Source organism: Cytobacillus purgationiresistens (genome assembly GCF_030813235.1).
GTDB lineage: Bacteria > Bacillota > Bacilli > Bacillales > Cytobacillaceae > Cytobacillus > Cytobacillus purgationiresistens.
Map to the genome: position 1 here is coordinate 1 of NZ_JAUSUB010000029.1, position 57,671 is coordinate 57,671.

At 39.7% G+C, this 57,671-nt stretch carries 58 protein-coding genes, 1 pseudogene, 2 riboswitches and 1 other annotated feature (1 of these 62 running past the window's edge); of the genes and pseudogenes, 51 read left to right on the forward strand and 8 right to left on the reverse strand.

The genetic code is table 11. The annotated features are described in order from the left end of the window. The 8 genes and pseudogenes from J2S17_RS22760 to aspS form a co-directional block, all read left to right on the forward strand. A pseudogene (locus J2S17_RS22760) lies at positions 1-204 on the forward strand (aldehyde dehydrogenase family protein); the annotation flags it as partial. Between the two features lie 77 nt (positions 205-281). After that, a complete protein-coding gene (locus tag J2S17_RS22765) occupies positions 282-1,481 on the forward strand; it encodes an ornithine--oxo-acid transaminase (protein WP_307478298.1) in 1,200 nt (399 codons plus the stop codon). 27 nt (positions 1,482-1,508) lie between these two features. Next, positions 1,509-2,789, forward strand: coding sequence for a Glu/Leu/Phe/Val family dehydrogenase (locus J2S17_RS22770; protein WP_307478299.1), 1,281 nt, complete (start codon positions 1,509-1,511; stop codon positions 2,787-2,789). A gap of 292 nt (positions 2,790-3,081) precedes the next feature. After that, on the forward strand, positions 3,082-4,173 hold the full coding sequence (locus J2S17_RS22775; RefSeq protein ID WP_307478300.1) for an amidohydrolase: 1,092 nt from the start codon (positions 3,082-3,084) through the stop codon (positions 4,171-4,173). 46 nt (positions 4,174-4,219) lie between these two features. After that, positions 4,220-5,644, forward strand: a complete 1,425-nt coding sequence (nhaC, locus tag J2S17_RS22780; protein WP_307478301.1) for a Na+/H+ antiporter NhaC — start codon at positions 4,220-4,222, stop codon at positions 5,642-5,644. 239 nt (positions 5,645-5,883) lie between these two features. Then, positions 5,884-6,993: a mandelate racemase/muconate lactonizing enzyme family protein gene (locus J2S17_RS22785; protein WP_307478303.1), complete on the forward strand. Its 1,110-nt coding sequence runs from the start codon at positions 5,884-5,886 to the stop codon at positions 6,991-6,993. 12 nt (positions 6,994-7,005) lie between these two features. After that, the gene (locus J2S17_RS22790) at positions 7,006-7,692 is read left to right on the forward strand and encodes a GNAT family N-acetyltransferase (protein WP_307478304.1); all 687 of its coding nucleotides are present in this window, start codon (positions 7,006-7,008) and stop codon (positions 7,690-7,692) included. 59 nt (positions 7,693-7,751) lie between these two features. Further along, positions 7,752-7,972: a binding site (T-box leader), on the forward strand. Between the two features lie 140 nt (positions 7,973-8,112). Beyond that, on the forward strand, positions 8,113-9,426 hold the full coding sequence (aspS, locus tag J2S17_RS22795) for an aspartate--tRNA(Asn) ligase (RefSeq protein ID WP_307478306.1): 1,314 nt from the start codon (positions 8,113-8,115) through the stop codon (positions 9,424-9,426). Between the two features lie 123 nt (positions 9,427-9,549). Here the strand turns inward: aspS and J2S17_RS22800 are convergent, their stop codons facing one another. From J2S17_RS22800 to J2S17_RS22810, 3 genes are all read right to left on the reverse strand, one after another. Next, positions 9,550-10,404: a methyl-accepting chemotaxis protein gene (locus J2S17_RS22800; RefSeq protein ID WP_307478308.1), complete on the reverse strand. Its 855-nt coding sequence runs from the start codon at positions 10,402-10,404 to the stop codon at positions 9,550-9,552. A gap of 15 nt (positions 10,405-10,419) precedes the next feature. Continuing rightward, positions 10,420-11,883, reverse strand: a complete 1,464-nt coding sequence (gene yfmT / locus J2S17_RS22805) for a benzaldehyde dehydrogenase (RefSeq protein WP_307478309.1) — start codon at positions 11,881-11,883, stop codon at positions 10,420-10,422. A gap of 167 nt (positions 11,884-12,050) precedes the next feature. Beyond that, a complete protein-coding gene (locus J2S17_RS22810; protein ID WP_307478310.1) occupies positions 12,051-12,929 on the reverse strand; it encodes a LysR family transcriptional regulator in 879 nt (292 codons plus the stop codon). Positions 12,930-13,041: 112 nt separating this feature from the next. Between J2S17_RS22810 and J2S17_RS22815 the strand changes: the two genes are divergently transcribed. The 12 genes from J2S17_RS22815 to J2S17_RS22870 all read left to right on the forward strand — a co-directional run bounded on the left by J2S17_RS22815 (position 13,042) and on the right by J2S17_RS22870 (position 20,534). Continuing rightward, positions 13,042-14,127, forward strand: coding sequence for a citrate synthase/methylcitrate synthase (locus J2S17_RS22815; RefSeq protein WP_307478311.1), 1,086 nt, complete (start codon positions 13,042-13,044; stop codon positions 14,125-14,127). 76 nt (positions 14,128-14,203) lie between these two features. Further along, positions 14,204-14,701 carry a DinB family protein gene (locus J2S17_RS22820; protein ID WP_307478313.1) on the forward strand — a complete coding sequence of 166 codons (498 nt, stop codon included), beginning with the start codon at positions 14,204-14,206 and terminating at the stop codon, positions 14,699-14,701. Next, a complete protein-coding gene (locus tag J2S17_RS22825; protein WP_307478314.1) occupies positions 14,694-14,951 on the forward strand; it encodes a ricin-type beta-trefoil lectin domain protein in 258 nt (85 codons plus the stop codon). The genes J2S17_RS22820 and J2S17_RS22825 overlap by 8 nt, the downstream gene beginning before the upstream one ends. Before the next feature lie 78 nt (positions 14,952-15,029). Further along, complete coding sequence (locus tag J2S17_RS22830; protein ID WP_307478315.1) at positions 15,030-15,446, forward strand: MarR family winged helix-turn-helix transcriptional regulator; 417 nt, start codon at positions 15,030-15,032, stop codon at positions 15,444-15,446. Further along, positions 15,437-15,790 carry a DUF3147 family protein gene (locus tag J2S17_RS22835; protein ID WP_307478317.1) on the forward strand — a complete coding sequence of 118 codons (354 nt, stop codon included), beginning with the start codon at positions 15,437-15,439 and terminating at the stop codon, positions 15,788-15,790. Before J2S17_RS22830 ends, J2S17_RS22835 begins: the two co-directional genes overlap by 10 nt. A gap of 124 nt (positions 15,791-15,914) precedes the next feature. Beyond that, complete coding sequence (locus tag J2S17_RS22840) at positions 15,915-16,634, forward strand: YebC/PmpR family DNA-binding transcriptional regulator (protein WP_307478319.1); 720 nt, start codon at positions 15,915-15,917, stop codon at positions 16,632-16,634. A gap of 241 nt (positions 16,635-16,875) precedes the next feature. Next, a complete protein-coding gene (locus tag J2S17_RS22845; RefSeq protein WP_307478321.1) occupies positions 16,876-17,139 on the forward strand; it encodes a CD3324 family protein in 264 nt (87 codons plus the stop codon). A 164-nt stretch (positions 17,140-17,303) separates the two neighbouring features. Further along, complete coding sequence (locus tag J2S17_RS22850; protein ID WP_307478323.1) at positions 17,304-17,975, forward strand: FusB/FusC family EF-G-binding protein; 672 nt, start codon at positions 17,304-17,306, stop codon at positions 17,973-17,975. Between the two features lie 371 nt (positions 17,976-18,346). Next, positions 18,347-18,607 (forward strand): P-loop NTPase family protein, encoded by a 261-nt coding sequence (locus tag J2S17_RS22855; RefSeq protein WP_307478325.1) that lies wholly within the window; start codon positions 18,347-18,349, stop codon positions 18,605-18,607. Further along, positions 18,604-19,311, forward strand: a complete 708-nt coding sequence (locus J2S17_RS22860) for a class I SAM-dependent methyltransferase (RefSeq protein WP_307478327.1) — start codon at positions 18,604-18,606, stop codon at positions 19,309-19,311. The genes J2S17_RS22855 and J2S17_RS22860 overlap by 4 nt, the downstream gene beginning before the upstream one ends. 83 nt (positions 19,312-19,394) lie before the next feature. After that, entirely contained in the window at positions 19,395-20,171 is a 777-nt protein-coding gene (locus J2S17_RS22865) for a class I SAM-dependent methyltransferase (protein ID WP_307478328.1), read from the forward strand. Positions 20,172-20,366: 195 nt separating this feature from the next. Then, entirely contained in the window at positions 20,367-20,534 is a 168-nt protein-coding gene (locus J2S17_RS22870; RefSeq protein ID WP_307478330.1) for an iron ABC transporter substrate-binding protein, read from the forward strand. Positions 20,535-20,536: 2 nt separating this feature from the next. On the opposite strand, the gene J2S17_RS22875 is transcribed toward J2S17_RS22870, so the two are convergent. Continuing rightward, the gene (locus tag J2S17_RS22875; RefSeq protein ID WP_307478331.1) at positions 20,537-21,430 is read right to left on the reverse strand and encodes a LysR family transcriptional regulator; all 894 of its coding nucleotides are present in this window, start codon (positions 21,428-21,430) and stop codon (positions 20,537-20,539) included. Between the two features lie 123 nt (positions 21,431-21,553). Between J2S17_RS22875 and hutG the strand changes: the two genes are divergently transcribed. The 9 genes from hutG (at position 21,554) to J2S17_RS22920 (ending at position 30,979) form a co-directional block, all read left to right on the forward strand. Further along, positions 21,554-22,501: a formimidoylglutamase gene (hutG, locus tag J2S17_RS22880; protein WP_307478333.1), complete on the forward strand. Its 948-nt coding sequence runs from the start codon at positions 21,554-21,556 to the stop codon at positions 22,499-22,501. A gap of 20 nt (positions 22,502-22,521) precedes the next feature. Then, entirely contained in the window at positions 22,522-23,721 is a 1,200-nt protein-coding gene (gltS, locus tag J2S17_RS22885) for a sodium/glutamate symporter (RefSeq protein ID WP_307478334.1), read from the forward strand. Between the two features lie 407 nt (positions 23,722-24,128). After that, the gene (locus J2S17_RS22890; RefSeq protein ID WP_307478335.1) at positions 24,129-25,232 is read left to right on the forward strand and encodes a GerAB/ArcD/ProY family transporter; all 1,104 of its coding nucleotides are present in this window, start codon (positions 24,129-24,131) and stop codon (positions 25,230-25,232) included. Further along, positions 25,204-26,721 (forward strand): spore germination protein, encoded by a 1,518-nt coding sequence (locus tag J2S17_RS22895; RefSeq protein WP_307478337.1) that lies wholly within the window; start codon positions 25,204-25,206, stop codon positions 26,719-26,721. Before J2S17_RS22890 ends, J2S17_RS22895 begins: the two co-directional genes overlap by 29 nt. Next, positions 26,718-27,857, forward strand: a complete 1,140-nt coding sequence (locus tag J2S17_RS22900) for a Ger(x)C family spore germination protein (protein WP_307478339.1) — start codon at positions 26,718-26,720, stop codon at positions 27,855-27,857. The genes J2S17_RS22895 and J2S17_RS22900 overlap by 4 nt, the downstream gene beginning before the upstream one ends. Next, the gene (locus J2S17_RS22905) at positions 27,841-27,972 is read left to right on the forward strand and encodes a hypothetical protein (protein WP_307478341.1); all 132 of its coding nucleotides are present in this window, start codon (positions 27,841-27,843) and stop codon (positions 27,970-27,972) included. The genes J2S17_RS22900 and J2S17_RS22905 overlap by 17 nt, the downstream gene beginning before the upstream one ends. Before the next feature lie 393 nt (positions 27,973-28,365). Beyond that, on the forward strand, positions 28,366-28,893 hold the full coding sequence (locus J2S17_RS22910) for an RNA polymerase sigma factor (RefSeq protein ID WP_307478342.1): 528 nt from the start codon (positions 28,366-28,368) through the stop codon (positions 28,891-28,893). Continuing rightward, positions 28,883-30,442 (forward strand): DUF4179 domain-containing protein, encoded by a 1,560-nt coding sequence (locus tag J2S17_RS22915; RefSeq protein ID WP_307478344.1) that lies wholly within the window; start codon positions 28,883-28,885, stop codon positions 30,440-30,442. The genes J2S17_RS22910 and J2S17_RS22915 overlap by 11 nt, the downstream gene beginning before the upstream one ends. An 81-nt stretch (positions 30,443-30,523) precedes the next feature. After that, the gene (locus tag J2S17_RS22920) at positions 30,524-30,979 is read left to right on the forward strand and encodes an NUDIX hydrolase (RefSeq protein WP_307478346.1); all 456 of its coding nucleotides are present in this window, start codon (positions 30,524-30,526) and stop codon (positions 30,977-30,979) included. A gap of 24 nt (positions 30,980-31,003) precedes the next feature. Here J2S17_RS22920 and J2S17_RS22925 read toward each other — a convergent pair whose 3' ends face one another. Further along, positions 31,004-31,291, reverse strand: a complete 288-nt coding sequence (locus J2S17_RS22925) for an AbrB/MazE/SpoVT family DNA-binding domain-containing protein (RefSeq protein ID WP_307478348.1) — start codon at positions 31,289-31,291, stop codon at positions 31,004-31,006. Positions 31,292-31,423: 132 nt separating this feature from the next. Here J2S17_RS22925 and J2S17_RS22930 point away from each other — a divergent pair, with 132 nt between their 5' ends. After that, on the forward strand, positions 31,424-32,407 hold the full coding sequence (locus tag J2S17_RS22930; protein ID WP_307478349.1) for an AraC family transcriptional regulator: 984 nt from the start codon (positions 31,424-31,426) through the stop codon (positions 32,405-32,407). A gap of 196 nt (positions 32,408-32,603) precedes the next feature. Here the strand turns inward: J2S17_RS22930 and J2S17_RS22935 are convergent, their stop codons facing one another. Further along, positions 32,604-33,839, reverse strand: a complete 1,236-nt coding sequence (locus J2S17_RS22935; RefSeq protein WP_307478351.1) for an MFS transporter — start codon at positions 33,837-33,839, stop codon at positions 32,604-32,606. Positions 33,840-33,972: 133 nt separating this feature from the next. Between J2S17_RS22935 and J2S17_RS22940 the strand changes: the two genes are divergently transcribed. From J2S17_RS22940 to J2S17_RS22960, 5 genes are all read left to right on the forward strand, one after another. Continuing rightward, entirely contained in the window at positions 33,973-34,563 is a 591-nt protein-coding gene (locus tag J2S17_RS22940) for a lysophospholipid acyltransferase family protein (protein WP_307478352.1), read from the forward strand. A 374-nt stretch (positions 34,564-34,937) separates the two neighbouring features. After that, positions 34,938-35,915, forward strand: coding sequence for a ring-cleaving dioxygenase (locus J2S17_RS22945; RefSeq protein ID WP_307478354.1), 978 nt, complete (start codon positions 34,938-34,940; stop codon positions 35,913-35,915). A gap of 409 nt (positions 35,916-36,324) precedes the next feature. Then, on the forward strand, positions 36,325-37,494 hold the full coding sequence (locus tag J2S17_RS22950) for a TraB/GumN family protein (RefSeq protein WP_307478356.1): 1,170 nt from the start codon (positions 36,325-36,327) through the stop codon (positions 37,492-37,494). Between the two features lie 41 nt (positions 37,495-37,535). Then, the gene (locus J2S17_RS22955; RefSeq protein WP_307478358.1) at positions 37,536-37,721 is read left to right on the forward strand and encodes a hypothetical protein; all 186 of its coding nucleotides are present in this window, start codon (positions 37,536-37,538) and stop codon (positions 37,719-37,721) included. A gap of 316 nt (positions 37,722-38,037) precedes the next feature. Then, positions 38,038-38,421 carry a hypothetical protein gene (locus J2S17_RS22960; RefSeq protein WP_307478360.1) on the forward strand — a complete coding sequence of 128 codons (384 nt, stop codon included), beginning with the start codon at positions 38,038-38,040 and terminating at the stop codon, positions 38,419-38,421. Between the two features lie 162 nt (positions 38,422-38,583). On the opposite strand, the gene J2S17_RS22965 is transcribed toward J2S17_RS22960, so the two are convergent. Further along, complete coding sequence (locus tag J2S17_RS22965) at positions 38,584-39,513, reverse strand: aldo/keto reductase (protein ID WP_307478361.1); 930 nt, start codon at positions 39,511-39,513, stop codon at positions 38,584-38,586. 301 nt (positions 39,514-39,814) lie between these two features. Between J2S17_RS22965 and J2S17_RS22970 the strand changes: the two genes are divergently transcribed. The 14 genes from J2S17_RS22970 to J2S17_RS23035 all read left to right on the forward strand — a co-directional run bounded on the left by J2S17_RS22970 (position 39,815) and on the right by J2S17_RS23035 (position 55,705). Continuing rightward, positions 39,815-40,495, forward strand: coding sequence for a response regulator transcription factor (locus J2S17_RS22970; protein ID WP_307478362.1), 681 nt, complete (start codon positions 39,815-39,817; stop codon positions 40,493-40,495). Beyond that, positions 40,479-41,900 carry a HAMP domain-containing sensor histidine kinase gene (locus J2S17_RS22975; RefSeq protein ID WP_307478363.1) on the forward strand — a complete coding sequence of 474 codons (1,422 nt, stop codon included), beginning with the start codon at positions 40,479-40,481 and terminating at the stop codon, positions 41,898-41,900. Before J2S17_RS22970 ends, J2S17_RS22975 begins: the two co-directional genes overlap by 17 nt. Before the next feature lie 452 nt (positions 41,901-42,352). After that, positions 42,353-42,559 carry a hypothetical protein gene (locus tag J2S17_RS22980; RefSeq protein ID WP_307478365.1) on the forward strand — a complete coding sequence of 69 codons (207 nt, stop codon included), beginning with the start codon at positions 42,353-42,355 and terminating at the stop codon, positions 42,557-42,559. Between the two features lie 13 nt (positions 42,560-42,572). Beyond that, positions 42,573-42,866, forward strand: a complete 294-nt coding sequence (locus J2S17_RS22985; RefSeq protein WP_307478366.1) for a spore coat protein — start codon at positions 42,573-42,575, stop codon at positions 42,864-42,866. A gap of 150 nt (positions 42,867-43,016) precedes the next feature. Then, complete coding sequence (locus J2S17_RS22990; RefSeq protein ID WP_307478389.1) at positions 43,017-44,216, forward strand: S1C family serine protease; 1,200 nt, start codon at positions 43,017-43,019, stop codon at positions 44,214-44,216. 11 nt (positions 44,217-44,227) lie between these two features. Further along, positions 44,228-45,097, forward strand: a complete 870-nt coding sequence (locus J2S17_RS22995) for a peptidylprolyl isomerase (RefSeq protein WP_307478367.1) — start codon at positions 44,228-44,230, stop codon at positions 45,095-45,097. Between the two features lie 181 nt (positions 45,098-45,278). After that, positions 45,279-45,385, forward strand: a riboswitch (SAM riboswitch). Between the two features lie 200 nt (positions 45,386-45,585). After that, positions 45,586-46,602, forward strand: a complete 1,017-nt coding sequence (locus J2S17_RS23000) for a methionine ABC transporter ATP-binding protein (RefSeq protein WP_307478368.1) — start codon at positions 45,586-45,588, stop codon at positions 46,600-46,602. Further along, positions 46,592-47,257: a methionine ABC transporter permease gene (locus J2S17_RS23005; RefSeq protein ID WP_307478369.1), complete on the forward strand. Its 666-nt coding sequence runs from the start codon at positions 46,592-46,594 to the stop codon at positions 47,255-47,257. Before J2S17_RS23000 ends, J2S17_RS23005 begins: the two co-directional genes overlap by 11 nt. 22 nt (positions 47,258-47,279) lie before the next feature. Beyond that, complete coding sequence (locus tag J2S17_RS23010; protein ID WP_307478370.1) at positions 47,280-48,446, forward strand: acetyl-CoA C-acyltransferase; 1,167 nt, start codon at positions 47,280-47,282, stop codon at positions 48,444-48,446. Next, complete coding sequence (locus J2S17_RS23015) at positions 48,446-50,431, forward strand: AMP-binding protein (protein ID WP_307478371.1); 1,986 nt, start codon at positions 48,446-48,448, stop codon at positions 50,429-50,431. Before J2S17_RS23010 ends, J2S17_RS23015 begins: the two co-directional genes overlap by 1 nt. Next, the gene (locus J2S17_RS23020; protein ID WP_307478373.1) at positions 50,415-51,632 is read left to right on the forward strand and encodes an acyl-CoA dehydrogenase family protein; all 1,218 of its coding nucleotides are present in this window, start codon (positions 50,415-50,417) and stop codon (positions 51,630-51,632) included. Before J2S17_RS23015 ends, J2S17_RS23020 begins: the two co-directional genes overlap by 17 nt. A gap of 24 nt (positions 51,633-51,656) precedes the next feature. After that, positions 51,657-52,481 (forward strand): MetQ/NlpA family ABC transporter substrate-binding protein, encoded by an 825-nt coding sequence (locus J2S17_RS23025; RefSeq protein ID WP_307478374.1) that lies wholly within the window; start codon positions 51,657-51,659, stop codon positions 52,479-52,481. A 211-nt stretch (positions 52,482-52,692) separates the two neighbouring features. Beyond that, complete coding sequence (locus J2S17_RS23030; protein WP_307478375.1) at positions 52,693-54,003, forward strand: uracil/xanthine transporter; 1,311 nt, start codon at positions 52,693-52,695, stop codon at positions 54,001-54,003. A 99-nt stretch (positions 54,004-54,102) separates the two neighbouring features. Beyond that, positions 54,103-54,207: riboswitch (SAM riboswitch) on the forward strand. A 118-nt stretch (positions 54,208-54,325) separates the two neighbouring features. Beyond that, on the forward strand, positions 54,326-55,705 hold the full coding sequence (locus J2S17_RS23035; protein ID WP_307478377.1) for an LLM class flavin-dependent oxidoreductase: 1,380 nt from the start codon (positions 54,326-54,328) through the stop codon (positions 55,703-55,705). On the opposite strand, the gene J2S17_RS23040 is transcribed toward J2S17_RS23035, so the two are convergent. Beyond that, complete coding sequence (locus J2S17_RS23040) at positions 55,702-55,989, reverse strand: hypothetical protein (protein WP_307478378.1); 288 nt, start codon at positions 55,987-55,989, stop codon at positions 55,702-55,704. The genes J2S17_RS23035 and J2S17_RS23040 overlap by 4 nt on opposite strands. Positions 55,990-56,542: 553 nt before the next feature. On the opposite strand from J2S17_RS23040, the gene J2S17_RS23045 reads away from it, so the two are divergent. Then, entirely contained in the window at positions 56,543-57,187 is a 645-nt protein-coding gene (locus J2S17_RS23045) for a LytTR family DNA-binding domain-containing protein (protein ID WP_307478380.1), read from the forward strand. 190 nt (positions 57,188-57,377) lie between these two features. Next, on the forward strand, positions 57,378-57,671 hold the 5' portion of the coding sequence (scpC, locus tag J2S17_RS23050; protein WP_307478382.1) for a succinyl-CoA:acetate CoA-transferase ScpC. 1,221 nt of this gene lie beyond the right edge of the window; 294 of the gene's 1,515 nt are visible here — the first part of the coding sequence; it begins with the start codon at positions 57,378-57,380; its stop codon lies beyond the right edge, outside the window.

Sequence of the window (57,671 nt, forward strand, 5' to 3'; positions counted from 1 at the left end):
AATCACGAAGAACCGTGAGCATATTCAAAAAGCGCGTGAAGATTTCCATGTCGGAAACCTTTACTTCAACCGTGGATGCACTGGTGCCATTGTAGCTACCAGCCATTCGGCGGATTCAACATGTCAGGTACTGACTCTAAAGCGGGCGGTCCAGACTACATTATGCTGCACATGCAAGCAAAGACAACTTCTGAAATGTATTAAGAACAACAGTCATAGCCAGCTGCCGTGATTGGCAGCTGGCAACAATCATGCAGCGACACCATAAGGAGGAATTAAGTATGAACGAAACATTACAAACAAAAAACCTAATCGAGCAAACAGAAAAATATGGGGCTAATAACTATCATCCACTGCCAATTGTCATTGCAAAAGCAGAAGGTGTATGGGTAGAGGATCCAGAAGGCGCTAAATATATGGATATGCTGAGTGCATACTCTGCTGTTAACCAAGGCCACCGCCATCCGAAAATCATTCAAGCGTTAAAAGATCAAGCTGACCGCGTTACGTTAACATCGCGTGCCTTTCATAATGATCAGCTCGGTCCTTGGTATGAAATGATCTGTAAGCTTACGAATAAAGAAATGGCACTTCCAATGAACACAGGAGCAGAAGCGGTTGAAACAGCGATTAAATCAGCGCGTCGCTGGGCGTACGATGTGAAGGGTGTTACAGAAAACCAAGCTGAAATCATTGCATGTGTAGGCAACTTCCATGGCCGGACAATGACAGCGGTTTCCCTCTCTTCGGAAGAAGAATACCAACGCGGATTCGGACCAATGCTCCCAGGTATTAAGCTCATTCCTTATGGTGACATCGATGCGCTAAAAGCAGCAATCACGGAAAATACTGCGGCTTTCCTTATTGAGCCAATCCAAGGTGAAGCAGGAATTGTCATCCCGCCTGAAGGCTATATGAAACAGGCATATGAAGCATGTAAGGAAAACAATGTCTTATTCATCGCAGACGAAATTCAAGCAGGTCTTGCCCGTTCAGGAAAAATGTTTGCATGTGAATGGGAAGGTGTAGACCCTGATATGTATATTTTAGGAAAAGCACTTGGCGGAGGCGTCTTCCCTATTTCATGTGTTGTATCAAGCAAAGAGATTTTAGGCGTATTCAACCCTGGGTCACACGGATCAACTTTCGGTGGAAATCCTATGGCATGTGCAGTGTCCGTTGCCTCTATGGAAGTATTAATTGACGAAAAACTAGCTGAACGTTCTCTGGAACTAGGAAACTATTTTGCGGACAAGTTAAAAGAAATCAAAAACCCAATGATTAAGGACGTTCGCGGACGTGGTCTATTTATCGGGGTGGAACTTACAGAGCCAGCGCGCAAGTATTGTGAAGCACTTAAAGAAGAAGGGCTTCTATGTAAAGAAACACACGATACAGTCATTCGCTTTGCTCCTCCATTAGTGATTTCTAAAGAAGATCTGGATTGGGCGATTGAACGTATTGTAAAAGTACTAGGATAAATCATATTTTAAATAAGAGGTGCCAGAATGGTTGCAAAAGTGCTTGAGAATCAAGCGGAACAACAAGAAGAATCTTTGAATCTATTTACTTCAACACAGATTGTGATTAAGGAAGCTTTAGAAAAGCTCGGATATACAAATGAAATGTATGAGCTTCTAAAGGAGCCGTTGCGATTACTCACCGTTAAAATACCAGTAAAGATGGATAATCATTCAGTAAAAGTTTTTACTGGCTATCGCGCGCAGCATAATGATGCAGTTGGTCCCACTAAGGGAGGCGTCAGGTTCCACCCAGAAGTGAATGAGGACGAAGTAAAGGCGTTATCGATGTGGATGAGTTTAAAATGCGGCATTGCTGATTTGCCTTATGGTGGCGGTAAAGGTGGAATTATTTGTGACCCGCGAACGATGTCGATGGGAGAATTAGAACGACTAAGTCGCGGGTATGTGAGAGCCATCAGTCAAATTGTTGGTCCGACAAAGGATATCCCCGCACCAGATGTTTTTACCAATTCACAAATTATGGCGTGGATGATGGATGAGTATAGCCGCTTGCGTGAAAATGATTCCCCTGGATTCATCACAGGAAAGCCGCTTGTTCTTGGAGGTTCCCAAGGCAGGGAAAAAGCAACCGCACAAGGTGTTGTTATTTGTATTGAAGAAGCAGCAAAACGGCGCGGGATAGTGATTGAAGGCGCTAGAGTAATCGTGCAAGGGTTTGGAAATGCCGGGAGCTTTCTAGCAAAATTCATGCATGATGCCGGAGCAAAAGTAGTTGGCATTTCTGATGCTCAGGGTGCACTTTATGATGCAGAAGGACTTGATATCGATTACTTGCTTGATCGCAGAGACAGCTTCGGTACAGTGACAAACCTATTCGAAAACACATTAACGAATCAGGAGCTTTTGGAAAAAGAGTGCGATATTCTAGTTCCTGCAGCAATATCTAACCAAATAACAGCGGAGAATGCACATAATATCAAAGCCTCAATTGTCGTAGAAGCCGCGAACGGACCAACAACGCTTGAAGCAACAAGAATTCTTTCAGACCGCGGTGTTCTTCTGGTGCCAGATGTTTTAGCAAGTGCAGGTGGCGTCACCGTATCATATTTTGAATGGGTCCAAAACAACCAAGGTTATTATTGGGGTGAAGAGGAAGTTGCAGAAAAGCTGAGAAAAGTACTCGTGCAATCCTTCAGCAATGTGTATGATATGGCCGCGCAGCGAAACGTCAATATGCGCCTTGCAGCCTACATTGTAGGCGTTCGCAAAATGTCAGAAGCATCTAGATTTAGAGGGTGGGTTTAAGAGTTTAACAACAATTGTATGAAAAGTAATTGGCAGACACTCAACTTAGATTTCTCAACAATGGTTTGGCCCTGCTCTGCCATTCATGCATCCTGAGAAATCCTTGTACAGCTGTGTACAAGGGTTTTTATGTATAGTCATTTGAATAGCATAAGATAAATCGCCGTCGGGTTTGAAAAGCTCAAGTGCGATTTGCCTTATGCAATCAGTGCTACATCTCAGTTCAAGAAATAAGGTGAATTTTTGCAAAATTTACTAAACTCTATTCCCGGCGTAAAAGGGGGAGAAAGTGTTGACATTTAATAATCAAATTTTAAATTGGTTTGAGTATTTTCACAAGCATCCTGAAGTTAGTTTTAAAGAGGTTGGTACTACCCAAAGGATTACTGAAATATTGGATGATTTACATATAAAGCATCGACGCTTTGAAGATATGACTGGAGTGATTGCAGAAGTAGGTGAGGGCTGTGAGGTGATCGCTGTTCGTGCCGATATTGATGCGCTATGGCAAGAGGTGGATGGCGTATATCAAGCAAACCATTCATGTGGCCACGATGCGCATATTTCGATGGTGCTGGGGGCTTTGCTTTATTTACAGGACAAGCCTTTAAGAAAAAAAATTCGCTTTATTTTCCAGCCTGCAGAAGAAAGAGGCAATGGCTCATTAGAGATGATAGCGCGTGGTGCAATGGAAAATGTCACACACTTATTTGGTATACACCTTCGTCCTGCTGAGGAACTGCCGCTTGGACAAGCAGCACCATCCATTCATCACGGAGCAGGTGTGATGTTGGAAGGGAAAATAGTAGGAACCGATGCACACGGAGCTAGGCCGCATCAAGGTAAAAATGCGATTGATGCAGTTGTAGCATTACATGGATTTATTAAATCAATATATGTATCACCTTTCGAACCACACTCAGTGAAACTAACGAAAATTCACGCAGGAGGAGAAAGCTTAAATATTATACCTGGGACTGCGGAGTTTGGATTGGATCTAAGAGCACAGAAAAATGAAGTGTTAACCAACTTGCAAAGCAGAATAGAAGAAGGAATCAAGAGCTTAGAATCACTTCATGGCTTACAAATCACATGGGAATGGAGAGATCACACACCAGGTGCTGAAGTCTCAAGAGAAGCTGAAATCATTGCAGCAGAAGCCATCGGTGTGGTTCTAGGTGAAGAAAATACAGCTCAGCCTGTTATCACTTCTGGCAGTGATGATTTCCACTTTTACACAATCAAACACCCAGAAGTGAAGGCGACAATGATTGGTCTTGGAGCAGACCTGAAGCCAGGGTTACATCATCCGAATATGACCTTCAATCATTCTGTACTTGATCAAGGTGCGAAAATATTAGCTCAATCCTTAAGTAAAGCTTGATTTATCTGATGATTTTAATTTGTTTATACATCAAGGGAGGAATACGATGAAGAGAGAGAAAGAAATGACATTTGGATTAGCGATGATCCCGCTTCTTGTGATGATATCAGTCATGTTTATTGCGATCGTCGTTTTAGATCAAGGCCCGCATATTCCATTGATTATCGGGACAATCACAGCAGCGTTAGTAGCTTGGCGTGCAGGCTATAAGTGGAATGATATTGAAGAAGCAATGTATAAAGGCATAAAGTTGGCCTTGCCTGCGGTTATTATTATCATGCTAGTCGGTTTAGTGATTGGCGCATGGCTGGGCGGCGGCGTTGTTGCAACAATGATTTTTTATGGGTTGAAAATTTTATCACCATCCCTTTTCTTAGTATCGATTACCATTATTTGCTGTGTCGTTTCATTAACAATTGGCAGCTCATGGTCAACGATGGGGACAATCGGGGTAGCAGGAATGGGGATTGGCATGAGCATGGGCATCCCAGCACCAATGGTTGCAGGTGCGATCATTTCCGGGTCTTACTTTGGCGATAAAATGTCGCCGCTTTCAGATACAACAAACCTAGCAGCAGGTCTAACGAATACGGATTTATTCGAACATATTAAGCATATGTTTTATACAACGATTCCAGGTTTAGCTATCGCACTTATCGTATATTGGTTTTTAGGCAGAGATTTCGGCAAAGATGGAGTAAGTTCTACTGATATCAATCAAACCATATTAGCTTTACAGGATTCATTTGTCATTTCGCCCTTTTTATTAATCGTTCCACTAGTTGTTGTGCTTTTGGTGGCTAAAAAGGTACCAGCTATCCCAGCTTTGGTAGTAGGTGTGATTTTAGGCGTCATCTGCCAAATTTTTGTACAAGGTAGCTCAGTTACTGATGCAGTTACTGCCCTGCAAAGCGGCTTTGTCATTAATTCTGGGAATGAAATGGTAGACGGTTTATTCAATGGTGGCGGCCTTGATTCAATGATGTACACCGTTTCGATGACTATTGTTGCGATGACCTTCGGTGGTATTCTTGAGAACACAGGCATGCTGCAAGCGATTGTTAAACAGATTCTAAAACTGGCAAAATCAGCAAAGAGCCTCATTATTTCTACCATTGCGACCGCATTCGCAACCAACGCTACTTGCTCAGAACAATATATTTCTATTGTTGTTCCATCTAGAATGTTTGCTAAGGCGTATAAGGATAAAGGGCTTCATTCAAAAAACCTCTCAAGAGCTTTAGAAGATGGCGGCACATTAACATCCGTCTTTATTCCATGGAATACCTGTGGTGTGTTCATCCTTGCTACATTGGGCGTTCATGCCTTTGATTATGCACCCTATGCTATTTTGAACTTCGTTGTACCAATCATTGGTATCATTTATGCTTTACTAGGCTTCACAGTTGTTAAATTAACAGACGAAGAAATCATTGCACAACGTGAGGAAGAAGCTTCAATAAATAGTTAAAAACAGAATGGAGAGTCTGGTTGCACAGGCTTTCTTTTTCAGTTTATGAGTGGAATAGTGAATATATCAAGGCGCACCATTCATTTATTTGCCCTTCAGAGTGGGAACAGCTTCTGAAGGTTAAAACAAATGCCCTTCGTCAAATGAAGAAGGACATAAAGGTAAGAATTTATAGTTATTTTGGAAATTAAAAAACAATTACTTTAAGGTTTACTTATTCAGAAAGGATTTGAATCACTATGAAAATCACTTCTATGTCACTTTATGCGATTCGTTTACCCTTGCATCAGCCATTTATTATTAGCTATCATACCTATCATGACATGCCTTCAATCATTGTGAAGCTTGAGACGGATGAGGGCGTTGTGGGATACGGAGAAGCCGTACCGGATGAACATGTAACAGGGGAAACATGGGAGAGTACCTTCCACCTCTTAAAAAATACGCTAGGTCCTGCTATTATTGGTGAAAATCCTCTGCAAATAGAAAAAATTCATGAAAAAATGAATAAGGTAGCCTATGGCGTCCCAGCTGCCAAGGCTGCTTTAGATATTGCCTGCTTCGATTTAATAGGAAAAAAATTAAATCAACCAGTCTATCAATTGATTGGCGGCCGTTATCATGAAGAATTTCCAATCACTCATGTCCTCAGTATTGGTGAACCAGAGAAAATGGCGAACGAAGCAGCGGAACAAGTGCAAATGGGCTACACTTCTTTTAAAATAAAGGTTGGAACGGATGTAATGAAAGATATTGAAAGAATAAAAGCTGTATATGAGCGTGTGAATGGGGAGGCTGTCATTCGCATTGACGTCAACCAAGGCTGGAAAACAACTGCCCAAACCTTAAAAGGTATTCGTGCACTTGAGGATATTGACATCGATTGGCTTGAACAGCCGGTTTTAGCAGATGATATTGACGGTATGGCCTTTATACGATCAAAAACAGATATGTCTTTAATGATAGATGAAGGCTTAAAGGGACAGCGCGAAATGAAAGAGATTATTCAAAAAAACGCGGCTGATCGCGTCAATATTAAATTGATGAAATGCGGTGGCATCCTTCCAGCATCAAAGCTGGCCTATCAAGCAGAGCTTGCAGGCATCGAATGTCAGGTTGGTTCAATGGTAGAGTCCTCGATTGCTTCATCAGCAGGCTTCCATGTTGCTTTTTCGAAAAAGAATATCACGAGTGTAGAATTAACAGGGCCGCTGAAGTTTTCAAAAGACGTAGGAAATCTTCAGTATAATGTTCCATTTATTCGTCTAAATGAGCAACCTGGTTTAGGAATCGAAGTGGATGAAGCCATTTTGGCAGAATTAACAGTGTTTAAGGATACTATTTGCTAGAGGAGAAAGTCTATGAATATATTATATGAAGGTACCTTAAGACAGGGCCCCTCTTTTATAGTGAGGCCATTGCAAGAAATTGATTTGCCAAAAATACTTGCATTGCAGGAGGCGGTGATCGCTGCTTTGGAAAATAAGAGTGTCTTGCAGCCCCTCTATGAAAAAGAGTTTCGCTATATTTTGAATGGGAAAGGCATGTTGGTAGGAGCGTGGGTAGAAGAAGAGTTGATTGCTTTTCGTGCTTTGCTTGTTCCGCCATTGGATGATGAGCATCTAGGCTTGGATGCGGGGATAGAGGATTTATCCCGAGTGATTTATCAGGAAATTTCCAACGTACACCCAGCATACCGCGGTAATCATCTTCAGCAAAAGCTTGCTAAGATCCTAATGGATGAGTTGAAGAAGGAAGGGGAGCGGTTTGATTATGTATGCTGTACTGTTGCTCCCTTTAATTTTCCTAGCTTAAAGGATAAGTTTTCTCAAGAGATGCAGATTGCCGCTTTGAAGGAAAAGTATGGTGGAAGCCTGCGGTATGTTTTTGTTAAGGAATTAACGGATGTAAACCCATCCTGGACAGAATCTCAAAAAGTGTTAATGAAGGATACGGCGCGCCAGCAGGAATTGTTAGCTGGTGGATGGCGCGGGGTTGGGATGATGGTGGTTGGTGAGGATAGTTTGGTGGAGTACAGGAAAAGTTGATATATTGTAAAAAAATGATTGACATTGATTGTTGTGCAAGTTATTCTAATACTTAATATTCCAGCACGATGATTTGGAAGAGTAATTTGAACACTGGTCCACAGAGAGCCATCCATTTGCTGAAAGGATGGCGGCTAAGATCAGATGAACGACACCAATGAGTTCCGCCTGAACGAGCAATTTAGTAGGAGCGGACGGGTTCCACCGTTAACGGATTACAGAGTGATTGCAGTATGCAATAACTAGGGTGGCACCGCGAGTAGAAAACCTCGTCCCTTTCCGGGGACGGGGTTTTTTGTGTTTTTTCAATTACTTAGCATTCAAGGCAATAAGCCGCAATTCTATTAAGGAGGTGATCACACATGGATGATGGTGATGACGATGATAACAATCATTTTTCAATAATAAGGAGTGGAAATAATGGAGAATTATCAGAAGCAGAGCGCATACCGTGTGATGTGCTCCGAGGTCAACCGGTGTGTAGGTCAAAGGATTAATTTACAAGGGTGGGTTCATCGTATTCGTCAATTAGGGAAGATTGCTTTTCTTCATATTCGTGACCGCAGCGGGATTATTCAATGCGTGCTTGAAGGAGAGTGGGCACAGAAAAGTTTGAGTTTGGAATCGGTCGTGGCAGTGAAGGGTGAGGTTGTCGCCGCTGAGAAAAGTCCTGGTGGATTTGAGGTAATCGTTCAATCACTGGAAGTGTTAAATCAGTCTGAGTCGCCGCTGCCATTTGAAGTCAATAAAGATCGATTAAATGTGAATTTAGATACGATGCTTGATCATCGAGTGCTGTCATTGCGCAATCAGCAAGAACAAGTGACGTTTAAGGTGCAATCTGTGTTGGCAGGTGCGTTTCGTGACTATTTGACCGGGCAAGGTTTTATGCAAATTTTCACACCGAAGATTGTTGCGGCAGGTGCGGAGGGAGGAGCGAATGTCTTTTCCATTGAATATTTTGAGCAGAAGGCATATTTGGCTCAGTCCCCACAATTTTATAAGCAAATGATGGTTGGTGCTGGATACGAGCGAGTATTTGAAATTGCCCCTGTTTATCGGGCGGAGGAGCATAATACTTCCCGTCATTTGAATGAGTATACTTCGCTTGATTTGGAAATGGGTTTTATTGCTTCAGAGGAAGAGTTAATGAATTTAGAAGAGGATATGCTGAGGTACATGCTCCAGGCTGTAAGGGTGAATTGCAGAGAAGAATTGAAAATCATTAAGGTTGAAGTTCCTGAAATTGGTTCAATTCCGCGATTGACAGTAGCTGAAGCACAGCAAATATTGCAGGAGCAATATGGAAAATCTTCTCCAAAGGGCGATTTAGATCCAGAAGGTGAACGCTTAATTTGTCATTACTTTGAGGAAAAGGAAAACTCTGCTTTCGTTTTTTTGACTCGATATCCTAGAGAAATCCGTCCTATGTACGCTATGCCAGCTGCAGATAATGCTGAGGAAACAGCGTCGTTTGATTTACTTTTCAAAGGGCTTGAGATTACAACAGGCGGTCAAAGAATACACAACCATAAGCAGTTAATCGAATCGATCAAAGGACGTGGCATGAATCCTGAAAGCTTTTCAAACTACACAGACGTATTCAAGTATGGCATGCCGCCGCATGGGGGCTTAGCCATCGGACTCGAACGCCTAACATCCAAACTGCTAGACCAAACCAACGTCAGACTATCATCCGCCTTCCCAAGAGACCGGCACCGCCTCACACCGTGACCAATGTCGAAATTTGGCAGTGACAGGCACCGTTTAGTTTGTCGAATTATGGAGGTGACAGGCACCTTCTTAACCAGAATATAAAAACCAGAAGCGATTAGGAGCTTCTGGTTTTTTTCTGGTTTATTTTAATGTGTAGTCGGCCATTTCTGCCAGGTTTTGCGCGCTTTTGCTGATTTCTTGGATGGTGGCTGAAAATTCTTGGATGGATGCAGCCTGGGTTTCTGTTAACTGATGGATGCCGGAAAATGCTGTGTTTAATTGGTTCAAGAGACTTGCAATCGTTTTTGTAATTTCATCTATTTGTGTTACATTGTCTTTTGAATTTGCAGCCAGCTTTCGGATTTCCTCAGCAACAACTGAAAAGCCTCTTCCGGATTCGCCAGCTCTTGCAGCTTCAATTGCAGCGTTTAACCCTAGGAGATTACTTTGATCTGAAATGCTTTTTACAACGCTGGAGATTTTTCCGATTTCTTCTGCACTTGAGCTAACAGCACTCATTTGCTCAGTCATTCCAGTTACATTATCAGCCAATTTCGTTACAGATTTACTGATTTCCTCAATAGTGGCAGCTGTTTGCTCGGAAACTGCTGATAAGCTTTCTGCTACATCAAATAGTTGATTGGCCTTTTCTAGGCTGGTACCTAAGCCAATTCCGCCAATTACCTTGCCAGTTTCAACATCATGCAATGGGATTGCACGGGCAATAAGGGGAAATCCAAACAATTCTTTCGGTACAATTGCCACTTTTTCTGAGTTCGTTCGAATGGCCTCAGTGATGATATCACCTTCTGCTAAAGGATCACCAGGCTGCACATTTAAGGCGAATGTTTCCCCAGGATAGTTAATAATTAATTTTTCCGTATCATAGATTCCTATTGTAATATCATCTTGGATTAAGCGATTTAAATAGGGGGCTACCTTGAGAAAGGCCTCCATAATATCCGTTTTCTTTTCATCTGAAACCATCATTTTCATGCGCACTCCTTAAAATTAATATGGGAAATTTCGTTGGCCGTAGTTAACAGATATCCATTTCATTGTCGTAAATTCATCCAAGCTCCACTCGCCATTTAGCCTGCCAAGTCCAGATTGGTTTTCCCCGCCGAATGCAACGATTGGTTCATCATTAATCGTTACATCATTCACATGAATCATGCCAGTATGAATTTTCTTAGACATTTCAACACCGCGTTCAACATTAGATGTGTGAATAGCTCCGCTTAAGCCAAACTTTGTATTATTTGCGATTGAAATTGCTTCTTCTTCTGTTTCAAATGGCATAACACAAACAACTGGTCCAAACAGTTCATCCTGTGATGCACTCATTTCAGTTGTAACGTCTGCCAAAATCGTAGGCTCTACCATTCTGCCTGAGATATTTCCTTTTAAAATTGGCTTTGCTCCTGCTTCAATTCCCTTTTCAACCATTGCCTTAAGCCCTTCAGCTTGGCGGTGATTAATAACCGGACCGATTATTGTTTTAGGATCACGAGGATCGCCAACCTTGAGTGAGGCTACTTTTGCTGAGAACTTTTCAACAAACTCAGTGTAGATGGATTTCTGAACAAGAATGCGGTTGGCTGACATGCAGATTTGACCTTGGTGAGTAAAGCGGCTGAATGCAGCTGCATTTACGGCATAATCTAAATCTGCGTCTTCCATAATAATGAATGCGCTATTTCCTCCAAGCTCAAGCAACGGCTTTTTGAAATTCTTCACAGCTAACTGACCGATGTAGCTGCCGACTTTTGTAGAGCCTGTAAAGGAGATAATTCTCGGAATTGGATGTTCAACAAATGAATCGCCAATCTCTTTAATATCAGTTAGAACAACATTAAGTAATCCTTTTGGAACGCCTGCTTCTTCAAAGATTTTTCCGATTAACGTTCCGCCTGTAATCATAGAATCTTCATGTGGCTTCAGTACGACACCATTCCCTGCACCAAGTGCCGGAGCAACTGATTTCATTGATAGGAAGAAGGGAAAGTTAAATGGACTAATGACACCAACTACACCTGCAGGTATGCGATATAATCGATTCTCTTTATGATCTTCTGTTGAAGGAAGAATCTTACCTTCCATTCTTAATGGGAAGGTAGCTGCTTCTTTAATCATATTTTTTACTAAGCCGATTTCGAAGGCTGCTTTTAAGCGAGTTCCACCTAGCTCGTCGATAATGAGTTCAGTAATTTCTTCTTCATGTGCTTCAATATAATGAACGGCTTTCTCAAGGATATCCCGCTTCTTATATGCGTTTACTTTATCCCATTCTTGTTTCGCATTAGCTGCAGCTTGATACGCTAAATCAATATCAGATGTATTTGCGATCTTCACTTCAACAAGAACATTATCATTATACGGATTTATATCCTTAAGAACATTACTGCTTTGACCAACTCTCCACTCACCATTAATAAACTGTTTACCAAGACTTTCAAAACTCAAAGTCATCATAAAGCCTCCCTTTCATAAACAAACTCTTTCAATCCTTCTATCGGCCAAAATACTCAGAATACAAGTGCTGGATTATAGGTATAAATACCCATTTGTCGAAATTTGACGGTGACAGGCACCGACATTTTGTAGAATACTAGCGAAGGGAGTTTCGCTATCATTCGCTGTTAGATTCGGTAGTTGAGGAGGAATTTCATGAATTCCTTTTGTTTGGAGTGGTTGTGTTTGATGATAGCGTAGGTGTTTGCTTGGGGGAGGGTGATGGTTGTGCATGGGACTTCCAGGAGCCATCCCTCAAGCAGTTCTCTTCTAACGGTAGATACCGGGAGGAAGGAGACGCCTAAGCCTTCGATAATGAAGCGTTTGGTAATATGAATCTGCGAAACTTTCATCATCTTCACATTAGGAAACTTATACTTAATTTCTCGTGCCAGGGTGTCCCAGTAAACAGGGTGGTTGTCAGTTAAGAGATGATTCTTCGTTATAATTTCTTCCTCATCAAGCGGAGGGGCTGATTCTGCATCTGCACCATCATGGGGAGCAATGAGTTTCACTTCATCAGTGAACAGCACCTCACACTGAAGGTCGGGATCAGTCGTTGATAAACTGGAAAGTCCTAGGTCAATTTCTTCATTCAACACCGCTTTTTCAATTTCTGTAGATTCCAGCACTTTAACTGAAACCTCTACATTTGGATGCTCTGTCATATATCTTTTCAACACAAAAGGAAGTACAGTGTCGGCAATCAATGGTGATATCGCAAGTGACAAGGATGCGGTATAGCCTTGGCTGAAGGATTGTAAATCCTCCTTTCCCTTTTGATATATTTCCAACAACTGTTCGGCATGGGGGATGTATCTTCTTCCTTCTTCAGTTAATTGAACACGCCTGCCTTTGCGCCCAAACAGCTCGACTCCAAGTTCTTTTTCAAGGTTATGAATGTGCACAGTTACAGAGGGCTGTGAAATATAGAGTAGCTCGGCTGTTCGCCGGAAATTTCCGCATTTTGCAGCAGTTAAAAACGTATATAACCAGCTGAATTCCATCTCAAATATCCCCTTTGATTAATATTATTAATCAATTTGTTTAATAATATTTAATTTTTTAAATCATCTATATTTAATATAATAAAGAAAAATATTGAAAGGGGAAATAAAAATGATTCTACAAGGATTAAAGGGAGTCGTTGCAGCTGAAACTGCAATTGCACATGTAGATGGGGAGCAGGGCCAGCTAATTTATAGAGGATATGAAATTGGCGAGGTAACAGCCAATTATAGCTTTGAAGAAGCCGCTTACTTATTATGGTACGGGAAATTGACGAATGAAGAAGAAACCCAAAAGCTAAAAGCGGCCTTAAGAAGTGGAAGAGAAATACCTAGCTATCTAGCAGACATGATTGGTCATCTTCCGACAGAAATGAATATGATGAGTGTTTTACGCACGGTTATTTCTGCAGAAGGTAGACTCGCCTACGGATGGAAGCCTTCCATTGCGGAGGCGATTCGCCTAACTGCCATGGTGCCGGTTATTATTGCCTTCAGAAAAAGACAACAAGAAGGAAAATCAATCGTCCACCCGAAAGAAGATCTTGATCATGTTGCCAACTATTTGTATATGCTAACGGGAGAAATTCCATCCGCTACCCATGTAAATGCCCTTGAAACCTATATGATTCTTACGATGGAACATGGAATGAATGCGTCCACTTTTTCAGCAAGAGTAACCGTTTCTACTGAATCTGATTTAGTATCTGCAATTACAGCTGCAATTGGTACAATGAAGGGCCCGCTTCATGGCGGCGCACCTGCTGAAGTCATTTCACTTCTAGATGAAATAAAGGAAGCAGGGGACGTAGAGACGGTCTTAAGGGATAAATTAAATCGCGGTGAAAAGCTGATGGGATTTGGCCACAGAATATATAAAACCATTGATCCCCGTTCTGTTGCACTTAAGTCCAAGCTATTAGCCTTTGCAGGCGAGGACGAGTGGCTGGATCTTTCCATTAAAGTAGAAGAGGTGGGTATCGAGTTATTAGCGGAGCTAAAGCCGGGAAGATCGCTTTTTACGAATGTTGAATTCTATGCAGCTGCAATTATGAAGGCGATCGATATGGATAAGGAACTATTTACATCTACGTTTTCTGCAAGCAGGATGGTGGGGTGGACGGCACATGTCTTGGAGCAGGCGATGAATAATGTCATATTTAGACCCCAATCTAAATATACAGGACCATTTAAATAATCTTCCTAAAGCTCACGAATATGTTAAAATAATTTAATAATATATTGAATATTTTGATACTTGTGAGGAGGATAAGATGGAAGCATTATTCAGATACAATTGGATGGTAAGGAAAGAATGGTATGAATGGTGTGAAGATATCCCGGAAGAAGAGCTTCTTGCTGAAAGAACAGGGGGAGTCGGAGGGATTTTACACACGCTGTTTCATATTATCGATGTAGAATGGAGCTGGATTCGCCTTCTGCAGGGCTTGCCGGATTTTCAAGAGAAGTTTGAGGAATACAATAGTCTGGCCAAAGTTAAAGAGCTGGATGCAAAATTCCATCTGGAAGTGTCAGCCTTTGTTGGCAACTGGAATGATAGCCTGGAACAAAATCTTCTTTACGATACAACACCAGATGGCAGAGAGGTAATCGACACCTGGGGTGAAATTATGCGGCATGCCATTGTGCATGAAGTTCACCACATTGGCCAATTATCTGTGTGGGCGCGGGAACTGAATAAAAAACCGATTTCGGCAAACTTTATTGGAAGGGGACTGATTCCTTCTGAACAAGTGCTGACGAATGAGTGATATGGACAAAAGAAACCGGCTGGATGAAAAGCCCTTCAGCTATAGGTCTACGAAAAGTAGCGAGACACTGCTGCTATATTACCATGAGAAACATATCAAAACCCTCAAAGGGAAAGAAGCAATGAAGTGTCTAAAAAAACTGGAAAGCGCTGAAAACGAAAAGGAAAGACAACTTATATTAGCTAAAGCTACAGGCAATTTCAAAAGAGGTAATGAAAGAGAAAAATACATTGTGCATTGCATGTACTAAAGGCAATGCATTTTTTTATTGAATATATATCGTAATATAAGATATAATCGTCTTATAAGATATAAAGGAGAGAAATCCATGAAAGAAAGCATTGCATTGATTAACCAGTATTGGACTGACATTTACTTTCATTTGCACTATGCTCATAAAGATAAAATAACCCACCAGGCAATCCGGATACTTCAGCTCGTTGAAAAGCAAGAACGGATAGGGGTTGGAGAAGTAGCTTCTTATTTAGATGTTTCCCATAACACGGCTTCAGAGCATATTAAAAGGTTAATCGAGAAAGATTGTTTATCAAAAGAAAGGGATAAGAAGGATGAAAGGAAAGTAATTCTCCGTCTTACAGATGAAGGGAAGCGAATTGTACACAGAAACACGAGTCTTGATGTGAATAAGTTGGAAAAGGTGCTAAGTGATTTAAATGAAGATGAAAAAAAGAATATTCAGCAGGCAATGCAAATTTTAAGTGAGCATGCAAAGCAATGTACATAATCGCAAAAATAATTGCTTCCGCTATCGTAATCGCTGCTGTGACAGAGATTGCAAGACGCTTTCCATCTTATGGAGGGATGATAGCTGCATTGCCATTAGTCAGTTTATTAAGCATGATATGGCTGTACGTTCAAGGGGAACCGTCCACAGTTTTGAGCAAATTCGCTTTAGGTGTCCTTTGGGGTTTTCCTGCAACGGCGGTTTTATTAATCATTGTATATTTTGCTCTTCAGCATTCTGTTCATTTATTTTTTTCCATTATCCTTGGAATCGGCGGATGGATGCTATTCATAATCCTTCAAGATATGATTGTCAAATCGGTCAGAACTCTATTTCTAAGCTAATTTAACAATTCAGCCTGCTTTTTTTGCTTGAGAAATTGCGTTATAATAAGACATGGAATAAATAGGGCATCAAAGATGCGAGCTTACTTTATTTAAGATCTTTATTTGAAAGAGAGTGGGACATATGGGCCGTAAGTGGAATAATATTAAAGACAAGAAGGCGGCTAAGGACGCCAACAATAGCAGGATTTACACGAAGTTTGCACTTGAGATATATGTTGTTGCAAGACAAGGGGAGCCTGACCCAGAATCAAACCAAGCTTTAAAATTCGTACTTGAACGCGCTAAAACTTATAATGTGCCGAGAAATATCATTGATCGTGCAATTGAAAAGGCGAAAGGCGGAGCCGAAGAAAATTATTCGGAGCTTCGTTATGAAGGTTTCGGACCGAGCGGCTCAATGATTATTGTTGATGCGCTTACGAATAACGTAAACCGTACGGCATCTAATGTGCGTGCGGCATTTGGTAAAAACGGCGGAAACATGGGCGTTAGCGGATCTGTTTCTTATATGTTCGATGCAACAGCTGTGTTTGGCCTTGAAGGTAAAACAGCAGATGAAGTGCTTGAAATCCTTATGGAAGAAGATATCGATGTGCGTGATATTTTAGAAGAGGATGAGACAGTCATTGTTTATGCTGAGCCTGAACAATTCCATGCCGTCCAAGAAGCACTTAAAGGAGCGGGAGTTGAAAGCTTTACTGTAGCTGAACAAACCATGCTTCCACAAACGGAAGTAGCATTAGATGATGAAGGAATAGCACAATTCGATAAATTAATCGATGCATTGGAAGATTTGGAAGATGTACAGCGTGTTTACCATAATGTTGATTTTGGTGAATAACAACAAACCCGGAAGGCAGATCTGAAATAGGTCTGCTTCTTCTTATATGTTAATGAATACCTTTAGGGAGGTGATGGATATGGCAAGTAAGTTCAAGTCACATTCTGCAGCGTCTCATGCAAAGCCTAATATCGAACAGGCGATACTTTGTATGAGGTAGACATTTATTTTAAAAAATCGCCGAATCCGATATTCATGGCTTTGCACCTTATTGAATTAAAAAAATAAGGAGCGAGCAGAAATGAAATATGTGAAAGCCACAGCAATTTTACCTAAAGGGCTATTATCGGAAATTCAAAAATATGTGCAAGGGGAAACAATCTATATTCCCAAACAGGAAAATTCCCATCAAAAATGGGGATCAAAATCTGGTTCAAGGCAGCGTATATCTGAAAGAAATGCGGCTATTAAACAGGCATTCCAGCGGGGCTATACGATTGATCAACTGGCATCAGAGTATTACTTAGCAGTCGAAACAATAAAAAAAATTGTGTATAAGAAATAAACTAAGCACTGGTGAACTTTTCATCAGTGCTTTTCATATGCCGATTTTTTTTCATAACCATTTTCGGTATTTTATTTGAATTCTATTTATTATAAAGTAAAGGCAGAATTCAGAAACTGCGCTTGGACTCTCGATAAGTATCTACAAAATTTAGGAGTGAAGACATGGAAGCATTTATTAGGAATGACCAATATAATTTAATTAAAATCCAAACAAAGGCACTAATCAACGGCCATTCATCTGTCAATGAAGCAACAGTGCTTCAAGCTGTACAATCCCTTGCCCTGGAAAAAACAAAAAATGCCTTTGATGAAATAACAGATGAACAAATGGAATTATTGCTGCCAATCATTAAAGTGAAAGATCGTTCTGATGAAGAGGTGTTCCTAGGTACACTTAAGCCCTATGTCATTCCTTTTCAAAAGGTCATAGACAAAACAGTAAAAAAGCTCTTTCCAAAAGCTAAAAAGTTAAAGCTTCCTTCCATGGAGAATTCCGATTGGGAGGGAACTTCCTTTCTGTCATGGGATGATAAAGGCACAAACAGGCGATATATTATTGCACCTTTTCACCAAAAGCTTGTGGGTTTGCATGGAAGCTTTCACCGAAGCAACCATAAAGGAATATGTGCCATTTGCAATAAGTTTTCGACAGTAGGAATGTTTACACATGAGGTAAAAGGAGAGGCTAGTGGCACCTTTATTAGAAGAGGAAATTATATATGCGAGGATAGCCAATCATGTAATATGAACATTAGCTCATTAGTAAAACTGGAGGAATTTATCAGCCATTTAAAAAGGAAAGATGCATTAAATGAGAAGGGTTCAAAGCAGTGAATAGCGAATAGTATAAGTGGATATTGATACGATGCATAAAGCGTTTCCTCTAAGTGGGGAACGCTTTTCTTTTGTTCAAAGGAGGTAGAAGTGTCGGTGCTTAGGATTATGGTGATTGGTGTGTCAGCAGGGGCAGGAAAATCTACTTTTGCCCGTAAACTAGGAGATGCGCTGCATTTGCCTGTGTATCATTTAGATTCCTATTATTAGAAGCCTTATTGGGTAGAGTCGTCATCAAAGGAGTTTTCGCAGGCACAAAAAGATATAGTGAGGCAGGATGAATGGATTATTGAAGGCAATTACTCCTCGACCTTTCTACTCAGAGCAGATTATGCCGTTACAGTAATTTATCTGGGATTGCCTCTTTATGTTTGCTTCGTAAGGTTTTAAAAAGAAGGCTGATGTACATTGGCAGAACAAGGCAAGATATAGGAGCGGGCTGCAAGGTAAAGCTGGATTGGGAATTTATCGAATATATTATTACAACCTATCAGACTCGGAAGAGAAAAATGCCAGTACACTTTCTAAAGTTTAGAGAATCAAACCCCAACATGAACATGATTATGCTAAAAAACAAACGAGAAATCGCAGCGTATATAGAAAATTTACAAAGAGAGAGGGAGAGCGTTTGAAAGAGTCGATAAATAATTACGAAGATTTACTGGAAATGCTGGATGCTTTATTGCGTGAACCAGCACCGTTTTGGAATGAATTCTACACTGATCGAGATAAAGGGGTGCCATTTTTTTCGAATAAGCCTGATGAAAACCTCGTTAGTTATTTTGAGAAAGAATGGCTGCGTCCCGGAAAGGTTCTCGAGCTCGGATGCGGACCTGGACGTAACGCGCTTTATTTTTCCGAGCTAACTTGTGAAGTTGATGCAGTTGATTTGTCTGAAACCTCACTCAAGTGGGCTACAGAGCGAGCGAAGGAGAAAGGAGCAGATATCCGATTTATTCAAAAAAATATATTTGATTTAGAGATAGGCGAGGGCTCTTACGATATTGTTTATGACTCAGGCTGCTTCCATCATATAGCTCCCCATCGAAAAATGAGCTATATCGATTTAGTCAGCAAGGCTTTGAAACCAGGTGGCCATTTTGCAATTACATGCTTTATTGAAGGTGGAGCGCTTGGCGGTGCAGATTTATCAGATTGGGATGTTTATAGAAAAAGAAGTTTAATGGGCGGCTTAGGTTTTACAGAAGAGAAGCTGAGGACAATTTTTAAAGACTTTAAAGAATTGGAAATAAGGAAAATGAATGCTGCGGCCCCTTCTTCTAATGTATTTGGTGTTAACGGACTATGGACAGCATTATTCAAAAAGAATAAGTAATGCTTATGTTATATCATAATTATAATCACATTTTCTTATGGATGATTCAGGGGTATGATTGACCTGAAGGGAAGGTGTGAAGTATGGCGATTAATTTTCATAGCGAGATTAATGGGACTGCTTATTCTAAAAGGGTGGCAGATGAAAATTGGGTAAAACTGGTGAATAGCATTTGTGATGTTAAAGGGAAGGAAGTGCTGGACATTGGCTGCGGCGGAGGTATTTATACGAAGGCATTTGCTGAAATGGGTGCAGCAAGGGTCACTGGGTTTGATTTCTCAGCTGAGCAGCTATTAACTGCCAAGAAGACATGTAAGGATTATTCAAATATTGATTACAGACAAGGAAATGCGCTCGATACAAAACTGAATAATGAGAGTTATGATATCGTTCTGGAAAGGGCAATCATCCATCACATCAAAGATTTAAACCTTTGCATCAAGGAAATATTCCGTGTTTTAAAGCCTGGCGGGGCTGCCATCATACAAGATAGAACGCCAGAAGATTGCCTCCTTAAAGGGAGTACCTCGCATATAAGGGGATATTTCTTTGAAAAGTTCCCTGACCTCATCAAGAAAGAGACTTCAAGAAGACACTCTAGTGAAAAAGTAATAAATGAACTGAAAAGCGAAGGATTCCAAAAGATTGATGAAATGAAATTATGGGAAATTCGCAAGAGTAATAAAGAGGCCAACGAGCTAATAGCTGATTTAAAAGCAAGAACAGGGAGATCTATCCTGCATGAACTAACAGATGATCAATTAGAAGAGCTCGTTCATTATGTAACCAAGCAATTTGAAGGTGTGAACCATACAATTGTAGAAAAGGACAGATGGACGGTTTGGATTGCATGGAAGTAATCATGAAATCCCATGAAAAGCCAGAACAGATAATTACTGTTCTGGCTTTTTTCTATAGTGAAATTAGGACTATATTGGAAAAATCCTCACAAATAGTATTGTTTTTTCTGCAGTTGTCATATATATTTATAAATGATAATGATTATCATTATTAGTTAAAGCGGCGGATCCAATAAAAATAAGAGGAGATATGAAATGAAAAAGAATCTTGTTATTTTAAGCATGGCAGCAGTTCTTAGTCTAGGTCTAGCTGCGTGTAATAGTGAAGATACGAGCAAGGATACAACAGAAACAGCGAAAAAGGAAGAAACATCTAAGCAGTCTGAAGAAGCTTCGGCTAAGCTTCAAACCATTACATATTGACTTCACTCGTTTTTGTAGTTGATAAACTGATGAATATCTGCGAATAGCTGATGGACAGCAGGGGGCAAATATCTGTCCTTTAAATGCGCTAAATATACCGTTCTGCTGAGAAAGCTAGAATCAATCGGGATGCTGGTTGTATGCGGTGAAAACGCATAGCGAACATAGCTCTCAGGTAAGATCGTCACTCCAAGCCCTTCCTCAACGATACTGCAGGCTGTTTCCAGTCTTTCTATTTCAAAGTAGATATTTGGTTTTACACCTTCCTGTTCAAAAGCATCTAGAATATCCTTTCTTGTTTGGAACCCGGAAGTGCTTAGAATGAGGTCTCTAGTTAAAATTTCATTTAATGCTATTTTTTCCTGCTGGCTTATAGGGTCGTGATTATTAACTAAGAGAACGAACTTTTCACTATAGATGGGAATAAGATTAATTTCTTCATTATTTACCGGCTGATTTGTAATGGTGAAATGAACATCACAGTTGATCAATGACTCGATGACATTTTGGTGTCCAAGTATTTCTTTTAATTGAAAATGGATAGTAGGGAAGGTTTTTTTGAAGTCTTTAATTACTTTGAACAGCCAGAATTTGGATGATTCAATTAGCCCGATAGAGATGGTGCCGTTTCCAACCTCTCTTATTTCCTCAAGCTCCTTCAGCATATTGTCAAATTTGCGGAGAAGTTCAGTCGAACGCATGTGAAAGATTTGTCCAGCCTCTGTTAAAGCAAGTCCTTTTGTATTTCTTTCAAGGAGTTGAAATTTCGTTTCTGCTTCTAGCTTCATGATGGCGTTGCTTAGGGAGGGCTGAGAAATATGCAGGCTTTTTGCTGCTTTGGAATAGCTTTTTTCTTCAGCAATGGTAACGAAATAACGGAGCTGTCTTATATCCATGGATTTTCCTCCTATAGCTTTAAGCTATAAATATATTGTTATTTTGTATTTGTTATTATATATTACGGTATTCTATAATTTCAATTAAAGGGAATTCAGAATTTTTATTAAAAGGAGACTAACATGTATATTCAACCATCTTTAAAGAATTGGCATGGCAGAATCGACTCTCAGGATGATGAACGAAGTCATAGATACCATCAAGTGATTAAATTGTTAGACCTGAGAGAGTTGAAGCAGCAAAAGGATAGACAGACTTTTAATTTGATCGGTTTTAAATGTGACGAAGGAGTCAGGAGAAACAAAGGAAGGGTCGGAGCTGGAGAAGCGCCAGACGCTATTAGACAAGCATTAGCCAAGCTGCCTTGGCATTTAACTTCACAGGCGGTAATCGCTGACTATGGTGATATTCAATGCGATGGTAAAAATATGGAAGAAGCGCAATCAAGACTGGGTGAAGCGGTGTCAAAGCTTATTCAGGAGAAATCATTTCCCATTATCCTTGGCGGCGGCCATGAGACCTTATATGGTCATTATTTAGGGGTAAGAAAAAATATCGGAGAAGATGCGAAATTGGGAATTATAAATATTGATGCCCATTTTGATATGAGACCATATGATGTTGAATCTTCATCCGGAACGATGTTCAAGCAAATAATGGACCAAGATCAAAATTGTGCCTACTTTTGCGCGGGGGTTCAAAAGCAAGGAAACACACTTGCATTATTTGATGAAGCGGATCAATATAACGTGGAGTATATTCTAGAAAATGAACTATCATCTAACGGTGAGTTTAATAAAATACAGCAATTTATGGAGAACAATGACTATATTATGCTGACATTGTGTACAGATTCAATTAGTTCAGCCTTCGCACCAGGAGTGAGTGCACCTTCTCCATTTGGGTTAAATCCGCGAACGGTTCGCGATGTCATCAATAAAGTTGTATCACATCGGAATACACTTTCGTTTGATGTGTCAGAGGTCAATCCTTCACTGGATCATAATGGACAAACGGTTACGCTTGCTGCCCATCTTATCAACGAAGCCCTATTGAACTTTCATAAATAAATTACACCAGGGGGTACTCTATGAATCTCGAACTAAATCAAGTAACTACTTTATTTCTAGCAGTTGCACTATTATTATTCGGCGGGTGGTTAATAAAGAAGGCAGATTTTCTTAAACGCTTCTGCATTCCTGCTCCTGTTGTTGGCGGTTTATTATTTGCTCTCCTCGTATTGATTTGCAAGCAGACAGGTTGGGTCAATATAGAATTAGATACATCATTGCAAAGTTTGTTCATGCTTACATTCTTTACAACAGTTGGTCTGGGAGCAAGCTTTCAATTGATTAAACTCGGAGGAAAGATTCTGGTCATATATTGGATTGCATGCGGCGCATTAGCACTTTTCCAAAGTGTCATAGGAATATCCTTGGCAACTGTCCTCGGACTTGAACCGCTATTAGGGGTTATGATGGGTGCCGTTTCCATGGAAGGCGGACATGGAGCTGCAACTGCATTCGGAGGTACAATAGAAGAACTTGGAATTGAATCTGCCCTGTCTGTCGGTCTTGCTGCAGCGACATTTGGACTGGTTGCCGGTGGATTGGTGGGAGGACCAACTGTAAAGTACTTAATAACAAAGCATAAGCTACAGCCCAACAAAGAAGAAACGAATGAGATTGCAGCAGCAGCTGAAGAGAATCAATCTACTCATTCATTTCACTCGCAAAATTTTATGATGCAAATTCTTATTATCACTTTTTGTATGACTGTCGGATCTTACCTTGGAAACCTTTTTTCTGATGTAACTGGATTTGTTTTGCCTAACTATGTTGGTGCAATGTTTGTAGCAGTCCTAGCTCGTAATCTGATAGATAAATTCAATAATGAAATTGTAGATATGAAATCGATCAATTTAATCGGTGATATTACATTAGGTATTTTCCTTTCCATGGCGCTAATGAGTATAAAACTATGGGAAGTGGCTGAGCTTGCATTACCAATGTTTATCATTGTGTTCGCACAAGTAGTATTTATTGTTCTTCTTAGTGTGTTTGTCCTATTTAGACTTCTTGGCAAAGATTATGATGCTGCAGTTATGGTAGGAGGGTTCACAGGTCATGGGCTCGGGGCAACACCGAATGCAATGGCCAATATGTCCGCTATTACAGCACAATATGGACCTTCCCGAAAAGCGTTTCTTATTGTACCAATCGTGGGTGCATTCTTAATCGATGTGTTTGCCATGCCGATTATCATTACGAGTATTAATTTATTGAAATAAGCTGGACTGTCTAAAGAAGAACCTTAAGAGGTTCTTCTTTTTATGCTTTCAGGTTGTTGAAGAAAATCCTTGTTTACATCAATGCTTGCAATGGAGAAAATAACGTTTTTTCGGAAAAAGAAGTGAGCTAAAGTAAATGCATTTTTATTGTTTGAGGCAAGGCAGTGAAGGTCTGTAAAATAAATTACAAGTCAATCTCGTCAACTCATCAGAAAATATAAACAAGTGGAAACATGTTAAAGATCGTAATAGAACCTGAATTCCCATACATGAAGAATGTGTGTGGAATTTGGGTTTTCTTTCTTTTACAAATATCTTCGGTGGTATTGGCAGAAGTATTTACATCAATTGAGAATAAAAACCAGGTCAGCCTCTCATATTAAAAGCATATGAAAGGAGACACACAAATGGTAAAAAGCATCACCGCCTTGCAAGCGACACTTGTACTGATTATGTCTATTGGTTTGATGAATCATGTCATTGTTCTGCCATCTGTGTTGGGTGCAGCTGGACGTGATGCATGGGTTAGTCTCTTGCTGGTAGGAGTTCTGTATATGCTATGGCTGCCTATGGTTTACTGGATAATAAAAAAAACGGGTCAGCAGGAAATACTCGGGTGGCTTGAAAAAAATAGCCACCCGGCAGCAAAATGGCTGGTCAAATACATTTTGATTATACTCATTCTTTTAAATACTTTTGTCACATTATATAGCACATTTGCATGGGTAAATAGCACCTATATGATTCAAACACCGAAATTTGTTTTATTTATTCCCTTTATCGTCATGTGCTTTTTTGCGGCAGAGTCTGGTATGAAAACTATAGCAATTGCTGCCGGTCTTGTACTCCCTCTCGTTGTCGCATTAGGTTTTTTGATTATGTTCGCAAATATGCAGTACAAAGACTACACAATGCTTCTCCCGATTTTTGAAAAAGGAATATCTCCGATGCTGGACGGAGTCGTCATTTTGAGTGGCGGACTTGCAGAAATCTTTTTTTTCGTAGTTATCCAGCAGCATGTGAGGACACCAATCAAGTTTAAAAGGATGTTCTTCTTGAGTTTATTCATTCTTGGAATAAATATCGGGCCAATTATCGGTGCACTTACTGAGTTTGGACCTGTGCAGGCAGCTAACATTAACAATCCTGCCTATGCGCAGTGGCGCTTATTGACTATTGGGAAATATTTGAATCGCTTGGATTTCTTCTCTGTATATCAATGGCTATCAGGTGCTTTTATCCGTGTTTCATTATCATTTTTTATGATTGGACAGCTTTTCAATTTAAAATCGAGGATAAAGCATACAGTTTTATTGTCAGCCCTATCTATTGCTATGATTATCGCGCTTTGGCTACCCATAGATAATCCAGTCTTTGAAAGCTTCACAAATCAATATTATTTCAAAATTAGCGTGATAGGCATTTTATTTGTGACATTTTTCATCAACATCATTATATTCTTTAGAGGAAGAGTGAACAAAGATGAAACCCAAATCGACCACTCAAGATAAAATAAAAAACCAAGAGCCAATCATCTTGACAGAAGCCTACTTTAAAGAAGTATTTAATAACTCTGCCGATGTGAATTTTAAGAAATATTATTTGAATTCTGTTGGAAAAGAAAGTAAAGCAACTCTGAGATGCTTACTGATTTATTCTGAAGTAATGATCCATATGGACAAGCTTAATGAGTCTATTGCGAATCTCGAAGATAACTTAAAATATGAAATGAATTTAAAGGAAGAGGAAAAGTTAAATCTGCCAGTAAATGAATTGCAGATGCGCAGTCTTCCACCCGCAGAAACGTCAAAAGAAGACATCGCTGATCATATTTTTTCAGGAATGGTATTAATATTATTTGAAGAACAGGAATTGTTATATATGTATGCTCTTCCGAAAATTCCTAATCGAAAACCCGAAGAAACAAATGCAGAAATTTCGGTTCGCGGACCACGTGATGGCTTTGTAGAGGATATCTCCATAAACTTGGCACTTATCCGTAAAAGGTATAAGACAGCTACACTTGTGAATGAAACCTTTGAAATAGGAGAAAGAGGAAAGACGAAAATCAGTTTATTATATGTGAGTGATATTATGAATGAAAAGATTGTTGATCAGGTAAGAGAAGAACTTTCGAAAATTGATACGGATGTGATTCTAAGTACTACTGATCTTGAAGAAGTGTTATCGGGGCACAAATACGCATTGGTTCCGTTATTCAACTATACGGGACGCCCAGATTTTGTAGTTGCCAGCCTAAATAATGGGCGTTTTGCGATATTAATTGATGGATCTCCCAATGCCCTAATGGGACCCGGTAACCTTACATCTATTCTAAAAACGGCTGAAGACCGATATGCCCAATACTATTATACTAATTTCGGGATAATGATTCGTTTGGCTGGTTTACTTATAGCGATATTTTTGCCCGGTTTTTATATAGCACTTTCATCCTTTCATTTAGATCAGCTCCCGTTTCCTTATTTAGCTACAATTACTGTTTCAAGAATGGGTTTGCCTCTCTCCCCCCAACTAGAGGCATTAATGGTTATGTCTCTATTTGAATTGTTCAAAGAAGCCGGAATCACCCTACCGAAGGCTATTGGTCAGACGCTGACAGTAGTAGGAGGTTTAATTATTGGGGATGCAGCAATTAGAGGAGGTTTAACGTCTCCAACGATGCTGGTTATTGCAGGGACATCAGCTGTATCGGCCTACACATTGGTAAACCAATCCTTATCGACAACGGTCAGCATAGTCAGATTGGCTGTTTTATTATTGTCCTCTATATTAGGGTTATTTGGCTTTTTTCTAAGCGTATTCGCCATTGTTCTATATTTATCCAGACTTGAAGTATTTGGCTTGCCCTATTTAGCGCCGATTTCCCCATTCTCTTTTAAGGATACATTTGGAGGTTTATTCCCTAAGCCTTACCTTTTGGATAAGAAAAGATCTTCAATGTTAAAAACGAAGGATAAATCAAAAGGAAAACTCAAATGAAGCGATTAAAAAAAAGCTTTCTTATGGTGCTGATGCTCTTTTTTTTAGGAGGATGCTGGGATTCAAAGGATATTCAGGATATTCTATATATAACTGCTATGGGAATTGATTATGAGGATGATCAATTTGTGATTTATGTCCAAGTGGCTTCCTTTTCAGGGGTTGCCAAAACGGAAAATAGACAGACTTCACCTACGCCTGTTTGGGTAGCGAAAGGCTCTGGAAACACGCTGAATGAGGCGATGAATAATATCTATGATAAATCAAATCAATCTGTCTACTGGGCGCATATTAACCTGATTATTTTTTCTGAGAAATTATTAAATCATGGACTTGATCAGGTGAATGATAGCCTTTTAAGGTTTAATCAAATCAGGGAAACGACTTGGATGTATGGGACAAATGAATCGATGGAAAAAATATTTCTAGTGACCAGTTTGTTCGGTTCTTCTGTACAGACATCTATTTTCAATCCGAAAGATATTTATGATTTGCGTTCAATATTAGCGCCCATTCGAGCGCAGCGATTTTATTTGGAATACCATGAACCAGGTATGACGATTAAGCTGCCAAAACTTATAGTGAAGGATGAAGTTTGGAAAGGGAGCAATAGAGCAATTAATTCAGTCAAGCTTGGAGGCTCCTATTTGATAAAGAATAAAGAACTTAAGGGCGTATTGCTACATGAAGATTTGGACGGTATAAGATGGCTAACTAGGAGTACAGAAAGAACGCCCCTAACTGTTAATGCAAAAGACGATCAAAAAATTGTTCTGTTAATCATCAGGCCGAATGCTGATATCACACCAATCTATCGTGATGGAAATACAGTTTTTGATTTATCGGTAAACATCAGGGCGGGAATCTTAGATATGCAAGCAGATGTTCCGCTGGAAGAATTGGAAAAAGAAGCGGAAGAAGAAGTTAAGCAGGAAATAATGAAAACATTTAAACTGTCACTTGAAAAGAAGGCCGATATCTATAATCTTGAGGAGATTGTCTATAGAAGCAATTTGAAAAGATGGAAAGAGGAATTTGCGGACAATTTTGCTCTTACTGAAGACTCCATAAGAAATATCAATGTCGAGGTAACCATACAGCAGACTGGAGATTTTGATTATGAGTATATCAATTGATACTGACAATTCTGCACGATTAGTCATCGTGCTTTTTTTTGATTCTGTATTTGGATCATCAGGTGTTTTAATAAATGTGGTCTTAACTCTATTATGGGACAGCCTATTGGTTTGACCTTTATGTATCATTAATATTTAAGTGATAACTACATATCTATTATTGTTATCCAGCTCCGGTTTTTGCACTGATTTTTTTCTAATTAAAGAGGGGGATTTTATGGAAGATTCCATTGTGATTTTTGATTCCCAGTGATTGCTGCCATCCTCTATGTCATTATCATGACTCTTTCATTTGCAGTTTTCATATGGAAACGGGTAATAGAAAAGCAGGAAGATATCATCTCCTGACAAGATTCCTCATGGGTCTTGTTTTATTATGTGTCTATAAGAGAATAGAAAGGTGAAAATACTATGACATTTTTTAAAAAATCGCAAATAAGCGGGAACGAACTCCGTACATAAATGCTCTAATTGTCAAAGAGGCGCCTTGGAAGGGAGAAAGGCATTTGTGATCACATCGATAGAAGATGCTAGGTTGTTAAAAAAGATAAAGAAACAGGATATGAATGCGGTCATCAATTGGTTTGACACGAGAAAATCAAAGTTCTATAAAATAGGCTGGGCGTATTTAAAAAATCACTCTGATGTTGAGGATGTTTTTCATAATACAATCATTAAAGTTCATGACAAAATTGATCAGCTGAGAGATGATCGTTTCTTTGAAACCTGGGTTACTTCGATTTTTTTGAATGAATGCCGTTCCCTCTACAGGAAAGGCAAGCAGAATGATTGCAGGCCCATTCCTGAAACAGCAAATGAGACAGATATGGATACAAAACTTGAAGTAATAAATGGTCTGGAACAGCTGGATGAAAGATATAGGGAAGTTATTATATTAAAGTACTTAAGGGGCTATTCCCAAGAGGAAATCAGTGAAATACTTTCAATGCCAGTTGGAACAGTGAAGTCGAGAATTTACAGAGGACTTAAGCAAATGAGGTTAATTCTTGAGGGGGGTGACAAGGATGAAATGTGAACAATACGAGGAATGGCTTCCAGCATATATTGAGTGCGATCTGAGCAAGGAAGAGGAATTATTACTTGAGGAACATCTTAAGAACTGTGAGTCTTGCAAACAGGAATTATCATTTTTTCAAGAAATCATTGGTGAGATAAAAGTTGAAAATAATGATATCAGAGTCCCTCGCGACTTCATGACTAATGTCCGTAAAAAAGTGACGAAAACGACTAAAGGAAAAAAGAGAAAAACGAGACTTGCAGCCTTCTCAGGTGCAGTAGCTTCTATCATTCTAGTCGCATCGGTCGGTACCGTTGTAGCTAATGATGGACTTAAAAGCTTTATGGATTGGTGGAAGGACAATAGTACAAGCGAAAATGAACAGGTTGAGAGGCTTGTTCAAAGTGGATTGAGTGATGAGGTTAATATTGAAGCGATTAGCAACGGAGTAAAAATGAAAATCACTAATGTTGCAGCAGATGATATCCAAACATTTATTTATTATGAGGTAGAGGATCTTGAGGGTGAAAATCGGTATATGGTGGATATTTCATCTGGACTAGAAGTCTTAAGGAAAGACAAGAAATGGTTTGCACATGGAGCTTTTAGTTCATTAAGTCTATATTCGGAAGAGAACAATGTATATAAAGGAAGAATTGCGCTTAAGCCGGTGGACGGGCTAATTAACTTAAGGATAAATAAGCTAGATAAATTCAATCCGATTCAAGATGAAAAAAATGATCGTACTGATCTCAAAGACACCGAATATATAGAAGGAGATTGGCAATTTGAAATTCCGGTAAAAAAGCATGCAGCAATTGAATATAAGCTCAATAAGGAAGTTGAGGTAGAGGGAAATCAAGTTGTGTTTAATAAGCTGGTTATTGCTCCTACAGTGACAACGCTTTCCTATGTATTTATGGATGGAAATCCAAATAGACAGGTTAGCTTTATCCAAATAGATAGTATAGAAAGTAATGGGAAGTTCGCATATAATGATCTTTTATTAGGAGCTGGCAATGATCTTGATTATGATAGTGTTTCTTCAGAACTAGCTTTTGAAACTCTGTACTTCGATCAGCCAAAGGAAATCCGTATTCATATTGGACCTATTATGTACTATGAGACATATCGTGCAGAATACCCAATCGATCCTTATAAAAGCGATCCTCAAATATTTGAATATCTAGGGAATCAGATAAGTATAAAGGATATAGAAATTAATAATTCTACAAAACTTACACTTAATGAAAACTTTGCAGTTGATCGACCATATGAGAGATTGGATTTTACTTTTCTTGATAAAGAAGGGAATAGGCCATCTGGTTCTGCAATAAGTGAAGAAGGTAAAGTTGTTGATAAAAATAAATCCGTCTATGAGTCTAAAGATTTTTATATGCTTAAGCATTTAGAAAGACCCAAACTTTACGCTGTGGTGAACCATATAGAGAATCATACTGACTCACCTGATAAACCTTTTATCCCTGCAAAACTAGTGATCGATGGTTATTTTCAAACAGAGTATCCTGACCAATACATTGATATTAAGCTAGAAGATCCTAAATAGGATCTTCTTTTTTAACGATGTCTATTATGGTAATATCTGATAAAATGGTTGTAGAAATGAATCGTGTTCTGAGGTGATAATGTGGAATATTTTAAAGAGCTAAGAAAGAAAGTCGGACACGCGCCTCTTATTTTACCAGGGTCCGTTGTACTTTTAATAAATACAGAAAATGAAATCCTCTTACAGCAAAGAGAGGATGGCAGATGGGGAATTCCAGGCGGACTAATGGAGTTAGGGGAAAGCCTTGAGCAGACAGCCAGGAGGGAAGTAAAAGAAGAGACAGGTTTGGAGATTGGCGAATTAACACTGTTAGGGGTATTTTCTGGGGAAAAATACTATATTAAAGCGCAAAATGGAGATGAATTCTACGCTGTTACTGCTGTTTACATGACAAGAGATTATAAAGGAAAGATACAGATTGATCAAAAGGAATCACTGGATATGCAGTTTTTTTCGTTAACAGCGTTGCCCAATCAATTACTGGATACATATAAAAGTTATATTCATCCATATATCAAAGAACTGCAAAAAAAATAAACCTCCTTTCGAAGGAGGTTTATATTAGAATTGGAAAGACAGCTGTTTATTTTTAATTTCCTCTATTAGCTCTTCAGCAGCTTTTTTGCTTAAAATGAGTTTCCCTTCAGCTAATATTAAGTTATCATTTTGTATTTCACCGGTAATTTGACAGGCTTTGCTTGCATTATATTTTTGTAAAATAATGCGATCATTTTCAACGAAGATTTCAAGCGGATCTTTTTCAAAGATTTCTAATGTGTTTCTTAATTCCTTAGGGATAACGATCCTCCCTAATTCATCTACTTTCCTTACAATTCCAGTGCTTTTCATAATAAATCCCTCCTATCAAATATTTGAAATACAAATCTTTTATGATTGTTTAAAAGATCTAATGTAAGATAAAAATTACACATTTTTACCAAAATTCCTCCTTTTTTCATTTTACATTTATATTACCGTTTTTTGTCTTTTTGTCATAAAAGGGAATTTAGTGCGACCTGTCTGATAAATAAAGACATACATAGAGAGAGAAAGCAGGAGAGGATTATCGAACACATATTAACCTTACAAAAAGTGATAGATTATATCGAAGAGCATGTACAGGAAGAAATGGACCCGGTCCATCTTGCAGGATTGGCTGGGTATTCGCATTATCATTTTAGCAAAATATTTAAAAAGTATACCGGATATTCGACAATGGATTATGTGGTGAAGAGAAAGCTGCAACATGCACTATATGAATTATTTTGCGGGAAAAAGGTTATTGATATTGCCTTAGATTATGGTTTTCATACACATGCTGGATTTACGAAGGCATTTAAGAAAACCTTTGGTTCCTCCCCGAGTTTATATAAGCTTCATTGTCCAGCTGTCAGACCGCAAAAGCCGGATTTAATGAATCTGCATAAAAGGAATGTGGGTGGGATTGTCCTGCAGCCAAAACTTGTATCCCGTCAGCCGTTTACAGTAGTAGGACAGACATTTGAATCATCGATGAAAAATATCTCTTTCACACGAGATGAACCAGCCTTTTGGGATGAGCGGGGCTTGACTGATGGGGATGTTGAAAGGAATTTATATCGACTTTTTTCGCCGAAAAGGCATGGAGAATATTGTATGAATATTAATCGTAACCATGAGAAGTTTACTTATTTATTTGCGGTCGATTATGATGAACAGCATACTCTCCCTGAAGGTTATATGATTCAAAAAATGCCTGCAGCTAATTACGCCGTATTTAAAACACCAGCCGTATCAGCTGAACAGTTTGTGTCTACAATAAAGGGAACCTGGCGTTACATATTGGAAGACTGGCTCCCTCCTTCTTCCTATGAAGTGGATGAAGCAGTATGTGATTTTGAATATTACGATGAATACTGTCATTATTGGGACTTTGAAAAAATATATATGGAGATCCATCTGCCTATTAAAAAAAGAGCCTCATGATTGAAAATGACGCTCTTTTTTGTTTGGTTTGAGGTGGAAGTTGAGCGAATAATGTAAATTTGAGCAGGTATCGAGCTGGCATGAGATAAGGGCCTAATTACCTTTTAGTGCTCAACCTCCCATCACATAAGCTGTCATCGGTCGGGATGTAGCTTGATTTAGAAAAAATATAATCAATCGCCCAAGAATAAAAGCATTATAAACGATGTTTTTTCTTTAATAATGAACGGTATAAATATAGTACGGGTGTCAAAAGGACAGCACTCGCTATAATGGCGATTTTAATTGCAAAGTGAGATCCGATCCATCCGATAAACGGTCCGCCGCCTATTTGTCCGATGGAGTCAACTTGCCCTTTTACTGAAAAGAAGGTTGCCCGCGCAGATGAATCAGGAATAATCTTATTTAGCCAAATATCCTCTAAAGGATACATAACCTGCCTGGTTCCTGCGATAATCATGTAGAAAATGATCAGGCTGACAATCCCGGTTGAGAGAGAGAACCCTAGCAAAGAAAGGATAATCAGAATTGCTCCTATGAATAAAGCGATATAGATTTTTCTTAGCTCCAAATGAAGGGAGAGACGATTGATAATATATAAAGCTAGAAATGAAAATATCATCACGATAAAATTTAACGCACCTGCCATTATAACAAGCGTTTCATCAGTTAGACCCAGCAGCTGAGGTGCTTCAAGCAAGTGTGACAGCCAAAGTCGGTCAAAACCTTCACTATAAAGGCCGAAAAACAAGGCGATTAGTAATAGCAGCCTAATTAGGCGGTTCATTTTTGCTGATGTGATAATCAGCTTTAGATTATCAGTCATATTTTCCATAACGGTTATTTGTTTTTGTTTGTTTTGTGGTATGAAATGTTCCTCTTTCATAAAAATCAACACGAATAAGGACAACCCAACCATCGCAATACCGCCAATCATGATAGGCAAGTTAATCAAAGAATATCCAAGGATGATGCTAATAGGAATCGCGATGATTTGACCAAAGTTTCCGGCGCGCGCTCCTTTTAGTATTGCTGATGAAGCCTTTGTTTCTCCAATTTCATCTGCAATCCAAGCTTGCTGAGAACCGCTAGTGAAGGTATAACCAATCCCCCATAAAATTTGAGAAGCAATCACAGCTGCAAATACAGGAAATAACCCCTCTATAAAAAAGCCGCAGCCGATCAGAAAATATCCGATGATCATTGAAAGCTTTCGACTTTTTAAATCGGAAACTACACCAGTTGGTATTTCAAATAAAAAAACAGTGAGTTCCAGTACGGTCCCGACTAAGACAAGCTGTAGCGCAGTCAGTTGTACGGTTTGCACATGGTACAACAAATTCACAGTGAATACTAAAGTAAAGAAGAATTGCGATAAAAAACAAGTGTAAATATAAACGTGATATGGGCTTTTTAATTGTAAGTTCTTCATATCGTTCCCCCTTATATAGAATTGTAAATGGGAGGAAGATTAAGTTCTTTTCCAAATTTGCGGTATATTTTGATATCTGATATTATTACCTGGTACCAATTCTAGTAAAATATTAATTTCTCGGGAGGCTAATATGTATAAATTATGCAGCACCCTAATCTACATCTTGATGAAGACCTTTCACTTGTTTCAGATGAAGGGTAAAGAAAACATTCCTTCAGACGAAAGGTATGTTGTTACTTGTTCCCATAAGAGTATTATTGATGTCATCGTGTTAGCAATTGCCTTATATCCAACACCAGTACATTTTATGGCAAAGAAAGAATTATTCGAGGGGAAATTCAGAAATCGATTTTTCCGCTCAATTAAAGCCTTCCCAGTCAATCGTGAAAATCCGGGTCCAAGCACATTGAAGACACCATTAAAAATCCTAAAGGACAACAAATGTGTAGGAATCTTCCCGAGCGGCACGAGAACCAGTGAAGACATGCCGTTGAAGAGGGGGGCTGTAACGATTGCGCTTAAAGCAGATGCTCCGCTCCTCCCTGCAGACTATAAAGGGCCGACGAAAATTTCACAGTTCTTAAAAGGTGAAAAGTCATCCATCATCTTTGGTGAACCTATGTTATTTGGAGAGATAAGGAAGCTGCATAAGAATGAGCAAATAGATGCAGCGGTCGAGGATTTGGAGAAAGAAATGAAAAGGCTAGAGAAGCTTCATTAATTTCAATGAAGTCGGAGTTTCGAGTGACTAAAAAGAGTTTGGGAGTGACTAAAAAAGGTTCGGGAGTGACTAAAAAAGGTTCGGGAGTGACTAAAAAAAGTCCGAGTGACTAGAAAAAGTTCGAGTGTCTAAAAAGGTTTCGGAGCAGCTGATAAAAAAGTTCTGAGTAACTCATAGGTGTTTAAAGTACGAAAAAAGGTATTGTAGAGCTAAATAAAGTTCTCGACCCAAGTGTCAATGTGATGAGAGTTGACAGTTAGGTAAAATCATGATAAATTTATCTCGAATTAAGAATACTTTAAAATGAGATAAATATGATTGTTAATGATTAGGGAAACAATAAACTTCATACACCTTGTTAGGAGGAATTATAAATGAACGGTTTAAAAGGGATTCATCATGTAACAGCAATTACAAGCAGCGCGGAAAAAAACTATGAGTTCTTTACTTATGTTCTAGGCATGCGACTCGTGAAAAAAACAGTCAATCAAGATGATATTCAAACCTATCACTTGTTTTTTGCAGACGATACAGGCAGCCCTGGCACAGACATGACTTTCTTTGATTTTCCAGGGATTCCTAAAGGGGTTCACGGAACGAATGAAATTTATAAAACATCATTACGCGTGCCGAGTGATTCATCGCTCGATTATTGGGTGAAGCGGTTTGACCGCCTTGATATCAAGCATGAGGGAATTAAAGAACAGTTTGGGAAAAAGGTATTGCCTTTTGCTGATTTCGATGATCAGCAATATCAATTGATTTCGGATGAAAGTAATAAAGGCGTTCCAGCAGGGACTCCTTGGAAAAATGGCCCGGTTCCACTTGAAAATGCTATTACAGGGTTAGGACCTATATTGGTAAGAGTGGCGGATGTTGAATACTTCAGAGAAATGATGAAACAAGTGCTTCAATTTAGTGAGATTGCACAAGATGGTTCATTTTATTTATTTGAGGTTGGCGAGGGTGGAAACGGTGCGCAAGTAATTGTTGAGCATAATTCAGTGCTTCCAATTGCTCGTCAAGGTTATGGCACAGTTCACCATGCTGCTTTTCGTGTGGAGGATAAAGCTGTGATTGATGAATGGATCGAAAGAATGTCAGGTTTTGGTTTTCAAACTTCAGGCTTTGTAGATCGATTCTTCTTTGGTTCGCTTTACACAAGAGTGGCTCCGCAAATCCTATTCGAATTTGCAACTGATGGACCAGGATTTATGGGAGACGAACCATATGAAACCTTAGGAGAATCACTATCTTTGCCACCGTTCTTCGAATCAAAGAGGGAAGAAATAGAAAAGTTAGTTCGCCCAATTGATACTGTGAGAAGCACGATTGATTTTACAAAAGAATAAGGTTGAAAGAACCGATAAGTCTAATAATGGCTTATCGGTTTTTTGTGTATAACAGTCGATAAAATCCATCATGATAAGAAAAGCGCAAGCGCCTTGTTCACCCTCAGGCATAGCATGAGACGAACCCCACGGAAAGGTGGTTCTTTACCTTTTTGGGAGGATTGGCCCTAAAACATAGAGGGGGATGCGCTGGAACTAGCCCTTTTTCAAACTTGAAAAATTTTATACTTTCTTAACTTTTAATAAAATGCCTTTCTCCAATAGAAATCAATTTTCATTTTCACCATTCTAGTTTACTATTGAGATATGTAGCAGAGCGGGAAGAAACATTATTCTAGATAATTTTTTCATCATGCTATCAAAGCAGGGTATGATAGTAGATTGACTATGGTAAAGGGGAAGGTTGCACATGTCGGAGGAAAATATAACGAGGATCCATTTGAATGGGAAAGAATACATATTAATCGGTACCGCCCATGTTTCAAAAAATAGTGCTGAGCAGGTAAAAGAAGTCATTGAAGCTGAACAGCCGGATTCCGTTTGTATTGAACTGGATCAAGGAAGATATCAGTCGATTAAAGATGGTAATAAATGGAAGGATATGGATATATTTAAGGTGATTAAAGAGCGAAAAGCGACCCTATTATTAATGAATTTAGCCATTTCATCCTTTCAAAACCGAATGGCAAAGCAATTCGATATCAAGGCTGGACAAGAGATGATCCAAGGAATTGAATCGGCGAAGGAAGTCGGTGCCGAACTCGTCTTAGCTGACCGAAATATCCAGATTACATTCTCACGTATCTGGCGGGGGATTGGCTTTAAGGGGAAAGCGATGCTTCTTTCTCAGGTGATTGCCGGGATTTTTAGTGATGAGACAATTACTGAAGAAGAGCTAGAAAAGATGAAGAAACAGGACACCATCGATGCGATACTCAATGATTTTACTGAAACCTTCCCACAATTAAAAGTACCTTTAATTGATGAACGTGATCAATATTTGTCACAAAAAATAAAGGAAGCACCGGGGGAGAAGATCGTGGCTGTACTTGGAGCCGCACATGTACCTGGTATAAAAGAAGAAATTAAAAAAGAGCATGATTTAAAGAAATTGACAGAGCTTCCACCGAAATCGAAGGCACCGAAAATCATTGGATGGACGATTCCATTTGTTGTATTAGCCATCATTGCTTTTACTTTTATCTCCAATCCAGAAGCTGGTGTACAGCAAACAATGAGCTGGATATTATGGCATGGCTGCTTATCAGCACTAGGCGCTGCCATCGCATTGGGTCATCCACTTGCCGTCGTAACCGCATTTTTAGTGGCACCAATTACATCGCTTAATCCATTACTTGCGGCTGGATGGTTTGCAGGTTTTGTACAAGCATATTTCAGGAGACCGAGTGTCCGTGATTTTGAAAATTTGACCGAAGATGTGTTCACAGTGAAAGGGTTTTGGCGAAATAAGGTGACGCGTATCTTGTTAATTATTGTATTGGCCAATATCGGCAGCTCATTAGGTACGTTTATCGGAGGAGCAGACGTTATTCGTTTATTTATCGATAATTTTAGGTAGGATTGATTGATAATTTTTCAGGAATGAAAGGAAGTATGGTTTTGAAGAAGTTCCCAACGATTATTGCTGTTATGATTTTTGTTACGATAGCTGCTAATTGGATGCTGGATAAAGATTATGCGACGGAAATCGTTTCACAAGATCGCTTTATGATTTCTATCGGGGCAGGCTTATTATCAGGTACAATTATGTGGATATTTTTTGCTTTAGAAAAGAAAAAGGAATAGTTTAATGGGAAAAGTCAGCTATGAAAAGCTGACTTTTTTTATTGGGGATGGCGATATTAGAAGCATAGTGTATGACAGTTTATTAATTTTCGAGCAGTAAGGGGCAGGATTTATTCTAGCTGAGGAGTTATTTTAATCTGGTGGTAAAGTTATTTAGTGAGGGGTGTTGAGTTAGAGGCATCGCTGTTATTTCTACGCTTTATTTAGATGAATGATCCTCAAGAAAAAAAAGCATGTTCACTATTTTTGAAATTCAAGCATACCTGAATGATTTTTTTAGTAAAATGATATATCAACCAAAGAAAGAGGCGAGACCTTGGATACTGAAAACTTTATTACAGGTGACAAGCTGGAACGTTATGTCGAACTCTGCCAACGAAAAAAAGAAATAGAAGACGAACTGGAAGTTTTGAAACAGTCTTTTAATGAGTATTGTGATCAGGCTTTTGGAAGGAATGAAAAGGGAGAAGTTGCATTACAGGCTTTCAAATTACAAAGGCAAATTAGAAAGATCGAAAAATATGATTGCGATAAAACTGTAAAAAGACTAGAAGAACTAAATCAGCCCCATCTCATTCAAAAAAGCCCTAACGAAAAGAAAATCAAATCCGCCCTCGACCTAGAAATCCTTGACGAAAAAGACCTAGCCGACTGCAAAACCACCAACTACACGAAAGCCATTTACGTAAAACAAGTGTAGGTGCCTGTCACCCTCATGTTTCGACAATTTCTGCACGCCAGCCCAATATTACATGGAAATAAAAATCCGGATCCCTATTGAAATGGCTCCGGATATGTCTGTTTATGTCGAAATATGGAGGTGACAGGCACCCATAATGCCCTTAAAAGGCATCCACACTCGTTAGAAAATGTCAGATATTTTTTGGATTTCTTCGGCTGTTAGTTGGACTTCTAGTGTTTTTAGGTTGTTGAGTACTTGGTCGGCACGTTTGGCTCCTGGGATGACGGCGTCGATGGAGCTTTGGTTAAGGTACCAGGCAAGGACGACATGGGCAACTTCTACATCCTTCGCATGGGCGATTTTTCTAACTTCTGCTACCTTATCTAAGTTTTCTTCAAATGTACCTGGCTGAAAGTGTGAAGATTTAGTCCGGAAATCATTAAAGGATGTATTTTTATCATATTTGCCGGCAAGCAGGCCAGATGCAAGCGGGAAGTAAGGTATAAAAGAGATATTATTTTTAGTTGTATATGGGAGCAATTCCTTCTCTGCATCTCGCACTAATAAATTATATTCTCCTTGGTACACGTCGACATATCCGTCTTTATTGGCTTCCTTCAACTGATCAATAGAAAAGTTGGAAACGCCAATGGCACGAATTTTTCCTGCGTCCTTTAATTCCTTTAGAGCACCAACTGCTTCATCTTTTGGCGTATCTTCATCAGGGAAATGGATATAGAAAAGGTCTATGTAATCAATTCCCAGTCTTTTTAGGCTATCATCCACTGCCTGTTTTAAAAACGCTGGAGAGTTATCTATTGCAATATTCTCACCAACAAATTTATGTGCTCCTTTCGTTGCTACTATCGCTTCAGAGCGGTTTCCTCTTTCCTTTAAAACCTCCCCAATTAATTCCTCAGAGCGTTCTGGTCCATAGAAATATGCTGTATCTAGTAGGTTAATTCCATTATTAAGGGCCGAATGAACAAGCTCTTTGCCTGCACCCTCATCAAGATTTGGATAAATATTATGGCCGCCAACTGCATTTGTTCCTAAACCAATGGGGTTAACAAATAGTCCGCTTTTACCTAACTCAACTTTCTTAGTCATTCCAGTTTCACTCCTTTTCTTATTTAATTTAGATGATAACAAATCTTTCGAAAAAAACAGATAAATATGCTTGAGCGCCTTTCTTGGCATCATCATGATAGGGTCTTACTGCAGAGCCTAGTCCATCTAGGTCAAAAGGCAAGTATGAATGGAAGGTCAAAGCCAACCTTCATTTATTCTTGCCGTTTGCTTGTCGTGACTGACCGAGACCCCTCCGCTTTTCGACTATCTGCTAGAATAGACAAAAAGCTGGTAGAAGGCTTATGATGAACTCAAAGATTTTATGTCAGAGGTGGGCCGAATGAATTCAATCTTAATTGTTGAGGACGAAATACCGATTAGCCAAGTGCTGAAAGTATATATGCAAAGAGCCAACTTTGAAGTCGTGCAAGCATTCGATGGAGAAGAAGCGATAAATAAATTCCATGAAGTGAACCCCTCTTTAGTCATTTTGGATGTCATGCTTCCAAAAAAAAACGGATGGGAAATATTAAAAGAGATTCGGCAGGAGAGTACCTGCCCTGTGATTATGCTGACGGCTCTTGGAGATGTGAGCTATCGTTTATCAGGCTTAAACGGCGGGGCGGATGACTACATTCCTAAGCCATTTGATGCGGAAGAGGTTGTCGCGAGAGTGCAAGCTGTCTTAAGGCGTGCTCCTAATGATCAGGAAAAAATCAAGAAATATGGTCAGCTTCAAATCAATACGATGTCGCATAGAGTCACCTTAAATAATACAGAAATCGAGCTGACACCAAGGGACTTATCGCTTTTATTATTTTTAGCAGAACATCCAAATCAGACATTTACAAGAGATCAGCTGATAAACAATGTATGGGGATGGGAATATGAAGGCAGTGATCGAGCAGTCGATTTAGCAATAAAACGATTGCGAAAAGCGCTGCAATCATGGCCAGAATCTGAAGGAGAAATTAAAACACTGCGGGGATTGGGGTATCAGCTTAGTGCCTACAAAAAATAAGAAAAGAGTCTCGCTACTAAGATACTGGACAACTCGGTATTTAATCACACTATGTATAGGACTGATCGTGATTGCCTTGGTTTCAGCCGCATGGATCAGGCATACGACACTTGAAAATCGACTGAATATCATGACCTTAATGGCTGAGGAAGTGGCTGATCGATTTGTTGATGTAAGTGAAGGGAAGCCGGTTCCCAATGGGGATGTGCCGGGACTGCTAGATGATCGCGGCCGCTTCATGAACCTTGAAAATGATCCATCCATCTACATTGTCGATACGTATGGAACCTCCCTGTTTAGCAATAAACCTAAAGAAAATAGGTTTGTTCAATTTTCCTCATCTATATTAAATAATGAGGAAAAAGTGCAAAAGTTAAAAATGGAAGGAAATAGCAGTGATTTATATGTAATAAAAACACCGATCAAATCACAGAACATGCTTCTTGGGTGGGTAGTTATTATGGAATTTAAAGATAACTTAACACAAGTCAATCAGGAGTACAGTCTGCTGGCAATTATGATTATTAGCCTCGCCTTGCTCGGTTGGGCAGCTATATACTTTCTGTCAAAAAGACTTTCTAATCCGATACAGGATGTGGCTGTTGCAGCTAAAAAGGTGCAGGAGGGTGACTACAATATTGATCTTCCTGATCAAATAAAAGAGCAGGAAGTTTATGAATTGGTTCACTCCTTTAAAGAGATGTCCAGCCGGTTGGAAAAATTAGAATCTCTGCGCACAGAGCTGCTGGCAGGTGTCACTCATGAATTAAAAACGCCTGTTACCTCAATTAGCGGACTATTACAGGCAGTGAATGATGATGTTGTGACTGGACAAGAAGCGAAGGAATTTCTGCAGATGTCCTTGAAAGAGACGACAAAAATGAAGAAAATGGTGGAGGATTTACTTGCGTTTAACACCTTTGCGACAAACGCCTTTCCGGTTCAATTGGAAACTTATGAAATCAATGAATTGTTAAGAGAAACGATTTACCAGTGGAATATTACGCAAGAAGGTGCTGAAATCGAGGTTTCAATTCACACTCAGCAGGAGGAATCGTTTGCCCATGTCGATCAAATTCGCCTTCAGCAAATATTAACCAATCTTCTTAATAATGCTGCACATGCAATGGATGGCAAAGGGGCAATCGATGTAACAACAAAAGCCATTGCTAATCAAGTGATCATTGATATTAAAGATTCTGGCCAAGGGATTCCAAAGGAAGAACAGCCTTTTATTTTTGAGAGATTTTTTAGAGGGGAAGGAAAAAAGTATAATACAAGAGGTCTAGGTCTTGGTTTACCCTTTAGTAAAATGATTGCTCAATCATTAGGAGGCGACCTGCAGCTTATAGAAACTTCTTCATCAGGCACAACCTTCCGAATAACGATACTGAAACCGTCTTAGTCCATCTTGGGATAGGGCGGTTTTTTGTAAGGTACGGTTTCTAGCCTTCAAAGTGATAGTGATATTTCCGACAGATTGCTTGTCATTGAAGAGCATCATTCCATACAAACGCAATTCATAAAGGTCGATTTAATAGTGATATATGTTGTGCGTTTTGTTCCATTGAATATCATAATAAGCGGATTTCCGAACAAAGGGATAAGGATGAATAAAGCATTTAAAACACCAGCAATAAAAATGACAAGTTTTTGTCTCAAAATTTGCTAACCTCTTATATGATTATATCAACTAATTCAGAAAAATGAAAAATATTTCATTTTTTGAGAATTTATGAAAACTGCATAAAAGAAGTGTCATGGTCCCCTCAACCTTTCTCTTTTTCTGAATGGTATTGGAATAAAAATACAATAATAATTAAATAATAAAGGGTATCAAACGGGGGTGAATATGAAATGTATCAATTGACCACAAGAGAATTAGCTTCGATTGAGGATGAGATCCGAGCGGAGGAAATCACTGCAAAGGCTATTAATTGGTGTGCTTCACAATGCGAGGATGGCACAATCAAATCAGAGTTAGAACAAATTGCAGAACAACATCAATTGCGTATTGCCGACTTGGCTACCTATTTTAATCGTTCAAGAAAAACACTTCAATAATGGAGGAATGACCATGCCGAATAATATCGAAGGAAGAGGCCTGACTGACCGTGAAATGGTGCAGCTCTGCTTAGAGCTGGAAAAGGGAAGGTCCCGCTCTGTAAGTAACTCTTTACTTGAAACGAGTCATCAAGGTTTACGTGATATATACCAACATTGCTTTCAAACTGCAGCGGATAATCAATATACTCTATTTGAAATGATGGCGAAAAAGGGCTGGTATCAAACAAATGTAGCCTCACCTGCAGAAATGACAAAGGTCCTAGAATCCATGCAAAATAATTTAAACCCTTCCAGCCCCGAATAGAGCAAGTTTATTCGGGGTTTATCATGTCCGCATCTTTCCTCGAAAAAGAAATTTCCTTTGACATCTTCCTGACACATTCGCCCAGTAAATTAATACTAGTAAGGGAATCATAAATGATTTTCGAAGAAAGAAGGGTTTGTTATGAATGAGATGGATCAATTGAATGAAGTGAGCAGAGAAAATAAACCGCCCAAAAATCGCTGGTTTAAAGGTATGGCGATGACAGTGGCAGGCGGAATGCTGGGGTCCGTGATAACATTAACTGCAGTCAATTATCTCCCACAATCCCAAGATGAACCATCACTTGCTAGTAACCAAATTGAAGAACAGGGATCTAATTTAGATGTGCAGCCTGTTTCAACGGCAAATGAATCTATGGCAGATATGATCGAGAATGCTTCTAAAGCGATTGTTGGCGTCGTTAATATGCAAAAGCAGCAAGCCAACCCTTTCGTTCAACAACAAGGACAAGCTGAGCAAGAAGTTGAAAGCGGAACAGGGTCTGGTGTCATCTTTAAAAAGACGGAAGATGAAGCCTATATTGTCACCAATAATCATGTCATTGAAGGGGCATCAAATATTGAGGTCTCTCTTCATAACGGCGATAAAGTAAAAGCGGAATTAATCGGAACAGACTCTTTAACGGATATAGCGGTGTTGAAGGTTTCTGGAAAAATCGATGGAGAGGTATTGCCTTTCGGAGATTCATCTAAGCTTCGAGCAGGAGATCAGGTGCTTGCAATTGGTAATCCACTAGGACTTGATCTATCAAGAACAGTCACTCAAGGGATTGTTAGTGCAGTGGATCGTTCTATTGGTGTATCCACTTCAGCAGGTGAGTGGGATCTGGATGTAATCCAGACTGACGCTGCTATTAACCCTGGAAACAGCGGCGGAGCCCTCATTAATTCAGCAGGTAAATTGGTCGGGATTAATAGTTTGAAGATCGCTAATAATGGGGTGGAAGGACTAGGGTTTGCGATCCCAATTAACGAGGTTCAAACCATTATTGATCAGCTGCTTGAAAATGGGAAAATCATACGACCTTACTTAGGGGTAGGCTTGATGAACCTTGAAGAGGTTCCACCATTCTATTCACAAAAGCTGCCTGAATCTGTATCTAAAGGAGCCATTGTTACGCAAGTGGATGAAACTTCTGAAGCTGCCAAGGCTGGGTTAAAGGCAGAGGATATACTTGTCTCAATTGGAGATAAGGAAATCACCAATGCTGATGACTTGCGCAAGTACTTATACAAAGATTTCGAGATTGGCGATAAAGTCGAAGTCGGCTTTTATCGGAATGGGGAATTACAAAAAGTTGAAGTAACCTTAGCAGGGAATGAAGGATAAAGGAGTAGAGAATGATTAATAAAAAAATTCTGGGTTTATCAGGAGTAATATTAGCGATTGCAGTCGCAGTTGCTTTATTTTTCCTTTTAGATAATAAAGTAGCAACCGTGAATGGAGAAAAAATCAGTAAAACGGATTTAAATGAGGCGCTATTATCGCAATATGGTGCAACCGCACTAGATACATTAATTACCGATAAAATCGTTTTACAAGAAATGAAAAAAGAAAAGGTTAAAATTAGCGATGATGAGATTGCTGATGAGATGGTTAATTACATGGACGCCTATGGCGGGGAAGATGAATTCAAAGAAGTGATAAAGGACAGTGGGGTGGAAATCTCAACCATTGAACAGAATATCATGATTTACTTAGGAACAAAGAAATTGATTGAGCCTAGAATTGACATAAAAGAAGAAGATATCCAAAGCTATTTTGATGAGAATAAAGCCAGCTTTGCTCAAGCAGAAGAAATAGAGGCAAGTCATATTCTTCTTGAAGATGAGGACACAGCAAAAGAAGTGCTGAAAAAGCTAAAGGACGACGGTGACTTTGCAAAGCTTGCCAAGGAATACTCTACTGATACTGCTACAAATGAAAAAGGCGGAGAGCTGGGATTCTTCTCAAAAGGTGAAATGGCAGAGGAGTTTGAGAAAACCGCTTTTGATATGGAAATTGATGAAATCAGTGACCCTGTAAAGACGGATTATGGCTACCACATCATTAAAGTAACGAACAAGAAGGAAGCAGCTGAAGCAAAGCTTGATGATGTAAAAGAGGAGATTAAAGATACTCTTCTAGAATCTAAACTGGAAACCGAATATACTGTATGGCTAAATGAAAAGTTTGAAGAGTACGAGATTAAAACGTTTTTAAAAGACTGATAGAATATTATAGGGGGGGAGGAGAAGTTAAAACCTCCTCCTCTTAGAAAAAAAAATAACCTTTACAGTCTCAACGATGTAAGCGCTGTAAAATAATCAGAATAATAAATAACTATTGACATTCCTATACTTTGGTCTTAAAATTTCTTTTATCAAGTAAAGTTCAAACCAATAAAATATACTCTTATCGAGAGCGACTGAGGGATCAGGCCCTATGACGTCCGGCAACCTCCTATTATAGGAACGGTGCTAATTCCTGCAGAATGATTTCATTCTGAAAGATAAGGTTTAATAACGGATATCCGTAAGCCTCTTTCAAAATGAAAGAGGCTTTTTTTCATTCAGATTGTCCAGCTGCGGTGTCTAGCCCTTCAAGGTCAGAACCACCGAAGGAATGGTGGAAAGTAGAACATCTTCAACCCCGCACGTTTTTGTTTATCGGGATTGAACGAAACACCTGTGCATTTAAAATTGGGAGGCTAAGGGAAATGATTGAAGTAAATAATTTAGTGAAGGTCTATCGCTCGAAAAAAAATAAAGAAGTAATTGGTGTAAATGATGTATCCCTCAAGATAAAGGAGGGAGAGATCTACGGAATTATCGGTTATAGCGGGGCAGGAAAAAGCTCGCTCATACGATGCTTAAATTTATTAGAAATACCCACCTCAGGAAAAGTGAAAATTGATGGGCTGGAACTGACAAAATTGAGTGAGAAGAATCTCAGGAAGGCAAGACAAAAGATTGGGATGATTTTTCAGCATTTTTATCTCGCAAGTTCAAAAACAGTTTATGAAAATATTGCCTTTGCCCTCAAGGCTGCAGGCAAATCACCAAAAGAAATTGATGCTCGTGTAAAGGAATTGCTGGAGCTTGTCGGTCTATCAGATAAATTGAATCAATACCCTGCACAGCTAAGCGGCGGACAAAAACAAAGGGTTGGAATTGCAAGAGCGCTCGCTAATGAGCCGAAGGTGCTCCTTTGTGATGAAGCTACCTCAGCCCTTGACCCGAGTACGACAAAATCGATATTAAACTTGCTTAAAACGATCAATCAAAAGCTGGGTTTAACCATTGTGCTTATCACACATGAAATGGAAGTCGTGAAGGAAATTTGCCACCGATTAGCTGTCATGCAAGATGGAAAGGTGATTGAGGAAGGTCCAGTTTATGATATATTTGCGAATCCTGTCCAGCCGTTAACGAAAGATTTTATTCAAAGCGTCCTGCAGTTTAATCTTCCACAGCAATTAATTGAAAACAGAAAAGGCACGATTATAAAAATCCAATTTAAGGGCGCGATTGCTGAAGAATCGGTCGTGTCAGATTTATTTCAGCAATTTAAAGTGAAAGGCAATATCCTTCACGGCAAGATCGAATACATCCAGGATGTTCCATTAGGGGTTTTTATTATGGAATTGACCGGTGAGGAAAAAGAAGTTCAAAGAGCGATTAATTATATCGAAGAAAGAACACAAAATTTGGAGGTAGTTGAACATGTTGCTTGAAACCTTGCAAGCTTTGCTCCCAGACTTAAATACAGCAGTTTTGCAAACGATCTATATGGTGGCCGTCGCTTTGGCTGCAGCAATCATTTTTGGACTTCCGCTTGGCGTGCTCTTATTTGTAACAGATGAAGGTTTATTTTTGAAGAATAAAGTGCTTAATAGTGTAACGGGATGGATTGTGAACCTTATTCGTTCGATACCTTATATTATTCTCTTAGTTGCGTTATTGCCGTTAACAAAGTTAATTGCAGGATCGACAATTGGCCCTACTGCGGCATCCGTTTCTCTGTCAGTTGCAGCGATCCCATTCTTTGCTAGATTAGTAGAAACCTCCCTTCGAGAAATTGATAAAGGTGTCATTGAATCGGCTGTAGCAGTAGGCGCTTCACCGTGGATGATTATTACAAACATCCTTGTGCCTGAGGCTAAGCCAGGTATCATTCAAGGCTTAACAATTACAACCATTAGCTTAATTGGTTACTCGGCGATGGCTGGAATTATCGGCGGCGGCGGAATCGGCGACTTGGCGATTCGCTTCGGATATTATCGCTATGACAATACAATCATGTTTACGACGGTCATTGTTCTTGTTGTTTTAGTTCAAATCATCCAAATTAGCGGAGATAGAATCTCTAGAGTGGTAGATAAACGCTAAATCAGAAAAGGAGGGAAGAGCCATGTCTACAGTTATTTTAGAGGGTGTCAGAACACCCTATGGGAAATTTAAAGGAAAGTTAAGTGAGCTATCTGCAAAGCAGCTTGGCAGTATTGTGATAAAGGAGCTGCTACATCGAGTACCAGAAGCAGAAAAAGCCGATGGAGTCATATTGGCTCAAGTCATTCAAGGTGGGGAGGGGCAAAATCCTGCAAGGAAAGCAGCTATTGATGCTGGAGTGAGCCTCTCTGTCCCGGCTATTACCCTAAATAATGTTTGTTTAGCGGGATTAGCGGCAGTTGCAGATGCCACCCGCAGGATAAAACTTGAGGAAGGAGAGGTGTATATTGTGGGCGGATTTGATTCTATGACGAATGCTCCCCATGCAGCCAATCTCCGCAGGAACATTTCTCTGGGAAAAGAAACATTTAAAGACACATTGGATGATGGCTTATGGTGCTCATTAACGGATGACTCAATGGGGAATTTAACCGATAAGAGAAATCTGGAGTTAAACATTTCCCGCAGTGAGCAGGATGAATATGCACTTCTTTCCCAGCAGAGAGCGTATGAAGCAGTGAAAAAAGGCCATTTACAGGCTGAAATGGTTCCTGTCGAAACGAAGCTTGAGCTCGTAAAAGAAGATGAAGGAATCAGACCTCATTCAACAGTTGAAGGATTAGCCAAGTTAAAGCCGGTGTTTCTTCAAAATGGAACAATTACAGCTGGCAATGCTTCGCAAATGTCTGATGGTGCAAGTGCAGGCATCATTGCAAGTGAAGCTTATGCTGATAAGATTGGCCGCAGGCCGCTGGCAAAAATAATTGGATTCGCAGATGTAGCTGGCCCTGATACAAGCCTTCACGACAAACCTGCCCAAGCGATTGAGAAAGTACTTCAAAAGACCAATCATAGGATTGAAGAAATCGACTTATTTGAGATTAACGAGGCTTTTGCAAGTGTGGCTATTGCTAGCTGCAAGCAGCTGGCCATTCCATTTGAAAAGGTAAATGTGAACGGCGGAGCAATCGCAATCGGACATCCGCTTGGCGGCACAGGCTTCCGGCTTTTGCTTACGCTCATTCATGAATTGAAGCGCAGGGGCGGCGGCAAAGGAATCGCCACGCTATGTGGAGGCGGAGGCCAAGGAACTGCTGTATTAATTGAAGTGCCAAAGGAGTGGATTTAATGTCATCTGCCATCGATCAGTTTCATTCAATCAGCAGCTTGGACAAAGTTTGGTATCCTGATGAGCATCTAATTGAACAAGCTAATATTCATTCTTTTTTAACAAAAAATAATCTGAAGAATATTGAAGAACTGCATGAGCAATCACTAAAATATCCACAATGGTTTTATGAAAGTATACTTGCCGAACTCGATATTCCGTGGATTGGATCTTATGAAAATTATTTGAATATTGAAAAAGGAATTGCTTTTCCTGAGTGGTTCAGCGGTGGGAAAACAAATATTCTACACTACACAATCGAAAAGCATATTAGGCAAGGTAAGGGTGAGTACAAAGCACTTACATGGGAAGGAGAAAAAGGGGAAAGCACTTCTTACACTTTCCGTGAATTCAATAAAAAAATAAATGAGCTAGCTGCGGCATTACGCTCAATAGGAATTGAAAAAGGTGATCGCGTCGGTATTTATTTGCCAACGATTCCAGAGGCTCCCATTTCAATGTTTGCTTGTGCAAAAATTGGTGCAATCGTCATCCCTGTGTTTTCTGGATATGGTGCAGATGCAGTTGCTATAAGGATGAAAGAAGGAAAGGCAAAGCTGTTGATTACCGCTGATGGCTATACACGCAGAGGAAGATTAATAGAGATGAAAAGTGAAGCAGATCGAGCAGCAGCGATTGTTCCTGATATAGAACATGTATTAGTAGTTGAATATGCTAATGCTGAGATCTCTTGGAATGAAGGCAGAGACGTTTCTTATAGTGAATTAATCGCAAAGCATAAAAATCAGTATGTTGATACAGCGATTCTTGAAGCAGACGACCCCTTTATGATTATGTACACATCTGGGACGACCGGAAAGCCAAAAGGAACCGTGCATACTCATACAGGCTTCCCGCTGAAGGCAGCCATCGATCAATATTTGTGCTTTGATTTAAAGAAGACAGATAAATTTTTCTGGTTTACAGATTTTGGCTGGATGATGGGGCCGTGGTTATTTCTTGGATCAGCTGTACATGGTGCTGAAGTAATTATGTATGAAGGCAGTCCTGACTTTCCTCATGAAGGCCGGTTATGGGAATTAATCAACCGGCATCAAATCACAGTATTCGGCATATCCCCGACATTAATTCGTTCCTTGATGACAAAGGAAGGAAAAGTTCCTTCTTTGCCATCATTAAGAATTCTAGGGTCAACAGGAGAGGCATGGAACCCTGAAGCATGGCAATGGTTCTTGGAGCAAGTGGGTAAAGATCGCTGTCCTATAATTAACTATTCAGGGGGGACAGAGGTTTCTGGAGGGATTTTAGGTACATATCCTACTAAACCGATAAAAATATGCAGTTTTCATGGCCCAATTCCTGGCATGGCTGCTGCAATTGTAGATGATGGGGGTAAGCAGGTGCAGAATACGGTTGGAGATTTAACGTTGAATGCACCGTTTTTAGGAATGACAAAATCTTTTTGGGAAGACGATGAACGCTATATTCAAGCCTATTGGTCAAGGTGGCCGGATATTTGGGCTCACGGCGATTTCGCAGCCGTCGATCAGGATGGCTATTGGTATTTACTTGGCCGATCAGATGACACAATAAAAGTAGCGGGCAAAAGACTTGGACCATCTGAAATGGAAGCGGCAATTACTTCGCATCCGGATGTAAAAGAAGCAGCAGCGATTAGCATTCCCCATGAAATCAAAGGAGAGGCACCTGTCGTATTCGCCGTATTACATAGTTCAGCAGATTCCACTCCTTCTCTAGAAAATGAATTGCTTGCTCAAATTGAAAAAGTGATGGGGAAGGCGCTGAAACCGCAAGCTGTTCATATCATTACCGAGCTTCCATATACGCAAAGCAATAAGATTGCCAGACGTGTCATTAGAGCTGCCTACCTTGGCAGTGAACGCGGAGATACTTCCACCTTAAAAAACCAAGCTATTTTAGATGAAATCACACGGAAGGGGAATGAAGATGACATCAATTATTGAGCAATCAAAAGAAAGCATTTTGGCCGAACAATTAGCAGCCCCATTTATCAAAACAGAAAGACAATCCCAGTTATTTAAGGTGGCAGCAGAATTGGCTGACCGGTTCAGTGAAAGAGCCCAGGGAATTGATGAAGCTGCCCAATTCCCATTTGATAATTTCCAAGAGCTAAAGAATGCTTCTTATCTATCATTAACTGTGCCTAAGGAATATGGAGGAGAAGAGATTTCTTTATATGAATACATCCTTATTCAAGAAAGAATGGCTCAAGGAGATGCTTCGACTGCTTTATGCATCGGCTGGCATTTAGGAGTGGTTTATGACCTGCGAATCAAACGTAAATGGAAGGAAGCACAATTTCAACAGCTGTGCAACGATGTAGTTAATAGGCAAACCTTAATTAATCGCTGTGCTACTGAAGCTGCTACAGGCAGCCCGACACGAGGAGGAAAGCCAGCAACGACGGCAGTCAGGCAAGGAGATAAATGGGTCATTACCGGCAGAAAGTCGTTTGCCTCAATGGCTCCCGGTCTAGACTATTCATTAATCACAGCAGCCATTGCCGAAACGAATGAAACGGGGATTTTTTGGCTGGATCATCAGCTTGACGGCCTATCCGTAGAACCGAATTGGGATATGCTCGGCATGCGCGGTACTAGGAGTGATGATCTAGTTCTTGATCATGTAGAGCTGCGATTAGATGCTCTGGTAGAGAAAGAAGGCGGAGATTTTTACAACATTCCCAATGCCTGGCTGCTTCACTCTGCTGCTTGTTTCATCGGCGTCGCCATCGCGGCTCGGAATTATGCCGTTAAATTTGCTTCCGAATATAAGCCCAATAGCCTTCCTGGTCCGATTAAAGAAGTGCCTGAGGTTCAGCGGAAAATCGGTGAAATGGAGCTGGAGCTTTTAAAAGCTAGACATATGCTTTATTCCGTTGCTGATCGTTGGGACAATGAACCAGAAAAACGCGCCCAGCTTGGCGGAGAAATCGCTGCAACGAAACATATTGTATCCAATAGTGCCAATAAAGTGGTGGATTGGGCGATGAGAATTGTTGGTGCACAAAGTCTGCAGCAAAAGAACCCGCTTCAGCGGTATTATCGTGATGTCAGAGCAGCGTTGCATAATCCGCCAATGGATGATGTGGTTATCTCTACGTTAGCAAAAGGAGCCTTTGCAGCTTATTCAGACCAACAATAACCGATCAGAAAAGAGGGCATTCATTTGAAAATCAGACAACTGCAGTTTTTCTTTTTAGCTATTTTTTTCGTATTAATCCTGTCAGGCTGTGGAAGTTCATCTGCAACGAAGGAAGATAAAGTCATTAAAATTGGAGCGACCGCAGGGCCATACAGTGACCAGGTAACAGAAGGCATTAAGCCGCTCTTAGAAGATAAAGGCTATGATGTGGAAGTCGTAGAATATACAGATTACGTACAGCCTAATCTTTCTCTAGATCAAGGAGATATTGATGCGAATGTCTTTCAAAATAGCTTATATATGAAGGATTTTGCTGAAACGAGAGGGCTTGATATCATTGAAGCGATTAAAGTGCCAACCGCTCCTATTGCCATTTACTCGGAGAAGCATGATTCGATAGACGATGTAGAGGATGGCCAGTCCATAGCGACGTCGAATGATCCTGTGAACCAGGCAAGAGCATTGGCAATGCTGGAGGATTTAGGATGGATAAAGCTGAAAGAGGGGGTGGACCCAACAAAGGCATCTGAAAAGGACATTGCAGAATATATTAAAAAAGTTGAGATAAAGCCACTTGAGCCTGCTCAGCTGCCGCGAGCAATGAGCGATGTCGATTATTCATTCGTTAACGGTAACTTTGCGATATCTTCCGGACTGAAATTAAACGGAGCTGTGTATTTAGAAAAAACACCTCCGCATTATATGATTGGCGTTACTGTAAGAGAATCGGACGAAGATGCACAATTTGTAAAGGATATTATTGAAGCCTATCAGTCCGAATCCTTTAAAAAGTTAAATGAAGAAGATGAAAAATACGAGGGCTATGTTTTGCCTGAGTGGATGAACTAACAAGCGTATTTTAGCCTCCAAGCAACATGCATGGAGGCCTTTCTATGGAAAAAGCTAAGGTCTAAGCTTTTCTGTTTTACCTATGCCTATGTGAAAAAACTTTGGATCTCCCCAGTTGCTTCTCCAATAATTAGGGCTTTTTTCTATTCGAAAAAAGATTATACTAGTAGAGTACAAGATTGGTGTTTGATTATATGAAAGTGGTGTCAGTATGAAAAAGTATTTATCATCTATGACGATGGTCTCTTCTGTTCAGTGGATGTTTTTTATTTTTGCCAATACGGTGGTCGTTCCATTATCTATAGCTAATGCGTTTGAGCTTCCGCCTGAAACGATGGCTATGATGATTCGGGCATCGCTAATATTTACTGGGGTTGTTTGTATTTTGCAAGGCTGGATCGGACATCGTTATCCACTGATGGAGGGACATTCCGGATTGCTTTGGGGTGTCATTTTAAATTTGGGACTCTCGGCATCTGCTCTGGGGATGGGTCTTGAAACTATCGGCGGAGGAATTGCAACTGGGGTGCTGCTTGCTTGTGGAGTGACATTGCTGCTCGCAGCTTTCGGCGGTATTTCCATCCTGCAATCAATTTTTAATCCGATGGTTATGTCTGTTTATTTATTTTTGCTGACATTCCAGCTGATGTTTATTTTTTTTAAAGGAATGTTGAAAATTACAGAGCAAGGCACGATTGATATTTGGGTTAGTTTATTTTCCGTGTGTCTGGCTATACTCGTCGCATTTTTAAAGCTAAAAGGCAACCAGATGATTAGTAATTTTTCCATCTTAATTGGTTTGTTGGGTGGATGGGCTGTTTATGCACTTCTGTTTGGTAATGAAGCAGGTGGAATTGCACAGTCTGCACCGTTTACACTATTTCCACTAGGGATGCCTAATCTGGAATTTGGTATTGTGGCTGTTGCCTTTGTAGCGGTACTGCTCAACTTAAGCAATACATTTGCGTCCCTTACTGCTGCAGATAAATTGCTCAAGCGAAAAGCGGAGAAAAAGGATTATCGCAGTTCTATGTTTATTACTGCCCTATTTACAATCATTGGAACTGGGTTTGGTTTAGTACCGTATACTCCGTTTACATCAACAATTGGCTTCTTGCAAAGTACGAGAATCTATGATCGCAAGCCATTTTTTATAGGCGGCGGATTATTAACGATCATTGGCTTAATTCCTGTTCTGGGTGCATTTTTGTCCATGATGCCAGTAACAGTTGGAAACGCGGTTCTCTTCATCGCGTATATGCAGCTATTTGGTACAGCCTTCAGTAGCCTAAATGGTAAAGAGTTTAACTCTAATACAATCTTTAGACTCGCAGCTCCCGTGTTGATAGGGATAAGCATCATGAATGTTTCACCTGTTGTATTTTCAGAGCTCCCGATATTATTACAGCCGTTTATTTCAAATGGTCTGATTATGGGGATGATTATTTCAATTATTTTAGAAAAAGTAGTTGATTGGTCCGCTTATGAACAGCAGCCAATGAAGCATGGAAAAGTAAGTTAATTTCATGGTAAAAGGAAAAATATGACTTGTTTGTATTGACAGGTTAAACTTCTAGTTGATAAAATTGGACTAATTGAATAATAATTATTTTTGTTGATCTTCTTATCAAGAGAGGTGGAGGGACTGACCCTGCGAAGCCTCGGCAACCAGCATATTTATGCCCCGGTGCCAAATTCAGAGGAATTCATTTTCCGAAGATAAGAAGAGAGAAAAAATGGACAGTATAGATCAAGTCCCTTCTCTCTTCTTTTATGGAGCGAAGGGACTTTTTCTTTGAAAGAAACTTGCTCCTCACATTTTTAATTAATAGGGGGAGAACCGAATGGGTAAACGAATTTACTTAAATGCTTTTGATATGAATTGTGTGGGGCATCAATCCCCAGGATTATGGAGTCATCCACAGGATCAATCTGATCGCTATACAGACTTGAATTACTGGGTTGAACTGGCGCAGCTTTTAGAAAAAGGAAAGTTTGATGGTATCTTTCTTGCGGATGTACTGGGCTTTTACGACGTATATAAAGGGAGCAGAGATGCAGCGGTTGAGCAGGCTGTTCAAGTGCCGGCAAATGATCCACTGCTTTTAGTATCTGCGATGTCGCAGGCAACTGAACATCTTTGCTTTGGGGTGACCTATTCGTTAACATATGAACAGCCTTATATGCTGGCAAGACGCTTTTCTACACTTGATCATCTAACAAACGGGAGGATTGCCTGGAACATTGTTTCATCCTATTTAGATAGCGCGGCAAAGAACTTTGGGCTTGATGAACAGTTAAAGCACGATGATCGTTATGAAGTGGCAGAGGAGTTTTTAGAAGTGTGCTATAAGCTGTGGGAAGGAAGCTGGGAGGAGGGTGCAGTTCTGCGTGATAAGAATAATCGTATCTTTACAGACCCTCGCAAGGTTCATGATATTAATCATGAAGGCAGGTTTTTCAAAGTGCCTGGTGCTCATCTTTGTGAGCCATCCCCTCAGCGAACCCCGGTATTATATCAGGCAGGGGCCTCATCAAGGGGCAGAGCATTTGCAGCCAAGCATGCTGAATGTGTATTTACCGCAGGTCCAACTGCTGGCATAGTGAAAAAAGGTGTGGAAGACTTAAGAAAACAGGCCAAAGAGCAAGGCAGAAATCAAGATGACATCAAAGTCTTTACTGTGTTTACTCCAATCGTGGGAAGGACCTCGGAAGAAGCACATGCAAAGTATGAAGAGTTAAAGAATTATATTAGCTATGAAGGAGCTCTTGCGCTTTTAAGCGGATGGACGGGGATTGACCTTTCATCATATGATCCTGAGGATACAGTCGAATATATTGAAAACAATGCCATCCAATCAGCGCTGGAGGTGTTTACAAAGGCAGATCCAAATAGAAAATGGACCGTGCGAGAGCTGGCAATCTTTGCAGGCATTGGCGGCAGGGGACCAGTGATCGTTGGTTCACCTGAACAAATTGCCGATGAGATGGAAAGGTGGGTCCAAGAGGCAGGTATTGATGGCTTTAATATTGCTTATACACTCGCTCCGAGCAGTTTTGCTGATTTTGTAGAGCTTGTTGTTCCCATTCTGCAAGAGCGCGGTCTCGTCCAAAAGGAATATCATGCAGGGAGCTACCGTGAAAAGCTGTATGGACAAGGACAAAACTATTTAAAGACGAATCACTATGGTTTTACATTTAAAAATCTATATACAGTAAATTAATCCTGAAATTCATCTTTGGAAATTCCTTCTTGCCATTTATAGTAAATATAAATGATTAAGGAAATGCCAAATTCAATTAAACAGTATTGCCAATGTGCAATATTCTTATATTCGGCAATACCTGCAATTTCCAGTACTGGTATGATGACAAAGGCCAAGATCCCATCCATAATGAGGTTCACAATAGTAAACAGTGAAAACTTATGTGAAGATGGCCTGAAAATCCAAAATGTTCCTACAGCAAAAATGCCATATACAAATGAAACATCTATCATATGCCCCAAGGAACAATGTATTCAAGGATAATCCACCAATCATAGGTATATGCAATTTGAAAAATAATTGTCATGATAAAAGAAGTGAATATAACAACAGGCATATATCTTTTAATCGTCCCTTAACTTGTGAAGAATAATGTCAGGGATAGAAAAGTATATAATAGTATCTTGTTCATTGGAAAATAAGTACCCGCTGCGATTTTTCTATAGTTGCATTATGAGGAGATTGTATTCAATTTATATAAAAATCTCATTTCAAGCATTAATGATTTGAAAAGGCTGTTTTCGTATACTTTGTTAGTTTTCGCAGGTAGTGGTTGATTTCCTCTCCATGTGCTCACTTTTCGCGGGGCGGGCGGTGAGCTCTCGTCCGCTTCACTCCTTGTGGGGTGTCACCTGTCCCGCTGATAGCGCAGGAGTCTCGCACATCCGCTCCGATCAACTTTTTTATCTATGGTTTGTCTTATCAAAACCCTATGAAAAAACAACAATATTTTAGAAAAGTGCCTTTGAAAAAGATAATATATAAAGAGAATGAATGATGAAAGGTGTTTTTTTGATGGAAAGTATTACAGTTGTTTCTCTATTAGATGTTATTGGAGAGCTATTTTCCGATGAAATATCAATTGCAGTCTCTAATAAAAAGGAATACATTTATTATCGTCCAAGTAAGCGGGTGGACTTAAAAATATCACCAGGAGATCCAGTGAAAAAGGGAACAATCGCTTATAAAGCTTTGCATACAGAGCAGAAGGTGTCCGAATTTATTAACCGTGATGTATTCGGGGTTCCTTACCATGGAATGGCTGTGCCATTTTTAAATAACGGGAAAATCGAAGGGTGTGTGACAGCGATCTTTCCGACATTGACTGAAGGGAAATCAGTAGTAACATTGAAGACAAATGACGGCTGGGTCCCTGTACCATTTGCAGAAGTTTATTACTTTGAAGCGAAGGATAGAAAAACACATGTGCATTCTGAGCTTGCTTTAGGCACTCATAAAAACTCTCTTCAGGAATTTGAATATTTATTACCGAAGGAAAACTTCATTCGCTGTCACCGTTCATTTATCGTGAATGTAAACCAAATAAAGGAAATCTATCCAGATTCTCATTCAACCTTTTTATTAGCTATGAGGAATGGAGAAAAAGTTCCTGTTAGTCAATCCTATTCAAGCTATTTTCGCAAGCTTCTAGGTTTTTAAAAGAGGCTTATTTGGATTAATCATTCATATTAAACTTCTAAAATTTATAAAGTTCGAAAAAATCTGCTGTTTTAACGGCAGAAAATGCTGTCTTATCGAAATTTTTCTTTAATTATACTAAAAAAACAATTTTTTCCCTCTCTCTTAGTAAAATAATATTAAGAATTTTTTATGAGAGAGGGATGAGCATATGGATAAGCAATATGATCGAATAAAAATTCAAACACTTCAGAACAAGGTGACAACTGCAGAGGAAGCTGCGCTGTTTATTAAAGATGGCATGACATTAGGGCTGAGTGGCTTTACTCGTGCTGGTGATGTGAAAGCGGTTCCTGTTGCGTTAGCTGAGCGAGCTCATACAGAAAGCTTTAAAGTGAACGTGTTTACTGGCGCATCATTAGGTTCGGATGTTGATAAGCTATTTGCTGAAGCTGGGATATTGAATAAAAGATTGCCATTCCAAGCTGATCCAACCATGAGAAAA

Excerpts from the sequence above, each read along its gene's own strand:
- J2S17_RS22765 (WP_307478298.1), top strand. The coding sequence starts at position 282 with ATGAACGAAACATTACAAACAAAAAACCTAATCGAGCAAACAGAAAAA.
- J2S17_RS22770 (WP_307478299.1), top strand. The coding sequence starts at position 1,509 with ATGGTTGCAAAAGTGCTTGAGAATCAAGCGGAACAACAAGAAGAATCT.
- nhaC (WP_307478301.1), top strand. The coding sequence starts at position 4,220 with ATGAAGAGAGAGAAAGAAATGACATTTGGATTAGCGATGATCCCGCTT.
- J2S17_RS22785 (WP_307478303.1), top strand. The coding sequence starts at position 5,884 with ATGAAAATCACTTCTATGTCACTTTATGCGATTCGTTTACCCTTGCAT.
- J2S17_RS22790 (WP_307478304.1), top strand. The coding sequence starts at position 7,006 with ATGAATATATTATATGAAGGTACCTTAAGACAGGGCCCCTCTTTTATA.
- aspS (WP_307478306.1), top strand. The coding sequence starts at position 8,113 with ATGGAGAATTATCAGAAGCAGAGCGCATACCGTGTGATGTGCTCCGAG.
- J2S17_RS22800 (WP_307478308.1), bottom strand. The coding sequence starts at position 10,404 with ATGAAAATGATGGTTTCAGATGAAAAGAAAACGGATATTATGGAGGCC.
- yfmT (WP_307478309.1), bottom strand. The coding sequence starts at position 11,883 with ATGATGACTTTGAGTTTTGAAAGTCTTGGTAAACAGTTTATTAATGGT.
- J2S17_RS22810 (WP_307478310.1), bottom strand. The coding sequence starts at position 12,929 with ATGGAATTCAGCTGGTTATATACGTTTTTAACTGCTGCAAAATGCGGA.
- J2S17_RS22815 (WP_307478311.1), top strand. The coding sequence starts at position 13,042 with ATGATTCTACAAGGATTAAAGGGAGTCGTTGCAGCTGAAACTGCAATT.
- J2S17_RS22820 (WP_307478313.1), top strand. The coding sequence starts at position 14,204 with ATGGAAGCATTATTCAGATACAATTGGATGGTAAGGAAAGAATGGTAT.
- J2S17_RS22825 (WP_307478314.1), top strand. The coding sequence starts at position 14,694 with ATGAGTGATATGGACAAAAGAAACCGGCTGGATGAAAAGCCCTTCAGC.
- J2S17_RS22830 (WP_307478315.1), top strand. The coding sequence starts at position 15,030 with ATGAAAGAAAGCATTGCATTGATTAACCAGTATTGGACTGACATTTAC.
- J2S17_RS22835 (WP_307478317.1), top strand. The coding sequence starts at position 15,437 with ATGTACATAATCGCAAAAATAATTGCTTCCGCTATCGTAATCGCTGCT.
- J2S17_RS22840 (WP_307478319.1), top strand. The coding sequence starts at position 15,915 with ATGGGCCGTAAGTGGAATAATATTAAAGACAAGAAGGCGGCTAAGGAC.
- J2S17_RS22845 (WP_307478321.1), top strand. The coding sequence starts at position 16,876 with ATGAAATATGTGAAAGCCACAGCAATTTTACCTAAAGGGCTATTATCG.
- J2S17_RS22850 (WP_307478323.1), top strand. The coding sequence starts at position 17,304 with ATGGAAGCATTTATTAGGAATGACCAATATAATTTAATTAAAATCCAA.
- J2S17_RS22865 (WP_307478328.1), top strand. The coding sequence starts at position 19,395 with ATGGCGATTAATTTTCATAGCGAGATTAATGGGACTGCTTATTCTAAA.
- J2S17_RS22870 (WP_307478330.1), top strand. The coding sequence starts at position 20,367 with ATGAAAAAGAATCTTGTTATTTTAAGCATGGCAGCAGTTCTTAGTCTA.
- J2S17_RS22875 (WP_307478331.1), bottom strand. The coding sequence starts at position 21,430 with ATGGATATAAGACAGCTCCGTTATTTCGTTACCATTGCTGAAGAAAAA.
- hutG (WP_307478333.1), top strand. The coding sequence starts at position 21,554 with ATGTATATTCAACCATCTTTAAAGAATTGGCATGGCAGAATCGACTCT.
- gltS (WP_307478334.1), top strand. The coding sequence starts at position 22,522 with ATGAATCTCGAACTAAATCAAGTAACTACTTTATTTCTAGCAGTTGCA.
- J2S17_RS22890 (WP_307478335.1), top strand. The coding sequence starts at position 24,129 with ATGGTAAAAAGCATCACCGCCTTGCAAGCGACACTTGTACTGATTATG.
- J2S17_RS22895 (WP_307478337.1), top strand. The coding sequence starts at position 25,204 with ATGAAACCCAAATCGACCACTCAAGATAAAATAAAAAACCAAGAGCCA.
- J2S17_RS22900 (WP_307478339.1), top strand. The coding sequence starts at position 26,718 with ATGAAGCGATTAAAAAAAAGCTTTCTTATGGTGCTGATGCTCTTTTTT.
- J2S17_RS22905 (WP_307478341.1), top strand. The coding sequence starts at position 27,841 with ATGAGTATATCAATTGATACTGACAATTCTGCACGATTAGTCATCGTG.
- J2S17_RS22915 (WP_307478344.1), top strand. The coding sequence starts at position 28,883 with ATGAAATGTGAACAATACGAGGAATGGCTTCCAGCATATATTGAGTGC.
- J2S17_RS22925 (WP_307478348.1), bottom strand. The coding sequence starts at position 31,291 with ATGAAAAGCACTGGAATTGTAAGGAAAGTAGATGAATTAGGGAGGATC.
- J2S17_RS22935 (WP_307478351.1), bottom strand. The coding sequence starts at position 33,839 with ATGAAGAACTTACAATTAAAAAGCCCATATCACGTTTATATTTACACT.
- J2S17_RS22940 (WP_307478352.1), top strand. The coding sequence starts at position 33,973 with ATGTATAAATTATGCAGCACCCTAATCTACATCTTGATGAAGACCTTT.
- J2S17_RS22945 (WP_307478354.1), top strand. The coding sequence starts at position 34,938 with ATGAACGGTTTAAAAGGGATTCATCATGTAACAGCAATTACAAGCAGC.
- J2S17_RS22950 (WP_307478356.1), top strand. The coding sequence starts at position 36,325 with ATGTCGGAGGAAAATATAACGAGGATCCATTTGAATGGGAAAGAATAC.
- J2S17_RS22965 (WP_307478361.1), bottom strand. The coding sequence starts at position 39,513 with ATGACTAAGAAAGTTGAGTTAGGTAAAAGCGGACTATTTGTTAACCCC.
- J2S17_RS22970 (WP_307478362.1), top strand. The coding sequence starts at position 39,815 with ATGAATTCAATCTTAATTGTTGAGGACGAAATACCGATTAGCCAAGTG.
- J2S17_RS22980 (WP_307478365.1), top strand. The coding sequence starts at position 42,353 with ATGTATCAATTGACCACAAGAGAATTAGCTTCGATTGAGGATGAGATC.
- J2S17_RS22985 (WP_307478366.1), top strand. The coding sequence starts at position 42,573 with ATGCCGAATAATATCGAAGGAAGAGGCCTGACTGACCGTGAAATGGTG.
- J2S17_RS22990 (WP_307478389.1), top strand. The coding sequence starts at position 43,017 with ATGGATCAATTGAATGAAGTGAGCAGAGAAAATAAACCGCCCAAAAAT.
- J2S17_RS22995 (WP_307478367.1), top strand. The coding sequence starts at position 44,228 with ATGATTAATAAAAAAATTCTGGGTTTATCAGGAGTAATATTAGCGATT.
- J2S17_RS23000 (WP_307478368.1), top strand. The coding sequence starts at position 45,586 with ATGATTGAAGTAAATAATTTAGTGAAGGTCTATCGCTCGAAAAAAAAT.
- J2S17_RS23005 (WP_307478369.1), top strand. The coding sequence starts at position 46,592 with ATGTTGCTTGAAACCTTGCAAGCTTTGCTCCCAGACTTAAATACAGCA.
- J2S17_RS23010 (WP_307478370.1), top strand. The coding sequence starts at position 47,280 with ATGTCTACAGTTATTTTAGAGGGTGTCAGAACACCCTATGGGAAATTT.
- J2S17_RS23015 (WP_307478371.1), top strand. The coding sequence starts at position 48,446 with ATGTCATCTGCCATCGATCAGTTTCATTCAATCAGCAGCTTGGACAAA.
- J2S17_RS23020 (WP_307478373.1), top strand. The coding sequence starts at position 50,415 with ATGACATCAATTATTGAGCAATCAAAAGAAAGCATTTTGGCCGAACAA.
- J2S17_RS23030 (WP_307478375.1), top strand. The coding sequence starts at position 52,693 with ATGAAAAAGTATTTATCATCTATGACGATGGTCTCTTCTGTTCAGTGG.
- J2S17_RS23035 (WP_307478377.1), top strand. The coding sequence starts at position 54,326 with ATGGGTAAACGAATTTACTTAAATGCTTTTGATATGAATTGTGTGGGG.
- J2S17_RS23045 (WP_307478380.1), top strand. The coding sequence starts at position 56,543 with ATGGAAAGTATTACAGTTGTTTCTCTATTAGATGTTATTGGAGAGCTA.